Consider the following 57,671-nt stretch of genomic DNA (forward strand, 5'->3'; position numbering starts at 1 on the left):
TACTGCAGGGGGGACCCTGTGGGAGAGTAGGACGCCGCCGAACAATTCTTCTAGAGAAGCCCTCTTCCTTCGGGAAGGGGGCTTCTCTGCGTTCATGACGCGTGCGATTGGCCGTTACGATCGACGCATGGCACGTCCCGGCCCCAAGGCCCACCCCGAACCCCAACCGCGTCCCGAGCCGTTCGGCTTGTCGACCGATCCTTTTGCGATGGAGACCTCGCACGAGGTGGCCGCGATGTACCTGGCGCCGCCGGAGCGGGTGTTGGTGCTCCGGGTGGACGCCGACACGATGCTGCGGCCCAAGCTTCGGGAGGAGCTTCGGGAGCGCAGCGGGGATCCGCTGCCGGCGACCGTGCAGGCGCTGCTGGCCAGTCTCGACAGCACCCGGGAGAAGGTGCTCGGTACGCTGCACCGCCGGCGGCGCGGGGTGGAGTTCCGACGCTTCCTGTCGCAGCTGGAGCGGGAGTTGCCGGAGAGCGGCGAGCTGCACCTGATCTGCGACAACTACTTCACCCACAAGTCGCCCACGGTGGTGAACTGGCTGCGGGCCCACCCGCGGGTGACGATGCACTTCGCGCCCTCCGAGGAGGCCTGGCTCGCGCATGTCGAGCGCTGGTTCGCCTACCAGGCGGCGCGTGAGGCGTTCCATGGCGACAAGTCGTCCGCCGCCGCGCTGTCCCAGGGGATCGTCGAGTGGATGAAGGCGGTGGCCGAGGTGCCCGCATCGGTCGATGAGGGCTCCGATGAGGGCACCGAGGACGAGGGCACCGCGGACGCCGAGACGGCCACCGCACACGTGTGGGTCAAGCCGCAGCACGACTGAGCGGGCTCCACAGCTACAGCCGCCCCGCCGCCTTCAGCGCCAGGTAGGTGTCGGCGAGGGCCGGCGGCAGGGCCGTGGGCGGGGCGTCCAGGACGGTGGCGCCGAGCCGGGTGAGCCGCTCGGCGATGGCGCGGCGGTCGGCCTGGGTCTGTTCGGCGGCCGCCGCGGCGTAGACGGCCGGCAGCGTGCCGCGACCCGTGGCCAGCTCGGCCAGCAGCGGGTCGGCCACCGCCGCGATCACCACCTCGTGGCGCTTGGTGAGCTGGGGCAGCAGCGGCAGCAGGCCGTCCTCGGCGGGGCCGGCGTCCAGGCCCGTGAGCAGGACGATCAGGGAGCGGTGCGGCGCGAGCCGCAGGGCCGCCGCGGTGAGGGCCCGCAGGTCGGTCTCGACCAGCGCCGGCTCCAGCAGCGCCATCGCGTTGGTGACGGCGGGCAGCACCTCGGTGGCGGAGCGGCCCAGCACCGTGCCGCGCGGGCGCACGTCGTGGGCGAGCAGGTCGACCCGGTCGCCGGCCTTGGTGGCCAGCGCGGTGAGCAGCAGTGCCGCGTCCAGGGCCGCGTCCAGTCGAGGAGCGTCGCCGACCCGGCCGGCCGACGTACGGCCGGTGTCGAGCACGATCAGGATGTGCCGGTCGCGTTCGGGGCGCCAGGTGCGCACGGCGACGGTGTTGCGGCGGGCACTGGCCCGCCAGTCGATCGAGCGTACGTCGTCGCCCGGCAGGTACTCGCGCAGGCTGTCGAACTCGGTTCCCTGACCACGGGTCAACAGCGAGGTGCGGCCGTCCAGTTCGCGCAGCCGGGCGAGGCGGGACGGCAGGTGCTTGCGGCTGGTGAAGGGCGGCAGCGCGCGCAGCGTCCAGGGGACCAGGTGCGAGCCCTGACGGCCCGCCAGGCCGAGCGGACCCAGCGAACGGATCGTCACCCGGTGCGCCCGGTGGTCGCCGCGGCGGGTGGGCAGCAGCTCGACGTCGACCCGGCGGCGCTCGCCCGGCGGGACCAGCAGGCGTCGGCGGGAGGCCGTCAGCTCGGTGCCGGGCCGGAACACCGAAGGCGGCCAGGCGTCCCGCAGCCGGGCCCGCAGCGGTCGCCCGGACGGGTTGCCGACGGTCAGCGTGACGGTGGCCGGCTCGCCCAGGCGCACCGCGCCGTCGCCCGTCCTGGCCAGCTGGAGGGTGCGGACCGGGGCCGCGAGCAGCAGGTCGGCGAGCACGCCGAGCAGTACGGTGCCGCCGACCACGCCGATCCCGGTCCAGGAGGGCAGCAGGAGTCCGACCACCAGGCTGCCGAGGGCGGCGAGGAGGGCGGTACGGCCGGTGAGGGCCACGGTGGACTCCTAGGAAGAGGTGCGGGTGATCAGCGGGGAGCGGGTGTCTGGGCGAGCACGGCCTGGATCACCGTGTCCGCGGTGACGCCCTCCATCTCCGCCTCGGCGCGCAGCTGCACCCGGTGTCGCAGGGTGGGCAGGGCCAGCGCCTTCACGTCGTCGGGGGTGACGTAGTCGCGCCCGGCCAGCCAGGCCCAGGCCCGGGAGGCGTTCAGCAGTCCGGTCGCGCCACGCGGGGAGACGCCCATCGAGAGCGAGGGCGACTGCCGGGTGGCCCGGCAGAGGTCGACGATGTAGGCGAGCACCTCGGGGGAGACGGTGAGCTCGGCGATCGCCGCGCGGGCGGCGGCCAGGTCGGCGGGGCCGGCTACCGGGCGCACCCCGGCCGCGTGCAGGTCGCGCGGGTCGAAGCCGGCGGCGTGCCGGCTGAGCACCTGGAACTCCTGCTCGCGGTCGGGCAGCGGCAGCACCAGCTTGAGCAGGAAGCGGTCCAGCTGGGCCTCGGGCAGCGGGTAGGTGCCCTCGTACTCGAGCGGGTTCTGGGTCGCGGCGACCAGGAAGGGCTCGGGCAGCGGGCGCGGCTCGCCGTCGACGGTGACCTGGCGCTCCTCCATCGCCTCCAGCAGCGAGGCCTGGGTCTTCGGCGGGGTGCGGTTGATCTCGTCGGCGAGCAGCAGGTTGGTGAAGACCGGGCCCGGCTGGAAGGAGAACTCGGCCGTGCGCGCGTCGTAGACCAGCGAGCCGGTGACGTCGCCGGGCATCAGGTCGGGGGTGAACTGGATCCGCTTGGTCTCCAGGCTGAGCGCGGCGGACAGGGCGCGGACCAGCAGGGTCTTGGCCACGCCGGGGACGCCTTCGAGCAGCACGTGGCCGCCGCAGAGCAGGGCGACCACCAGCCCGGTGACGGCGGCGTCCTGGCCGACCACGGCCTTGCCGATCTCGGCGCGCAGGGCGCCGAGCGCCTGCCGGGGGTCGGGCGCGGCGGCGGCCCGCTCGGCGAGCTGGGCGGGGGCGGTCTGGTCGGTCACGGCTGTCGTACCTGCCTTTCCAGGGCATCGAGGTCGTCGGCGAGCCGCAGCAGCGCGGCGTCGTCGCTGGGCGGTGGGCCGTAGAGCAGGTCGCGCGGTCCGGCGGGGTCGCGGTGGCCGGTCAGCCGCTCGCCCAAGGCGGCCAGCAGCGTGGTGGGGTCCGGGTCGCCGCCGCCGAGCGGGACGCCGAGGACGGGCGCCAACCGGTGCCGGACGGCGCGGCGCAGCGCCTCGGCGGCCCGGTCGCGGGCCTTGGCGCGGTGGTAGAGCCGGGCCCGGCCCTCGGTGGTCTCGGCGGCGCGGACCACCACCGGGAGCTGCTCGCTGACCACCGGGCCGAGCCGGCGGGCCCGCCAGAGGGCGGCCAGCACGGTGGCGACGGCCAGTTGCAGGGCAGCCCAGCGCCAGCCGTCGGGGATCAGATCGGTGAATGACTTCTGCGGCGCGGCGGTGCCGGCGGGCAGCGCCTGGTAGTCGGGCAGGTACCAGGTGAGGTGGGGCTGGGTGCCGAGCAGACCGAGGGCGAGTGCGGCGTTGCCGTCGTTGGCCAGGCGCTGGTTGGTCAGGAAGCGCCCGGAGCCGACCACGAGCACCTCGGTGCCCTGGGTGGTGCTGGTGCGGGCGAGCGCGGGGTAGCCCTGGCGCGGGTAGCAGCCGGTGGCGCCGGAGTCGGCGTCGACCTGGTAGAGCCGGCCGCCGAGTTCGGCGCTGCCGGCCCGCTGGGCCTCGGGCAGGTCGCACAGCGGGACGGCGCTCGCGGAGCTGACGGCCAGCGGCAGGTCGGCGGTGCCGGCGGTGTGCAGGCCGGGGGCCAGCAGGTCGAGCGCGGTGCTGTCGGGCGAGATCAGCACCAGGCGGCGGTGGCCGGCGGCGGCCAGGGCACGCAGTTGATCGGTCGTCAGCAGGTCGGGCAGCGGCAGCACGACGGTGTCGGCGCCGCCCGGCGTGGCGAGCCGGTCGGCGTCGGCGGTGGTGTCGACCGTGATGTCCTGGGCACGCAGCAGTTGGGCGACGGCCTTGGTGCCGTCCGGAGCGGCGGAGCGCGGGTCGAGTGAGGGATAGGCGGTGCTGTCGCCGAGGCCGGCGATCAGCAGGCCGGCGACCAGCAGCACGGCTGCGGCGGCCAGGAACCAGCGGGCGCGGTGCCAGAGTTGACGGAGCGTCGGGGTCAGCGACGCGGCCTCAGCGGCGGGGGCGGCGGGGGCGGCGGTGGTGGTCACGCGGCACCCGCCGGGATCGGCGCGGTGGGGCGGGTCTGCCGCAGGGCATCGTCCAGCTCGGCGAGTCGCTGGTAGGCGGCCCGGTCGGCGGCGCGCTCGCCGAAGGCGATGTCGTCGAAGAGCCGGGCGGCCTCGCGCAGCGCGGCGGCGTGCCGGGGCAGTTGGCGGCCGGCTTCGGCGGCCGCCTCGTCGGCGGTCCGTCCCGGGCGCGGGTCGAGCAGGGCGCGCTCCTCCAGCGCTCGCACCAGGGCGCGCATCTGCTCGCGGACGGCTGCCGCGAAGTCGCCTTCGGCGGCGTGCCGGCGAGCCGCCGCGCGGTGCTGCTCGGCGGTGCGCGGCCCGGCGGCGCTGAACAGGGCGGCGGCGCTGGTGGCGGCCCGGCCGGGGCGGCCGAGCCGCCACCAGAGTGCGGCGCCGACCAGCACCGCGATCACCAGGAAGAGGATCAGACCGGTGGTCCCGTTGCCGGCGGCACTGCCGAGCTGCCCGAGCAACTGGTCCAGCCGGTCCCAGAGCCAGCTGATGATCCGCTGCAGCAGGCTCGGGTCCTGCCGGTGGTACTCGGGCTTGAGCAGCTCCTCGCGCGCGGCCTCGCGGGCCGGGTCGCGCGGTGTGGTCACGGGCGCGCCGTCGGCGACGGCGGTGACCCAGTCCCCCCAGGTCGGCATCGGGTCAGGCCGCCCCGCCGCCCTGGCGCGCCCAGCCGGTGCCGCCGTACTCGGGCAGGCCGGCCGCCCGGGCCAGCTCGAGGTCGAGGGCCTCGCGGCGGATCCGCTGGTCGACGTAGAGCAGCACGTTGATCCCGGCCTGGACCGGGGCGGTGATCATCGAGCCGATCACCCCGCCGATCCCGATCACCACCAGCGCGGCGGCCGACTGCGGGTGCAGCGGGTCGCCGCCCAGCCCGCTGATCATCGAGCCGCTCACCAGTCCGGCCAGGATGCGGAACGGGATGGCGACGATCGAGGCCAGGATGGTGGTCAGCACCAGGCTGAGCAGGCTGACGCCGAAGATCCGCCACCAGGAGCCGCGCACCAGCTTGCGGGAGCGGGAGAGCGCGGCCTTGATGCCCTGCTTCTCCAGCATCAGGGCCGGGGCGGCCAGGCAGAGCCGGAAGTACGTCCAGATCGCGACGACGAACCCGGCCAGCATCAGCGGCAGCAGGACCAGCGCGGCATCCGTGCCGCTTCCGGTGGCCACGCCGACCACGATCGCCGGTAGGGAGGCGACCGCCAGGATGCCGGCGATGATCAGGAAGATCAGCACGCTCAGCCCGGCCAGCCGCCACAGCTGCGGACGGGCGGAGCGCCAGGCGTCGCCGATCGAGACGGCTTGGCCCAGCACGGCCCGGCTGACCACCACGGTCAGCAGCGCGCTCATCACCAGCCCGGCCACCGCGCTGACCAGCAGGCCCACGCCGGCGACGACCAGGGTGGTGGTGCTCTGCGCGTCGTGCTGGCTCCACCAGTCGACCAGGCCGAGGACGAGCTGGCTGAGCACCGCGACCACCAGCGAGAGGCCGAGGGCGGTGCGCCAGTGCTTGCGGACGGTGGAGATCGAGCCGTCCAGGATCTCGCCGACACCCAGCGGGCGCAGCGGGATCACGCCGGGCTTCGGGCTGGGCGCCGGGAAGCTCCAACCGCCGCCGCCGGGTTGGTGGCCCCAGCCCGCCTGCGCGCCCCAGCCGGGCTGCTGGCCCCAGCCGGGCTGGGCACCGCCCCAGCCCTGGACGGGCGGCGGCGTCTGGGCGGCGGGCGCCTGGCCGTAGGCGCCGGGGTACGGCGGCGCGGCGGGGGCGCTCGGTGTGGCGGGTGTCGCGGCGGATGTCGTGGGTGCGGCGGCGGCCGGTGCCGCGTCGCCGGGCGCGGCATCGCTCGGCGCGGCCGGCCCGGGGACGGCCGGAGCGGGAGCGGGGGCCGACGGCCGGACGTCCTCGGGATCGGTCCCGGAGGCGCTGGGGGAGACCCAGCCCGGAGTGTCGGTCATCACTGCTCCTCGGCGCGGGGCGGTGCCCCAGGATGGTGGTGCGGCGCAATTCGTGCCGCCCATCGTGCCATGGTGGCGGCAGGCACCCCAGGGGTGCCTGGTTGCTGATCGACAACGGAGTCGGCCGGGCCGAAGAACTTTGGAGTTTGGGTGGATATGGGCGGTAATGCCGGTGTGTCGACCGGGCAATGGGCACGGGTGTGCGGCAGGTCACAATCCGGTAATGAGAGGATGGGCGCATGAAAGGTCGCGTCCTCGTCGTAGATGACGACACCGCACTCGCCGAGATGCTCGGCATTGTGCTGCGTGGTGAGGGTTTTGAGCCGTATTTCGTCGCGGACGGGGACAAGGCGCTCGCCGCGTTCCGCGAGACCAAGCCGGATCTGGTGCTGCTCGACCTGATGCTGCCCGGCCGGGACGGGATCGACGTCTGCCGGCAGATCAGGTCGGAGTCCGGGGTCCCGATCGTGATGCTCACCGCGAAGACCGACACGGTCGACATCGTGGTGGGCCTGGAGTCCGGCGCCGACGACTACGTGGTCAAGCCGTTCAAGCCCAAGGAGCTGGTGGCCCGGGTCCGAGCCCGGCTGCGCCGGGTCGAGGAGCCCACGCCCGAGCAGCTGACCATCGGCGATCTGGTGATCGACGTGGCCGGGCACTCGGTCAAGCGGGACGGGCGGGGCATCCCGCTCACCCCGCTGGAGTTCGACCTGCTGGTCGCGCTGGCCCGCAAGCCCTGGCAGGTCTTCACCCGCGAGGTGCTGCTCGAGCAGGTCTGGGGCTACCGGCACGCGGCTGACACCCGGCTGGTGAACGTGCACGTGCAGCGCCTGCGCTCGAAGATCGAGAAGGATCCGGAGCGCCCGGAGATCGTGGTCACCGTCCGCGGTGTCGGCTACAAGGCTGGACCCAGCTGACGTGACCTACCAGATTCACCCCTCCCCGTCCGGCCAGGCCGTCGACGGGGAGGCGCAGTACGGGGAGGCCGCCGCCGCGCGGCGGTCGGCCTCGCCGATGGGGCTGCTCGGCCGCCGGCTGCGCAGCCCGTTCCTGCGGGCCTCGGCGCTCTACCGGCGTTCGATCCAGCTGCGCGTGGTGGCGGCGACCATGCTGCTCTCGGTCGCGCTGGTGGTGGTGCTCGGCGTCGTGGTGATGGCGCAGGTCCGCACCGGGCTGCTGGACACCAAGAAGCACGCCGCCGAGAACCAGGCCAGTGGCGCCTTCACCACCGCGCAGCAGCAGAGCGACGCGCTCAACGAGCAGCGCGCCAAGGCCGGTGCCGGCGACCCGAGCCCGAGCGAGCCCGGTACCTGGATCTCCGACCAGGTCGCCAACCTGGCCAGCGGCGGGCAGGGCGTCTACTCGGTGATCGGCCTGCGGCCCTCCGACGGCGGTGCCCCGCCGAGCGTGATCCGGGCTTCTGGCGACGTGAGCTACAACAGCATCTCGCAGGAGCTGGAGGCACAGGTCGCGCAGAACCCGAGCGTGCCGCACGAGCAGACCACCACGATCCACCGCGGCACCGGGTCCCAAGCGCGCTCCGAGCCCGGCCTGGTGATCGGCCGGCAGCTGCACGGGCCGGACAGCGTGGACTACCAGCTGTACTTCGCGTTCTCCTTCGCCCAGGAGGACAACACGCTGAGCCTGGTCACCGGCACGGTGGCCACCGCCGGCGTCTTCATCGTGGTCCTGGTCAGCTGCACCGCCTGGCTGGTGGTGCGCCAGGTGGTCACCCCGGTGCGGATGGCCGCCGGGATCGCCGAGCGGCTGGCCGACGGCCACCTCGAAGAGCGGATGAAGGTCACCGGCACCGACGACATCGCCCGGCTCGGCGAGTCCTTCAACCGGATGGCGGACGCGCTGCAGACCCAGATCCGGCAGCTGGAGGAGCTCTCCCGGGTGCAGCGGCGGTTCGTCTCGGACGTCTCGCACGAGCTGCGCACCCCGCTGACCACGGTGCGGATGGCCGCCGACCTGATCTACGACAGCCGCGAGGACCTGGATCCGATGGCGGCCCGCTCGGCGGAGCTGCTGCAGGGCCAGCTGGACCGCTTCGAGTCGCTGCTCGCCGACCTGCTGGAGATCAGCCGGTTCGACGCGGGCGCCGCGGTGCTGGACGCCGAGCCGGTGGACCTGCGCGACGTCGTGCAGCGAGTGGTCGAGGCGGCCGACCCGCTGGCCCGGCTCAAGGGCAGCAAGGTGCTGCTGGCCGGCGCCGACGAGCCGGTGGTGGCCGAGGTCGACCCGCGCCGGATCGAGCGGATCCTGCGCAACCTGGTGGTCAACGCGCTGGAGCACGGCGAGGGCCGGGACGTGGTGGTGCGGGTCGGCTCGGGCGACGGCGCGGTCGCGGTCGGCGTGCGGGACTACGGCATCGGGCTCAAGCCCGGCGAGGCCTCCCGGGTCTTCCACCGCTTCTGGCGGGCCGACCCGTCCCGGGTGCGGACCACCGGCGGTACCGGTCTGGGCCTGTCGATCGCGGTGGAGGACGCCCACCTGCACGGCGGCTGGCTGCAGGCCTGGGGCGAGCCCGGTGGTGGCTCGCACTTCCGGCTCACCCTGCCGCGCACCCGCGGCGGCGAGATCGGCCGGGCGCCGTTCCGGCTGGAGCCCGAGGACTCGCGCTACAACCGGGGGCTGCGCGCGCAGGGCGCCCCGTACCGGCGGGCGCTGCCGGCCGGGGCGACCGCGCTGACGGCCAGCGGCGAGCCGACCGTGATACCGGAGACGCCGGGCGGTGTGGGCGGCGGGCTCGGCCCCGGGCTCGGCGGGGTGCTGAGCATCGGCGGAGCGGGGCTCGGGGCGCGACGGCTGCCGCAGGCCCCGGTGGTCGCCGACCCGTCCGACGTGCGAGCGATGAGCGGCGGGTACGGTGCCACTGGTGCCCAGGTGGTGGTGGAGCCCGGGCGGTTGCGGCCGCAGGAGGGTGAGCCGGGGGGCGGATCGGCGAGCGGCGCCGGTGGCACGAGCGCTAAGGGGGCGCGGGGTGGGGAGCAGCAGGACTAGTCGGCGCTGGGCGGGCAGTGGCCTGGTCGCGCTCACCGTGCTGGTCACGGCGGGCTGTGCCACCATGCCGGACAGCGGCTCGCCCGAACCGGTCGACCCGCCTTCGGGCGCCGACCAGGGCGTTCAGGTCCGGGTGATCCCGGTGCCGCCGCGGGACGGGCAGTCGCCGCGCCAGGTACTGCAGAACTTCCTGGACGCCTCGATCGCCGACGAGCACGACTACCAGACCGCGCGGGAGTACCTGACTCCCGAGGCGGTCAAGACCTGGCAGCCGGACACCGGCGCGGTGATCCTCGCGGCCACCAATCCCGACGCGTCGAGCGGTGACGGGGACCCCGACCACGCCACGGTGGTCCTGCAGTCGCAGCAGATCGCGACGCTGGACGCCAAGCGCACCTACCGGGCCAGGCCCGAGCCGCACTACTCGGCCAGCTTCACCCTGATCAACGTGGCCAAGGACACCGGCAAGGACCCCAAGGACGCGGCCACCAAGGCGCAGTGGCGGATCACCGACCTGCCGCCGGTGCTGATCCTCAACCAGACCAACTTCCGCAACGCCTACCAGCAGGCGGACCGGTACTTCTTCACGCTCCCCGACCCGTCGCTGCCGCCCGGTTCGCCGGGCGCCGACCAGTCGGTGCTGGTCCCCGACCCGATCTTCGTGCGGCGCCGAATAGACCCGGCCTCCACTGCGGCCGCGGCCCTCGCCGAGGGCCCCTCGGACTGGCTCAAGCCGGCTGTCCGCTCGGCCTTCGACGGCGCCGACTCGGTCGGCAACGTCAGCACCGACACCTCCGGCGCCGTCCGGGTGCAGGTCAACGGGGCGAACTTCCAGGCCAACGAGTCGCAGTGCGGCCAGCTGGCCGCGCAGCTCTACTTCACGCTGGTCAGCCTGAACGGGCCCGGTTCCATCGACAAGGTGACGCTGACCGGTGAGCACGGGACCTGCTACCTCGGCTCGGCCCAGGCCAAGACGCTCTCCTGGGCGCCGGGCAGCCTGACCTCGGCGGCCAACGGTGGCGGCGTGCCGTACGGCCGCAACGCGGCCACCGGGCAGCTGATCCGACTGGACAGCAACGCCGCGGTGGCCGGCGTGCTGGGGAGCGCCAACCTGCCCGCGACGCTGCGCCCGGCCGGCGGGCAGCTGGGACCGTTCGCCGTCCGCCGCGACGGGCAGAAGGCCGCCGTGGTCAGCGCCGACGGCAAGGGGCTCTACGAGGCGCCGCTGGACGACAGCGCAAAGCAGCTCGGCGCCGCGCTGGTCACCAGCCAGGCGCCCAGTCCCGGTCAGGGACTCTCCACACCCAGCTGGGACGGCTTCGGCGGGCTCTGGGTGGTGGACCGCGATCCGGCGAACCCGCAGGTCTGGCTGATCCGGGGCAACAACAGCCGCGTCGCCGTCCCGGTGGACCTGCCGACCGGCCTGACGGTGGACAGCATCCGGATCTCCTCCGACGGAACCAGGGCGGCGCTGCTGCTCCTCGATCCCGTGACCAAGACCCGCAGCCTGCAGATCGGGCTGGTGGTGCGGGTCAGCGGGGTGCAGTCGGCCGCCGCGATCATCGACCTGCGGGCGATCGCGCCGCAGCTCTCCGACGTCACCTCGGTCTCCTGGGCGGACCCGGACACGCTGCTAGCGCTCGGCAAGGAGAACGGCGGGGTGCAGCAACTGCACTACGTGCCGACCGACGGCTCGGGCAGCGCCACCGACACCGCGCTGCAGGCGGTGGACGGGATGACCGTGGTGGCCGCCTCCGAGGACCGCGCCGACCAGGTGCTCGCCGACTCCAAGGAGCAGGACCCCAAGGACGGGGACACCATCTACCAGCTCGCCGGCTCCGCGCCGCCGACCTGGCGGTCGTACAACCACAGCGGTGCCGTGCTGCCCGCCTACCCGGGCTGAGAGCGCGAGGCGCGGCCACGCCGGTGGACCGTGCGCGGTTCCGGGTGGGACGCCGACTCGTGCGCCGGCGGCGGCTCGCGGCGGGCGGTGGCGGCCACCGTGGCGGCGGCCAGCGGCGGCGCGCCGACCGCGCGCAGCGCCCGGGCCGCCTCGCCGAGGCTCGCGCCGGTGGTCACCAGGTCGTCCACCAGGATCAGCTGACGGCCGCTCAGGGCCTGCTGGAGGAGGTACGGGACGGTCAGCGCCTGGTGCAGGTTGGTCTGCCGCTGCTCGGCGCCGAGGCCGGCCTGGTCGGCGACCTGGCGGCGCTGGCGCAGCACCGGGGCGACCCGGCAGGGCAGCCCGGCCCGGCTGAGCCGGCGGGCGGCGCAACGGGCCAGGCGTCTGGTCGCGTCGTGGCCGCGGGCCCGCACCGCGCGGCGGGCGGAGGGCACGGGCACCAGCAGCAGCGGGCGCTCTGCGGCGCGCACGGTCGGCGCGGCCGGATCGGCCTCGTTGGCCGGGGTGGCTTCCAGCGCTGACCGGACGGCCTCGGCGAGCACCGTGCCGAGCGGGCCGACCAGCGGCAGCGCGCCGCGCTCCTTGTGCGCGATCAGCAGGCCGCGCAGCGGATCCCGGTAGACGGCACAGGAGTAGAGCGGCGGCAGGCCGGGCGGCGCCGGGTCGGGCCCGGCCCGGTGCCCGCGCAGCCCTGCGAGCAGCGTGCGGCAGACGGGGCAGAGCTGGCCGCCCGGCGCGCCGCAGCCGGCGCACGCGGTGGGTAGCAGCAGATCGAGCAGGAGCGCCGACACGACCCCTCCCGGTGACTCGGTGACGCTGTGTGGTGGGGCCAGGGTGGGCCGTCTGGGCGGAGTTGTCCAGATATTTACCCTCACTTCACTCGATAGAGGGTAGACAGGGGTGAACAGCGGTCCAGCCGGAACCCGCGCCACCTACCCTCCGTTGCGGAGGCGAAAAGCCCCTTCTGGGTGTCTCATGAGGCTCCAAGGGGTTTCAAGCGCCTCCGCTGGGGAGGAAGTGGGTGAAGGCCCAGCTCGCCAGGTCGGTTGACCGGCGGTGGGTCCGGCGGCAGTTCGGCTGGTCAGGCTGGGTCTCAGCCCGGTCCGGTAGTCCGGATCGGTGACAGCACGAGGGATCGGAGTTCTGCGTGGACATCGTCGTCAAGGGCCGCAAGACCGAGGTGCCCCAGAGGTTCCGCGAGCACGTGGCCGAGAAGCTGGAGAAGGTCCAGAAGTTCGACGGCAAGGTGATCAGCCTTGACGTCGAGGTGTCCAAGGAACACAACCCGCGTCAGGCCGACCGGTCCGACCGGGTGGAGATCACCGTCCGTACCCGTGGCCCGGTGATCCGGGCCGAGGCCGCCGCCGCCGACCCCTACGCGGCGCTCGATCTGGCCTCGGCGAAGCTCGACGCACAGCTGCGCAAGTCCGCCGACCGGCGCCGGGTGCACCACGGGGCGCGCACCACGCCGCTGAGCGTGGCCGAGGCGACCGCGCGGATCGCGGCGCTGCCGGGCACGGCGACCATGGAGGAGCTGGACGAGGCGCCGGTGCGCAAGACCGTGGCCACCTCGCTCGAGGTCGAGGGCGAAGGACCGCTGGTGGTCCGGGAGAAGACGCACAGCGCCCACCCGATGACGCTGGCCCAGGCGCTGCACGCGATGGAGCTGGTCGCCCACGACTTCTACCTCTTCGTGGAGAAGGACAGCGGGCTGCCCAGCGTGGTGTACCGGCGCCGCGGCTACGACTACGGCGTCATCCACCTGAAGGCGGACGGCCTCGAGCCGGACGGCGAGATCGGCGGTGCCGGCGGCGCGATCAACGCCGCGGCCGACCGCTGACCCGACGTCAATTCCCGTTTCGTACCTCCGGCGGCCGGTCCTGTACCGGCCGCCGGTTCGCGTGTGCCGACGCACCCGTTGGAGCGACCCCGCCGATCGGTGGTTAAATCCGCCCGCCGTGGGCGTGGAATGATGTGGCTCACAGCGTTCGGTGACGGGGAGGGCGGATGACGGACCGTTTCGAAGGCGGCGGCGACGACGGTCTGGAGCCTGCGTACATGCCACGCGGCGGCGAGCCCATCCGGGTCCTGGTGGTGGACGACCACGCACTGTTCCGGCGGGGGCTGGAGATCGTGCTGGCCGAGGAGCCGGACATCAAGGTGGTCGGCGAGGCGGGGGACGGCGCCGAGGCGGTGCTGAAGGCCGCCGACCTGCTGCCCGACATCATCCTGATGGATGTGCGGATGCCGCGCCGCAGCGGCATCGAGGCCTGCACCGCGATCAAGGAAGTGGCCCCCAGCACCAAGATCATCATGCTGACGATAAGCGACGAGGAGGCCGACCTCTACGAGGCGATCAAGGCGGGGGCCACCGGCTACCTGCTCAAGGAGATCTCCACCGACGAGGTGGCCACCGCGATCCGCGCGGTCGCCGACGGCCAGTCGCAGATCAGCCCCTCGATGGCGGCCAAGCTGCTGACCGAGTTCAAGTCCATGATCCAGCGCCGCTCCGACGACCGGGAGTTGGTCCCCGCGCCACGGCTGACGGACCGTGAGCTGGAGGTGTTGAAGCTGGTGGCGACCGGGATGAACAACCGGGAGATCGCCAAGGAGTTGTTCATCAGCGAGAACACCGTGAAGAACCACGTCCGCAACATCCTGGAGAAGCTGCAACTGCACTCCCGGATGGAGGCCGTGGTCTACGCGATGCGGGAGAAGATCCTCGAAATAGGGTGACTCACCCGAATCGGGCGGGTCATCCGAGCAGCTTGTCGAGCGCGGGGCGCAGCGACTCGGCAGCCGCCGACCCGACGGTCAGTTCCTCGACGCGGACCTCGGTGCAACCCACCCAGGCCGCCGCCTCGCGCAGCGCCTCGGCCAGGGCGGGCAGTTGGCGGGGTGCGTCGAGCGAGACCCGCCGGGCCACCAGGACGGTGCCCTCGCGGGCCGGGTCGACCCGGCCGGCCAGCCGGCCGCCGGCCAGCAGCGGCATCGCGAAGTACCCGTGCACCCGCTTCTGCTTGGGGGTGTAGGCCTCCAGGCGGTGCGCCATGTCGAAGATCCGCTCGGTCCTGGCGCGGTCCCAGATCAGCGAGTCGAACGGCGAGAGCAGCGTGGTGCGGTGGCGCCCGCGCGGCTCGTGGGCCAGCGCCGCCGGGTCGGCCCAGGCCGCCGCCGTGGCGGTGCCGCCGCCGGGGCCCCAGCCGGCCACCGCGACCGGTTGCAGGCCGGACTCGGCCAGCACCGCGTCGAGTTGGGCGGATTTGAGCCGGTGGTAGTCCAGCAGGTCGGCCCGGGTGGCCACGCCGAGCGCCTGCCCGGCCTGGCGTACCAGGCGGATCAGGCACTCCCGGTCGGTCAGCTCCTGCTGGTAGAGCTCGGCGGGCACGGCCTGTTCGGCCAGCGAGTAGACCCGCTTCCAGCTCCGGCGCTCGGTGCAGACCACGTCGCCGAAGGCCAGCGCCCGCTCGACCGCGATCTTGGTGTCGGACCAGTCCCACCACTCGGCCGTCTTCTTCGCGCCGCCCAGCTCGGTGCTGGTCAGCGAGCCCTCGGCGCGCAGCCGGTCCAGCACGCCCCGGTAGGCCTGCGGGCTCACCTGGTGACCCCACAGGTGGCCGCGGTCGCGATAGGCGCGGCGGCGGAAGGCGAACAGCGGCCACTCCTCGATCGGCAGCACGCAGGCCGCGTGCGACCAGTACTCGAAGCTGGTCCCGGCCCCCCACAGCGCCTGCTCGACGGCCGGGCGGCCGACCGCGCCGAGCCGGGCGTAGGGAACCAGCTCGTGCGAGCGGGCCAGCACCGAGATGGTGTCCAACTGCACGGCGCCCAGGTGGCGCAGCACCCCGCGCACGCCGGCCCGGCGATCGGGCGCGCCGAGCAGCCCCTGGGCGCGCAGGGCGATCCGGCGGGCCTGGTCGGCGCTGATGGTCATGCTGGGCGGCGGCGCTGCGGTCATGCGGGCAGCGTAGGCGGTGGCGCTGACAACGCTGCTGGCGCCGCAGGAAAGCCCAAAACGACTTTCTCATGCCCGATTTGTCCCGTTACTGGCGCGTATCGCGGGATCCGCCCCCAGGGGTGACACCGGAATGGCGTGCTGACGCACCTCCCGGCGAGTTGGCCTCCTCGCATACGATGGCCCGTGCGGTGGGGTGGATCCCGCCGCGCAGTTGTTGCTCAGTCCAGTGCCAATCCAGGCGAGGAGCCCGCTCAAGTGTCCGTCTTCGACAAGATCCTGCGCGCCGGCGAGGGCAAGATCCTTCGCAAGCTGCAGCGGATTGCTGCCCAGGTCAACTCCATCGAAGAGGACTTCGTCAACCTCACGGACGACGAGCTGCGTGCGCTGACCGACGAGTACAAGCAGCGGCTGGCCGACGGCGAGACCCTGGACGACATCCTCCCCGAGGCCTTCGCCACGGTCCGCGAGGCCGCGAAGCGCGTGCTCGGCCAGCGCCACTACGACGTGCAGCTGATGGGAGGCGCGGCCCTGCACCTGGGCTACGTCGCCGAGATGCGCACCGGCGAGGGCAAGACCCTGGTCGGCACGCTGCCCGCGTACCTCAACGCGCTCACCGGCAAGGGCGTGCACCTGATCACGGTCAACGACTACCTCGCCGAGCGCGACTCGGAGTGGATGGGCCGGGTGCACCGCTTCCTCGGCCTCGAGGTCGGCGTGATCCTCGGCAACATGCCGCCCGCCGAGCGGCAGCGCCAGTACGGGATGGACATCACGTACGGCACCAACAACGAGTTCGGCTTCGACTACCTGCGCGACAACATGGCCTGGTCGCAGGACGAGTTGGTGCAGCGCGGCCACAACTTCGCGATCGTCGACGAGGTCGACTCGATCCTGATCGACGAGGCCCGCACCCCGCTGATCATCTCCGGCCCGGCCGACCAGGCGACCAAGTGGTACGCCGACTTCGCCAAGCTGGTGCTGCGCCTCAAGCGCGACCGCGACTACGAGGTCGACGAGAAGAAGCGCACCGTCGGCGTGCTGGAGGAGGGTGTCGGCCGGGTCGAGGACTACCTCGGCATCGACAACCTCTACGAGTCGGTGAACACCCCGCTCGTCGGGTTCCTGAACAACGCCATCAAGGCCAAGGAGCTCTACAAGAACGACAAGGACTACGTCGTCATGAACGGCGAAGTCATGATCGTTGATGAGCACACCGGCCGTATCCTGGCCGGCCGCCGCTACAACGAGGGCATGCACCAGGCGATCGAGGCCAAGGAGGGGGTGGAGGTCCAGAACGAGAACCAGACGCTGGCCACCATCACCCTGCAGAACTTCTTCCGGCTGTACGACAAGCTCTCCGGCATGACCGGTACCGCCACCACCGAGGCGGCCGAGTTCCACCAGATCTACAAGCTCGGCGTGGTCCCGATCCCGACCAACAAGAACCCGCTGCGGATCGACCAGCCCGACCTGATCTACAAGTCGGAGCCGGCCAAGTTCGCCGCCGTGGTCGAGGACATCGCCGAGAAGCACGAGAAGGGCCAGCCGGTCCTGGTCGGCACCGTCTCGGTCGAGAAGTCCGAGTACCTCTCCCAGGAGCTGCGCAAGCGCGGCATCCCGCACGAGGTGCTGAACGCCAAGCACCACGAGCGCGAGGCGCAGATCGTCGCGCAGGCCGGGCGCAAGGGCGCGGTCACCGTGGCCACCAACATGGCCGGCCGTGGCACCGACATCATGCTCGGCGGCAACCCCGACCACCTGGCCACCGCGGAGCTGGCGCAGCGCGGCCTGAACCCGGTGGACACCCCGGACGAGTACGAGGACGCCTTCCCGGCCGCGCTGGAGAAGGCCAAGACGGCGGTCAAGACCGAGCAGGAGGAGGTGCAGGGGATCGGCGGCCTGTACGTGCTCGGCACCGAGCGGCACGAGTCGCGCCGGATCGACAACCAGCTGCGCGGCCGCTCCGGCCGCCAGGGCGACCCGGGCGAGTCCCGCTTCTACCTCTCGCTGGGTGACGACCTGATGCGCCTGTTCAAGGCCGGCATGGTCGAGCGCGTGCTGTCGATGGCCAACGTCCCCGAGGACGTGCCGATCGAGTCCAAGATGGTGACCCGCGCGATCGCCTCCGCGCAGACCCAGGTCGAGCAGCAGAACTTCGAGATCCGCAAGAACGTCCTCAAGTACGACGAGGTGCTCAACCGCCAGCGCGAGGTCATCTACGGCGAGCGCCGCCGGGTGCTGGAGGGCGAGGACCTCCAGGAGCAGATCGGCCACTTCATGGACGACACCGTGGAGGCGTACGTCACCGCCGCCACCGGTGAGGGCTTCGAGGACGACTGGGATCTGGAGAAGCTCTGGACCGCGCTCAAGCAGCTCTACCCGATCACCCTCGACCTGGAGACCCTGGAGGAGGAGGCCGGCGGCGCCGCGGGGCTGACCACCGACTTCCTGACCAAGGTGATCCAGGAGGACATCCAGGCCCAGTACGGCTCCCGTGAGGACCAGCTCGGCGAGCAGGTCATGCGTGAGCTGGAGCGCCGGGTCGTGCTGTCGGTGCTGGACCGGCGCTGGCGCGAGCACCTCTACGAGATGGACTACCTCCAGGAGGGCATCGGCCTGCGCGCGATGGCGCAGCGCGACCCGCTGGTCGAGTACCAGCGCGAGGGCTTCGACATGTTCGGCGCCATGATGGAGGGCATCAAGGAGGAGTCCGTCGGCTACCTGTTCAACCTGGAGGTCCAGGTCGAGCAGCAGGTCGAGGAGGTCCCGCTGCTCGACGCTGCGGAGGCGGCCGAGGTCTCGCTGGAGAAGACCGCGCGCCCGGAGATCAAGGCCAAGGGCCTGGAGGCGCCCAAGCCGCAGCGGCTGCACTACACCGCGCCGATGGTGGACGGCGACGACACCGTGATCGAGGGCGACTTCGAGGACGGCGTGTCGGACGAGGTGGAGGGCGACGGTCTGACCCGCGCCGAGCGCCGCAAGGCCGCCAAGGCCACCAAGGGCCGCCGCCGCAAGTGACACCGGTCGGTCGGTGAGGTAGGTCGGTCGGGGCGCCGCTCGGGAACATCCGGGCGGCGCCCCGCCGCTTCGTCCGGCGATCTGTCACCTGGCCTCCACCGCGGCGCACTGCCACTGCTCGGTGCGCCAGTGCCGCTCCAGCCGGAACGCCACCATCCGGTGCCGCTCGCCCGTCTCGACCCGGACGCAGACCTCCAGCACGCCGGGACCGGGCGCGGACTCGTGAACCCGGGCGAGCCTGGGGCGGGCCGCCTGGCCGGCCCGGCGCAGCGGCCCGTCGCCGGCCAGCCGGGCCAGCTGTCGGTAGCCGTCGTGGGTGGTGTGGCGGGCGAGCTGGCCGACCGGGCGCAGCCCCGCCAGCACCTCGACCAGGCGCAGGGCGAAGCGGGCGGCCAGCCCGCTGCTGTCGCCGCTGCCGTCGCAGGCGCCGCGCGGGTGGCGCGGCGGGCGCGGCGGGGCGGGCCGGTGGGCGGGCGCGGGACGCCGGCCGGGCACCCGGTGCGGCGCGGGGCGCCGGGTCCCGGTCAGCTGGTGGATCATCGGCCCGGTGCCGCAGGCGGCCCCGGTGGCGGTGGCAGTGGTGCCGGCGGTGGAGCGGATAGCGGTCTCGGCCATGAGCGGTGCCCCCACATCAGGTTCACGGAACGGGTCTGCCTCTGTTATCGGTGCTGGGTCACCGGGTTCCGAGGGCCGCCCGACCCCGCCACCGGGTCGCCCGAACGGCGGCTTGACGACCCCGTCGGCCAGGCACCCCGGGCCCACCGCGCCGCCCGGCCCGCCCGGCGATGCGTTCCACGATGCGCTCGAAGGGGGACACCGCGGTGATCGTCCGGGCCGTATTCTGTGGAGGTCCCGCAGCACCCCAGGAAGCGAGCGTGCCCCGATGCGTGTCTACGTGCCCACCACCCTGGCCGCCCTCGCCCAGGCGCACCGAGGCGGCGCGCTGGAGCAGTCCGCGGCCTACGCGGTCACCCCCGCGCTGCGCGAGTGGTACGTCAGCGACGACCTGGAGGAGCTGGAGTACGCCGCACTGGTCCGGGCCGCCCAGTCCTCGCTGCGGTTGCTGGCCGTCGACCCGGCGGCGCCGCGCCGCCGGGTGGTGGTGGCGCTGGACGTGCCGGACGCCGCCGTCCAGCGGTTCGCCGGCGACGAGTACCAGGACCAGGCCTCGCTCGGCCGGGTCGTGCTGGCCGCGCCCGTCCAGCTGGCCAAGGCCGCCGCGGTGCACGCGGACGCCGACGACGAGGAGGTGGTCGAGGACGTCAGCGCCGCCGCGGCCGCCGTCACCGCCGCCGATGCCGGGGACGCCGACGCGCAGTTCAGCGTGGACGGCGCGGAGGACCACGAGCTGCTCTGGTACGCCACCCAGGAGATCCCGGGCCTGATCGGTTGAGTCGATCGATAACGTCCAGGTCCACTGTCCGACACCCCGTTGTCGGCGACAGCCGCTACCGTGCCCGGGTGCGAACTCATATCGTCTGGGACTGGAACGGAACCCTGCTGCACGACATGGCGGCGGTGGTCGGGGCGAGCAATGCCGCGTTCGAGGTGGTCGGCGGCGCGCCGCTGACGCTCGAGCAGTACCGCGAGATGTACGAGATCCCGATCCCGCGCTTCTACCAGCGGGCGCTGGGCTTCCAGCCGAGCGGTGCCGAGTGGGAGCGGCTGGACGCCGCCTTCCAGCAGCGCTACAGCGAGCTCAGCGTCGACTGCGTGCTGACCGAGGGCGTCACCGAGTTGCTCGCCGCCTGGGCGGCCGAGGGCCACACCCAGTCGCTGCTGTCGATGTACGAGCACCGGCGCCTGGTCCCGGCGGTGGAGTCCTTCGGCATCCAGCGGCACTTCCTGCGGGTGGACGGCCGCACCGGCCCCTCGCACGGCCAGAAGGCCGCCTCGCTGGTCCGCCACCTCGCGGCGCTCGGGCCCGCCGCGGACCCGGCCCGCACCGTGGTGATCGGTGACGCGGCCGACGACGCGCTGGCGGCCCACCAGGTCGGCGCGCACGCCGTGCTCTACACCGGCGGCTCGCACGCCCGGGCGAGCCTGGAGCCGGTCGGTGTCCCGGTGGTGGACACCCTGGCGGAGGCCGTGGAGCTGGCCCGGCGGATCACCGGCTGACCGGTGTGTCGCCGCCCTGGCGGCCGCCCGGCTGTGGTCAAGCTGGGGCGATCGACACCACCAGAGCAGAGCGGAGCCGCGCCATGCCGATCGACGCCGTCACCAAGGTGCCCGTCCCGGTCAACGAGCCGGTGCACGGCTACGGCCCCGGCAGCCCGGAGCGCGCCCGCCTGCTGCGGCGGCTGGACGAGCTGACCGCCGAGCCGATCCCGCTGCCGATGACCATCGGCGGCGAGCGGCGGTTCGGCTCCGGCGAGCGGATCGACGTGGTCCAGCCGCACCACCACGCGGCCAAACTGGGCGTGCTGGGCAACGCCACCACCCAGGACGCCGAGCTCGCGGTGAACGCCGCGCTGGCGGCGGGGTCCGGCTGGCGCAGGCTCTCCTTCGACGACCGCGCGGCGGTCTTCCTGCGCGCCGCCGAGCTGCTGGCCGGTCCGTGGCGGGAGACCCTGGCGGCGGCCACCATGCTCGGCCAGTCCAAGACCGTCCAGCAGGCCGAGATCGACGCGCCCTGCGAGCTGGTCGACTTCTGGCGCTTCAACGTGCACTTCGCCCGCGAGCTGCTGGCCGAGCAGCCCGAGTCCTCGCCCGGCGTGTGGAACCGCACCGACCACCGCCCACTGGAGGGCTTCGTCTACGCCGTCACCCCGTTCAACTTCACCGCCATCGCCGGCAACCTGCCCACCGCCCCGGCGCTGCTCGGCAACACCGTGGTCTGGAAGCCCGCGCCCACCCAGACGTTCGCCGCCCACCAGCTGATGCTGCTGCTGGAGGCGGCCGGGCTGCCGCCCGGGGTGATCAACCTGGTCACCGGGGACGGCCAGGCGCTCTCCCAGGTGGCACTGGCCAGCCCGCACCTGGCCGGCCTGCACTTCACCGGCTCGAGCGCGACGTTCCGCTCGCTCTGGCAGACCATCGGCGCCAACCTGGCCGGCTACCGCGGCTATCCGCGGATCGTCGGGGAGACCGGCGGCAAGGACTTCCTGATCGCGCACCCCTCGGCCGACCCGGAGATCCTGACCACCGCGCTGATCCGCGGCGCCTTCGAGTACCAGGGCCAGAAGTGCTCGGCGCTCTCCCGCGCCTACCTGCCGCGCAGCCTCTGGGAGCGGATCAAGGACGACCTGCTGGCCCGGATCGACGCCTTGACGGTGGGTGACGTCACCGACCTGAGCAACTTCATGGGCGCGCTGATCGACGCCAAGGCCTTCGCCAGGAACCGGCAGGCGATCGACCGGGCCCAGCGCGATCCGCAGGTCGAGCTGGTCGCGGGCGGCCAGTACGACGACGCGATCGGCTACTTCGTCCGCCCGACCGTGCTGGTCAGCAACGAGAGCCGCAACGAGATCTTCTCCACCGAGTACTTCGGCCCGATCCTCTCCGTCCAGCTCTACGAGGACCGCCGCTGGCGCGAGGCGCTGGCCGGCGTGGACGGCGACGCGCCGTACGGGCTGACCGGCGCGGTGATCGCGCAGGACCGGCAGGCCATCGCCGAGGCCATCGAGGCGCTGCGCTTCGCGGCCGGCAACTTCTACGTCAACGACAAGCCGACCGGCGCGGTGGTCGGCCAGCAGCCCTTCGGCGGCGGCCGCGCCTCCGGGACGAACGACAAGGCCGGTGCCGCGCAGAACCTGCGGCGCTGGGTCTCCAGCCGCTCGCTCAAAGAAACCTTCCTGCCGCCGACCACGGTCGGCTACCCGCACATGAGCTGACCTCGGGGGACCCTCAGCAGAGCCTCAGCAGACTTGGACAAGCTGTCCAGGAACAGGGGTTCTCCCTGCGTCTTTGCGCCTCCCTGTCCCCTGACACCTTCGTTTCGGCCCGTTAGGCTGGCTGGCGTCGTCGGGGCGCGTCCCGCAGGTGAACAATCTGTCGTACCCAGGCGAGGGGTTCTTTAAGCGTGCCTTGAGCGCCTCTGGCCAGGATCGTGCGGGAGGATTGCGGAGCGGCCCGGCGGTGACCCTGACCACCACCGAGTCACGCAACGGCGCGCGACAGGAGCCAAACAGCCATGCAGACCAAGCTGGACGCGGCGAAGGCCGAACTGCTCGTCAAGGCGGCCGCGGCCGCGGAGCACAGCCAGGTAGGGGGAGCGGCGCCCGGAGAGGGTCTGAGCAATGGCGCTCTGACCGCGTACCTGAACCACTACTACCTCCACACCGCCCCCGAGGACCTGATCGACCGTGACCAGGTCGACGTCTACGGCGCGGCCGCCTCGCACTACCGGCTGGGGCTGAAGCGGCCCCAGGGCACCGCCGAGGTCCGGGTCTCGACCCCGACCGTCGACGAGAACGGCTGGTCCAGCGGCCACACCGTGGTCGAGGTGGTCACCGACGACATGCCGTTCCTGGTCGACTCGGTCACCAACGAGCTGTCCCGGCAGAACCGGTCGATCCACCTGGTGATCCACCCCCAGCTGGTCGTGCGCCGTGACATCACCGGCAAGCTGCTGGAGATCCTCGACATCGACGCCTGCGCGCGCAGCCAGGCCGGCGGCGCCGAGTGGCCGGCCGACGCCACCGTCGAGTCCTGGATGCACGTCGAGATCGACCGGGAGAGCGACCGCGCCGACCTGCGGCAGATCGAGTCCGACCTGCGCCGGGTGCTGGGCGACGTGCGCGAGGTGGTCGAGGACTGGGCGAAGATGCGCACCTCCGCGCTCCGCCTGGCCGACGAGCTCGCCGAGCAGCCCCCGGCCCACCTGCCGGAGCAGGAGGTCGGCGAGTCCTGGGAGTTGATGCGCTGGCTGGCCGACGACCACTTCACGTTCCTCGGCTACCGCGAGTACGACCTGGTCGAGCACGAGGGCGAGGAGGTGCTGCGCGCCATCCCCGGCACGGGCCTGGGCATCCTGCGCTCCGACCCGCTCAGCCACGACACCGACCACCACCCGGTCAGCGAGTCCTTCGGCCGCCTCTCCGCCCCGGTGCGGGCCAAGGCGCACGAGAAGAAGCTGCTGGTGCTGACCAAGGCCAACTCCCGCTCCACCGTGCACCGTCCGTCCTACCTGGACTACGTCGGCGTGAAGAAGTTCGACGCCGACGGCAACGTGATCGGTGAGCGCCGCTTCCTCGGCCTCTTCTCCTCGGCCGCCTACACCGAGTCGGTCACCCGGATCCCGGTGGTGCGCCGCAAGGTCCAGGAGGTGGTGAACGCCTCCGGCTTCTCCGCCGAGAGCCACGACGGCCGCGACCTGCTCCAGATCCTGGAGACCTTCCCGCGCGACGAGATCTTCCAGACCGCCGCCGAGGAGCTCCAGCAGATCGCCACCAGCGTCCTGTACCTGCAGGAGCGCCGCAAGCTGCGGCTGTACCTGCGCCAGGACGAGTACGGGCGGTACTTCTCCGCGCTGGTCTACCTGCCGCGCGACCGCTACACCACCCGCATCCGGCTGCGCCTGATGGACATCCTGATGCAGGAGCTGAACGGCGCGACCATCGACTACACGGTCTGGTCCACCGAGTCGGTGCTGACCCGCCTGCACTTCGTGGTCCGGGTCGCCCCGGGCAGCGAGCTGAGCGAGCTGACCGAGGCCGAGATCGAGCGGATCGAGGCCAAGCTGGCCGAGGCCGCCCGCTTCTGGATGGACGGCTTCAACGACCAGCTGCTGCTGGAGCTGGGCGAGGAGAAGGCCGCCGAGCTGTCGCACAAGTACGCCAACGCCTTCCCCGACGGCTACCGCGCCGACTTCACCGCGCGCACCGCCGTGGCCGACCTCAAGCAGATCGAGTCGCTGCACGCCGAGGGCGACTTCCGGCTCAACCTCTACCAGCCGGTCGGCGCGGGCGAGGACGAGCGCCGCTTCAAGATCTACCGGGTCGGCGGCCCGATCTCGCTGACCGAGGTGCTCCCGGTGCTGCAGCGCCTGGGTGTCGAGGTGCTGGACGAGCACCCGTACGCGCTGCGCCGCTCGGACCACACCACCGCCTGGGTCTACGACTTCGGCCTGCGGCTGCGCGAGGCCAGCGAGTTGACCGACGAGGCCCGCGAGCGCTTCCAGGAGGCCTTCGCCGCCACCTGGCAGGGGCTGGCCGAGAACGACGGCTTCAACGGCCTGATCCTGACCGCCGGTCTGAACTGGCGTCAGGCGGTCGTGCTGCGCGCGCTCGCCAAGTACCTGCGCCAGGCCGGCAGCACCTTCTCGCAGGACTACATGGAGGACGCGCTCCGCAACAACGCGCACACCACCCGCCTGCTGGTGAACCTCTTCGAGTCCCGCCTGAGCCCCAGCCACCAGCTGGGCGCGGGCGAGCTGGGCGAGGCCATCCTGGAGGAGCTGGACGGCGCGCTGGACGAGGTCGTCTCGCTGGACGAGGACCGCATCCTGCGCTCCTTCCTGCACCTGATCAAGGCCACCCTGCGGACCAACTTCTTCCAACGCGCGGCGGACGGCCAGTGGCACCCGTACGTGTCGATGAAGTTCGACCCGCACGCCATCCCGGACCTGCCGGCCCCCCGCCCGGCCTTCGAGATCTGGGTCTACTCGCCCCAGGTCGAGGGCGTGCACCTGCGCTTCGGCAAGGTCGCCCGCGGTGGCCTGCGCTGGTCCGACCGGCGCGAGGACTTCCGGACCGAGATCCTCGGCCTGGTCAAGGCCCAGATGGTGAAGAACACCGTGATCGTCCCGGTCGGCGCCAAGGGCGGCTTCGTCGCCAAGCAGCTGCCGGACCCGGCGGTGGACCGCGACGCCTGGCTGGCCGAGGGCATCTCGTCCTACAAGACCTTCATCTCCGCGCTGCTGGACATCACCGACAACCTCAAGGGCGGCGAGGTCGTCCACCCGGTCGACGTGGTCCGGCACGACGAGGACGACACCTACCTGGTGGTCGCCGCCGACAAGGGCACCGCGACCTTCTCGGACATCGCCAACGGCGTGGCCGAGGAGTACGGCTTCTGGCTCGGCGACGCCTTCGCCTCCGGCGGCTCGGCCGGCTACGACCACAAGGGCATGGGCATCACCGCCCGCGGCGCCTGGGAGTCGGTCAAGCGCAACTTCCGCGAGCTGGGTGTGGACACCCAGTCCGAGGACTTCAGCGTGGTCGGCATCGGCGACATGTCCGGTGACGTCTTCGGCAACGGCATGCTGCTCAGCGAGCACATCCGCCTGGTGGCCGCCTTCGACCACCGGCACATCTTCCTGGACCCGAACCCGGAGGCGGCGAGCTCCTACGCCGAGCGCCGCCGGCTCTTCGACCTGCCGCGCAGTTCCTGGGACGACTACGACAAGTCGCTGATCTCGGCGGGCGGCGGCGTCTTCCCGCGCAGCGCGAAGTCGATCCAGCTGACCCCACAGGTCCGCGAGGCGCTCGGCCTGGAGACCGGCAAGCTCACCCCGGCCGAGCTGATGAAGGCGATCCTGCAGGCCCCGGTGGACCTGTTCTGGAACGGCGGCATCGGCACCTACGTCAAGGCCGAGCGGGAGACCAACGCGGACGTCGGCGACAAGGCCAACGACGCGATCCGGGTCAACGGCAGTCAGATCCGCGCCCGGGTGATCGGCGAGGGCGGCAACCTCGGCTGCACCCAGCTGGGCCGGATCGAGTACGCCCAGGTCGGCGGCCCGAACGGCACCGGCGGCTGGATCAACACCGACGCGATCGACAACTCGGCCGGGGTGGACACCTCGGACCACGAGGTCAACATCAAGATCCTGCTCAACCAGGTGGTCGCCGAGGGCGACATGACGGTCAAGCAGCGCAACACCCTGCTCGCCGACATGACCGAGGAGGTCGGCAAGCTCGTCCTGCGCAACAACTACGCGCAGAACGTGGTGCTGGCCAACGCGGTGGCGCAGGCGCACAGCATGATCAACGTCCACTCGCGGATGCTCAACCGGCTGGAGGCGGACGGCCAGCTGGACCGCGCGCTGGAGTTCCTGCCGAGCGAGAAGCAGCTGAAGGACCGTCAGGCCACCGGCTTCGGGCTCTCCCAGCCCGAGCTGTCGGTGCTGCTCGCCTACACCAAGATCACCCTGGCCGACGAGCTGCTCGCCACCGGGCTGCCCGACGACCCGTACTTCCGCGACACGCTGCACCTCTACTTCCCGACCGCGCTGCGCGAGAAGTTCGCCGACGCGATCGGCAACCACGCGCTGCGCCGGGAGATCATCACCACCCTGATCGTCAACGACACGATCAACCGCGGTGGTTGCACCTTCGCCTTCCGGCTGCGCGAGGAGACCGGCGCGACCTACGAGGAGATCGCCCGCAGCCACACCGCGGCCCGCGCGGTCTTCGGCCTGGAGCGGATCTGGGACGAGGTCGAGGGCCTGGACAACCGGATCCCGGCCGAGATCGCCACCCGGATGCGCCTGCACTCGCGCCGGCTGGTCGAGCGGGCCACCCGGTGGATGCTCAACAACCGCCGCCAGCCGCTGGACATCGCCGACACCATCGCGTTCTTCCAGCAGCGGGTGGACCAGGTCTGGACCAGCCTGCCCAAGCCGCTGCGCGGCGAGGACCTGGAGTGGTACGAGAAGATCCAGGCCGAGCTGCTCGAGGCCGGGGTCCCCGAGGCGCTGGTCACCCGGGTCTCCGGGCTCTCCTCCGCCTTCCCGACCCTGGACATCACCGAGGTCGCGGACCGCTCCGGCAAGGACGTGGCCGAGGTCGCCGACCTCTACTACGACCTGGGCGACCGACTGCGGATCAGCCACCTGCTGGACCGGATCATCGAGCTGCCGCGGATCGACCGCTGGTCCTCGATGGCCCGCACCTCCATCCGCGAGGACCTCTTCGCGGCGCACGCCCAGCTCACCGAGGACGTGCTGGCCTGCGGTCCGCAGAACGCGACCAGCGAGGAGCGCTTCAAGGCCTGGGCCGAGCTCAACAGCACGCTGCTCAGCCGGGCGCAGACCACGCTGGACGACATAAGGGGTTCGGACACCTACGCGCTGTCCAGCCTCTCGGTGGCCATGCGGGTGATCCGCACGCTGCTGCGCACGGGTTCGATGCGCTGACGCGGGGAGCGTGGAACGGCGGGGCCGCGCCTTCGGGTGCGGCCCCGCCGTTCTGCTTGTCGCCTTCCGAGCACTGCCGGTGCCTCGTTGGCGGGAGGCCCTATGCCTGGGCTGCCCGCTGCAGCGCGCTGGCCAGCAGCGCCAGGTCGGTCGGCCCGTTGCCCAGCTCGCGCACCGGGCGGCTGGTCGGCGGTGCACCCAGCTGGGCGGGGTCGATCGCGACCACGGTGGGGCGCAGCGTCGCGGTGCGTGGGATCCGGCCGCTGACCCGGGCGGTCTGGAAGGCCAGCACCGCGCCGTCGGGACGGCGCAGGTAGCCGCGCCCCGGGGTCTGCTCGGGCAGCGCCGCCGCGTCGTCCACATGGACCAGCAGTTCGGAGTCGCCCTGGTGGTCGGTGCGCAGCGCGATCCGCCACAGCGCGGCCTCGTCCAGCTCGCTGCCCGCGCTCAGCTCGGGCCGGCCGGTGGCGGCCACCAGATGCACGCCCAGGCGCCCGCCGCGCTGCGCCACGGCGGCCAGCGCGCGGGCCAGCGGCCGGCCGGCGGGGGAGGTGGGGGCGAGCAGCGCGTCGTAGTCGTCCACCACGACGATCAGGCGGGCGGGCGGCGGGTCGGTCACCACGGTCGCGCTGCCGGCGGCGGTCGCGGCGCCGGCCACGGAGACGACGGCGGCGCGGGCGGCGACCGGCTCACCGCCGCGCGGCTGCCCGATCACGGCCGGGCGGGCGGCGAGCGCCCGCTCGGCGAACCAGGCGGGGAAGGACCGGTTGCGGAACAGCTCCTCGCGCCGGTCCAGCTCCTCGTGCAGCGACTCGGCGGTCAGCAGCGCCTGCCGCGGCTCGGCGGCGGCGTCCAGCTGACCGGTGACGTGCGGCAGCTCGGCGCAGCCGGCCAGCCCCCCGTCGCGCCCGCCGATCAGCAGCACCTGCAGCCGGTCGGGGCGCTCGCCGACCGCCAGCGAGGCGACCAGGGTGCGCAGCAGCTCGCTCTTGCCCGCCCCGCGGGCGCCGCCGACCAGCAGGTGCTGCGGGTCGGTCAGCTCGGTGCCGGCCAGGTCGACGGTGCACAGGTCGTCCCGGGTGTTGCCGAGCAGCGCGGTGGCGGTGCCGGCCGTGCTGGGCAGCCCCTCCCAGCGGGCGGAGAGCTTGGCGGGGGTGACGGTGTCCAGCTCCAGCAGGTCGAGCAGCCGTAGCGCCTCCGGCAGCGGTCCCCGGGAGACCGGCGCGGCCTCGCGCAGCGGGGCCAGTGCCCGGGCCAGCCGTTCGGCCCAGGCGGCCGAGACGGCGTCGAGCGCGACCTCCTCGGTGCGCTGGTCGCCCATGGCCACGGTCAGCCGGGTGGCGACCTCGCCGGTCACCGTGGCGGTGGCGCCCAGGCCGGCCGGCAGCAGCTCGGGGCGCTCGGCCAGGCAGAGCGGGAAGACGCCGACCGCAGGGCCCTCGCGCAGCAGCCGGGCCAGCACCTGCCGGGCCGGCTCGGAGCCCGGATCGCCGTCCACCAGCAGCACGGTGAGCTGCTGGGCGGCCTCGTCGGCCGGGCGCTCGACCAGCTCGGTCAGGCGCTGGCGGGCCTGGGCCTCGTCCAGACCGACCAGCAGCCGGCAGTCCTGGCCCTGGCCCGGACGCAGCTGCGGCAGCCAGAGCGACCAGGCCCAGTCGGCGGTGCGCTGCTCGACGGGCTGCTCCTGGTCGGCGCTGACCACCACCAGGCTCAGGCCGCTCGGCGGGTGCAGCACGGCCAGCTGGGCGAGCAGGGCCCGGGCCAGGCCGAGCAGCCGCCGGCGCGGTCCGGCGACGCCGAGGCTGCCGGCCGTGCGCAGGTCGACGGTGACGGGGACGGCCGGCAGCATCATGCCCGGGGCGGTGCCGGGGCCGCCGGGCAGGTCGGCGGTGCCGAGGCGCAGGGTGAGCGCGTCCGGGTGGGCCGGGATCCGCTCCCAGAGCCGCGGGCCGGGGCCGAGCGCGCTGAGCAGCAGCGCCGCCGGGTCGGGGAAGCGCTCCCGCAGCCCGGCGGCCTGGCGATCACGGACCCTGGCGTGCTGCTGGGCGGCATCACGCGCCGCGGCCGGCACGGCGGTGGCGGGCGCGGGAGAGCGGCCGAGCCGGCGGGCGAGCAGCGAGCGGGTGCGGCCCGCGCCGCTGGGGGCGGGTGCCTCGGGCCGTTCGGCGGCGGGGGCGCTGGGGCGGACCGGGCGGGGCCGGCTGACCTGGAGGTGGCCCAGGCCGTCCGGCGTGGTGGGGCAGGCCTGCTCGGCGGCCGGGGCGGTGGCCAGCGTCACGGTGGACTCGCCCAGGCGCAGCAGGGCGCCCTCGGGCAGCGCCCGGGGCTCCTCGGTGAGCGGGCGGCCGTCCAGGGCGGTGCCGTTGGTGGAGCCGAGGTCGTGCACCGTGACGCTGCCGTCGGCGGCCAGGTGCAGGGAGAGGTGCAGCCGGGAGACGTCTGGGTCGTCGAGCGGGACGTCGGCCTCGCTGGAGCGGCCGACCCGCACCTGGTGGCCGTGCAGGCGGTGCACGCCGCCGGCGTCCGGGCCGCCCAGCACCCGCAGCTCGACGGCGGCCGCGCCCCCGGCGTCGTCCAGCGGGGCGTCCGCGTCCGGGTCGGGTTCGCCGAGCGCGAGCACCGCGCCGTCCAGCAGCGGGGGGTGGCCGAGCGGAGTGCGTTCGTCGATCCGCTGGGACCCGGCGTAGAGATGCACATGGGTCGCGCTGCGCGCGCCCCGCACGCCCACCGCGCCGGCCAGCGCCACCGCGAGCGATCCGAGCGCCGTGCCGACGGGGGCGGTGACCTGGACATCGGTGGCGGGCGCGGGCACGCCCGCGCCCGCACGGGGTCGGAGGACCGTCAGCCGGATCTGCATCTCGCCCGGGGTTCCCCTCTGCTCGTGATGAGTGTTGGACCGCAGGAGTGCCGCTGGGGCCTGTCCGGCGGATCTTGCCGGGCGCGGCCCTAGGCGTCATCCTGCCACCCGGGACTGACAGCCCGTGCACCGTACCGGATTTGACGATCTTGTGATCATCGCCATGGTGGAGCGGACGGGCCATCAGGTCAAGGCGGGCCCGGGCAGCTCGCCGACCACGGCGCGCGCTCATCCGGCTGGGGCTTGCCGGACACCGTTAGAGTTGCCGCACACACGGACTATCGCCCGCAGGCGACAGTGGGCCTCGGTAGGGCAAGGAGTGCACCAGGTGCGGCCGGTAGGCAGCAAGTATCTGCTCGAGGAGACGCTCGGGCGCGGTGCCATGGGTACCGTCTGGCGGGGGCGGGTGCGCGAGGACGCCGGGCTGCCGGACCTGGTGCCGGGCCAGCAGGTCGCGGTCAAGGTCCTCAAGGAGGAGCTGGCCGCCGACCAGGACATCGTGCTGCGCTTCCTGCGCGAGCGCTCGGTGCTGCTGCGGCTGAGCCACCCCAACATCGTCCGGGTCCGCGACCTGGTGGTCGAGGGTGAGCTGCTCGCCCTGGTGATGGACCTGGTGGACGGCCCCGACCTCTACCGCTACCTGCGCGCCAACGGCCCGCTCAGCCCGATCGCGGCGGCGCTGCTGATGGCCCAGATCGCCGACGCGCTCGCGGTCAGCCACGCCGACGGCGTGGTGCACCGCGACCTCAAGCCCGCCAACGTGCTGCTCGCCACCGTCCCCGGTGACGGGCGCCAGGGCGAGCAGCTGCACCCGATGCTCACCGACTTCGGCATCGCCCGGCTCGCCGACTCCCCGGGCATCACCCGCGCCAGTGAGTTCGTCGGCACCCCCGCCTATGTCGCCCCCGAGTCGGCCAGCGGCCGTCCGCAGACCTCGGCCGTGGACGTCTACGGCGCCGGGATCATGCTCTACGAGCTGGTCACCGGCCGTCCGCCGTTCCAGGGCGACGGCGCCCTCCAGGTGCTCCAGGCCCACCTGACCCAGGAGCCGCCGCGCCCGCCCGGGATGCCCGAGCCGCTCTGGACCGTGGTCGAGCGCTGCCTGCGCAAGGACCCGGCGCAGCGCCCCAGCGCCACCTCGCTGGCCCACGCGCTGCGCGTGGTGGCCGCCGGGATCGGCGTGCACGCCTCACCGGCCGCGGTGGACGCCGCGCTCGGGGTGGCCGTGCTGCTGCTGCCGGAGCCGCAGCCGGCCGAGGTGCCGGGCACCGGGGCGACCCAGCCCGACCTGGCGGCCGCCCACTACGACCCGGCCGCCGCCACCCAGGTGCTGCCGAACGGCGGCGGCCCCGGCGGGCCGGGTGCCGACTCGACCCGGCTGCTGCCCACCCCGCCCGGTGGCCCGTTCGCCGCCCCGCCGAGCCCGGCAGGACCGGCGCCCGCGGCGCAGCAGCAGCCCGAGCCGGCGCACCCGTGGCAGACCCAGCTGCGCGCCGCCCGGGACCGCAACCAGCAGACCCAGGTCTTCGCGGCCGAGGACTTCGCCGAGCCGCCGCAGCGGGCCCCGCAGCCCTACCATGGCGGTGCCGGCTACCCGGGCCCCGGCTACCCGCCGCCGAACGGCTACCCCCAGCAGGGCGGCCGACCCGGCCAGGGCGAGCCGCGCCCCGGCTACGGCCGGGCCGAGCGCCCGCCGGTCGCGCCGCCGCCGTACCAGTCGCAGCGCGGACGGCCCGGCGGGCCCGGCTCCCACGACCAGGGCTACCGCGACCAGGGCTACGCCGAGTCCGATCGGCCGTACCCGGAGCAGGGCTACCAGGCCTACCGCGAGCCGTCCCAGCGCCCCGCCCCGCCGGCCCCCGCGCCGGCCCGCCGCACTGAGCCCGCGCCGCACCGCCCGCAGCCGCCGACCCGGGAGCCCGAGCCGGAGCGCGAGTCCAGGCCGCGCCGCGAGCCGCGCCCGCGCAGCCGCAACCGGATGTACATCCCGGGCCTCGGCTGCCTCAAGGGCTGCCTGATGGTGCTGCTGATCCTGGCGGTGGCGGCCGTGGCGCTGTGGAACTTCACCCCGCTGCCGCACTACTGGGACAACGTGCACCAGTGGTGGGACAGCACCACCGGCTGGATCAGCAGCACCTGGCACTCCGTCACCGGGAACTGACGGTCCGCCACCAGGCGGTCAGCGTTGACGCTTTGTCGACATTGTCCGGCCGGAGGTCCCGCACAGGGCCCCGAGGCGCGTAGGTTGGTCGGTGACGCACCGACCTCATGAGCGCTTCCGGGCCCCCGCGGCGGCCCCGGGAGCGCTCCCCGCCGCCTACGGAGCAGCATTGGCACGCAAGATCGGCAGCCGGTACACCGTGCACCAGGTGATCGGCCGGGGGTCCGCCGGAACCGTGTGGCTGGGCGAGGGCCCCGATGGGCCGGTGGCCGTCAAGCTGCTGCGCGAGGATCTGGCCACCGACCAGGTGCTGGTCGGGCGCTTCATCCAGGAGCGGGCCGCGCTCACCGGCCTGGACCACCCCCGGGTGGTCGGGGTGCGCGACATGGTGGTGGACGGCGAGGACCTCGCGCTGGTGATGGAGCTGGTGCACGGCACCGACCTGCGCTCCCGGCTGGAGCGCGAGGGCGTGCTCGCCCCGCAGGCCGCCGCCTCGGTGATCGCCGACGTGGCCGACGGCCTGGCCGCCGCGCACGCGGCCGGCATCGTGCACCGGGACGTCAAGCCGGAGAACGTGATGCTCGACCTCGCCGCGCCGCCCGGACCCGGCGGGGTGCCGCGCGCCAAGCTGACCGACTTCGGCATCGCCCGGCTGGTCGACGCCCCGCGCCGGACCAGGGCGAGCCGGATCATCGGCACCCCCGACTACCTGGCTCCCGAGATCATCGAGGGCCTGGAACCGCGGGCCGCCGTCGACATCTACGCGCTGGCCACGGTCTGCTACGAGCTGCTGGCCGGCTTCACGCCGTTCGGCGGCGGCCACACCGGGGCGGTGCTGCGCCGGCACGTCACCGAGAGCGTGCCGCCGATCCCCGGGCTGCCGGACGGCCTGTGGCGGATCATCTCCGAGTGCCTGGCCAAGGCGCCCGCCTCCCGGCTGCGCGCCGCCGAGCTGGCCGAGCGCCTGCGTGAGCAACTGCCCGCGCTGGCCGGCCTGCCGCCGCTGGCGCTGCCCGCCCAGGACCGGCAGCCCGCCGAGGAGCCGGTGACCCCGGCCGAGGCCGTCTACGCCGAGGCGGACACCGGCACCGGCGCGCACCGCCGCCGGCGCGGCCCCGCCGTCCCGCTGGTCGCCGCCCCGGCCCCGGACTCCACCCGGGACACCCACACCAGCCTGCGCCGCCCCTCCGCCCAGGAGCTGGCCGGCTACGCCGCCGAGTCGCGCGCCCAGCGGGCCACCCCCGCGCCCGGCCACCGGGGCGGGCGCCGGACGGCTCTGGTGCGCCGGCGCCGGCTGCTCGCGGTGCTGCTCGCCGTGGTGCTGCTGCTGGCCGGCGCCGTGGCGGCGTTCGCCGCCTTCGGGGGCGGCGGCCACGACCACGGCCCCGGCGGGCATGCCGGCCGGGCCCCGCGCGCCGCCGTCGCGCGGCTCGACGGCTACCGGCCGGTCCCAGGGCCCCGCGCCAACCATTAGGCTGGAGGCGTGGCAGCCGTCGATCCTTCCGAAGAGCTCAAGAACCTCGAAACGACCATGGGGTCGATCGAGGCCGTCCTCGACCTGGACAAGATCCGGGCCGACGTCGAACGTCTGGAGGAGGAGGCAGCCGCCCCCGCCCTCTGGGACGACGTCGTGAACGCCCAGAAGGTCACCAGCCGGCTCTCCTTCCTGCAGGGCGAGCTGCGCCGGGTCGCCACCCTGCGCAGCCGGATCGAGGACGTGGCCGTGCTCTTCGAGCTGGCCGAGGACGAGGGCGACGCGGACACCCGGGCCGAGGCCGAGACCGAGCTGGCCTCGGTCAAGAAGGCCGTCGAGGAGCTGGAGGTGCGCACCCTGCTCTCCGGCGAGTACGACGCCCGCGAGGCGCTGGTCAACATCCGGGCCGAGGCGGGTGGCGTGGACGCCGCCGACTTCGCCGAGCAGCTGATGCGGATGTACCTGCGCTGGGCCGAGCGGCACGGCTACCCGACCGAGGTCTACGACACCTCCTACGCGGAGGAGGCGGGCATCAAGTCCGCGACCTTCAGCGTGAAGACCCCGTACGCCTACGGCACGCTCTCGGTCGAGCAGGGCACCCACCGCCTGGTGCGGATCTCGCCGTTCGACAACCAGGGCCGCCGGCAGACCTCCTTCGCGGGCGTCGAGGTGCTCCCGGTCGTCGAGCAGAGCGACCACGTCGACATCGACGAGGGCGAGCTGCGGATCGACGTCTACCGCGCCTCCGGCCCCGGTGGCCAGGGCGTCAACACCACCGACTCGGCGGTGCGGATCACCCACCTGCCGACCGGCATCGTGGTCTCCTGCCAGAACGAGCGCTCGCAGATCCAGAACAAGGCCTCGGCGATGAACGTGCTGCAGGCCAAGCTGCTGGAGCGCCGCCGCCAGGAGGAGAAGGCCCGGATGGACTCGCTGAAGGACGGCGGCAGCTCCTGGGGCAACCAGATGCGCTCGTACGTGCTGCACCCGTACCAGATGGTCAAGGACCTGCGCACCGAGTACGAGGTGGGCAACCCGCAGGCGGTGCTGGACGGCGATATCGACGCCTTCATCGAGGCTGGTATCCGCTGGCGCAAGCAGAGCGAGAACCAGGAGCAGTAGCACCAGCCGCTGACGAACCGAGAAGGGGCCCCGGACAGTGTCCGGGGCCCCTTCGTCCGTGTCGGTGGGTTATGCCAGCGCCTGCCGGCAGATCATCGCCACCGCCAGCAACGCGGCCAGCAGGGCGATCAGAGTGGCCGGGGAGAGCGTGGCGAGAGGACCCTGCTGCTGTTGCAGCCGGGCGCGCTCGGCGCGGCAGACCGGGCAGCGGCCCTCGCTCACGCGGCCGGCGCAGTTGGCGCACACCAGATGGTCGCACGTCATGCGATCTCCTCCTTGCCTGCTACTGCCAACGCACCGGGCGGCCGAATGGTTCCCGTACCTGCCCCGGGCGGGGGATCGGAGCGGACCGCGGCAGTGCGGTTTGCCCTCTACTCTGCCAGGTTCCGCGGCGTCCGGCTCCCTGGCCGGGAAAACCCGGGGCGGCCGCCACCCGGTCGATCAGCACGGCCGGCATTCGTGGCGCGAAACCCTGGAACGGCTGTGAAATGGCTCGCAATTTTCCGGGCATTCCAGTCCAAGAGCGGACAATCCGTCAGGATCGTTCGCCGGACCGCCCTGCGCGGCCGCCGACGGGTCGCGTATGGTCCCAAGCCGGGGGAGTGGCCAGGGTCGCTCCCGCCGCCCTCCCCGACCGGATCGCGGGGGTGGGTCCGACCCAGGAACAGTGCGACCGACGTCGGCTACCGGCCTGAAGTAACGATCGGGTCACGGAAGTTGTTCGAGCCGTCAGCTGTTCCGCCTAGGATGGCCTCCGTGATGCAGCCGTGATCAGATTCGACAACGTTTCCAAGACCTATCCCAAGCAGAACCGCCCCGCCCTGTCGGAGGTCTCGCTGGAGATCGAGAAGGGCGAGTTCGTCTTCCTGGTCGGTTCCTCCGGCTCGGGCAAGTCCACCTTCCTGCGGCTGTGCCTGCGCGAGGAGCGCCCCAGCACCGGCGAGGTGCACGTGCTCGGCAAGGACCTGGGCAAGCTGTCCAACTGGAAGGTGCCGCACATGCGGCGTCAACTGGGCACCGTCTTCCAGGACTTCCGCCTGCTGCCGAACAAGACCGTGGCGCAGAACGTGGCGTTCGCGCTGGAGGTCATCGGCAAGCCGAAGAGTGCCATCAACAAGGTGGTCCCCGAGGTGCTCGACCTGGTCGGTCTCGGCGGCAAGGAGGACCGGATGCCCGGCGAGCTCTCCGGTGGTGAGCAGCAGCGCGTGGCGATCGCCCGGGCCTTCGTCAACCGTCCGATGCTGCTGATCGCGGACGAGCCGACCGGAAACCTGGACCCGCAGAACTCGGTCGGCATCATGAAGTTGCTGGACCGGATCAACCGCACCGGGACCACGGTGCTGATGGCCACCCACGACCAGGCCATCGTCGACCAGATGCGCAAGCGCGTGATCGAGCTCGACAAGGGGTTGCTGGTCCGCGACCAGGCCCGCGGTGTCTACGGGTACCAGCACTAGCCGGCTACCGCGTCGCCGCCTCCGGTCCATCAGCCTTGATCTTGGAGTAGAAGAAGCTCATGCGCGCCCAGTTCATCCTGTCGGAGATCGGTGTCGGTCTCCGCCGCAACCTGACCATGACCATCGCGGTGGTGGTCAGCGTCGCGCTCTCGCTCGCCCTGGCCGGGGCCAGTCTGCTGGTCCGTGACCAGGTCAACTCGATGAAGGGGTACTGGTACGACAAGGTCGAGGTCAGCATCTACTTCTGCACCAAGGCGGACGCCAAGAACGCCCCGCAGTGTGCGAACGGTGCGGCCACCCAGGACCAGATCGACGACGTCAAGGCCGGCCTTGACAAGATGAAGCCGCTGGTGCAGAACTCCACCTTCGAGAGCCAGGCGGAGGCCTACACGCACTGGAAGGACATGAACCCGGACAACGCCCTGGTCTCCGTCCTCGGTGCCGACGCGATCCCGTCCTCCTGGCGGGTGAAGCTGAGCGATCCGACCCGTTACGACGTGATCCAGAGCGCCTTCGCCGGGCATCCAGGGGTGCGCTCGGTGGAGGACGAACGGCAGATCCTGGACAACCTCTTCGGGTTGCTCAACGGCCTGCAGACCGCGGCCTTCGTGATCATGGTGTTGATGCTCTCGGTGGCGCTGCTGCTGATCGTGAACACGGTCCGCGTCTCGGCGTTCAGCCGGAGGCGGGAGACCGGGATCATGAGACTGGTCGGTGCCTCCAACTTCTACGTGCAGATGCCGTTCATCGCCGAGGCGGCGTTCGCCGCCTTGCTGGGCGCGGTGCTGGCCTCCGGGCTGTTGCTGCTCGGCAACTACGGCGTGCACGCCTGGCTGGCCAAGAAGGTGCAGTTCATCCAGTTCATCGGGCTCTCCTCGGTGCTGCAGGTGATCCCGCTGCTGATCGTGGCCGGTATGGCGATGGCGGCGGTGGCGGCCTTCCTGACGCTGCGCAAGTACCTGAAGGTCTAACTCCCAGCGGTCGTCCGGTCCGCAGGATTTCGTCACGCCCGGTGAGATTCGGCCGTTCTGCGGCCACGGAGCGCATCGGGCGCCTACACTCCGTTCCCATGACCGCAACCGCGCGGCAGGCGCGCCATGGCGCCACCCTCAGCCTGGTGTTCGGCACGGTGCTGCTCGGCGGCGCGGTCCTGGGCGCCTGGGGTGGCGGGCCGCCCGCCGCGCCGCCGCGTCGGGCCGCCTCGGCGGACGCCAGAGTTGGCGGCCCCGAGGTCGCGACGCTCTCCCCGGAGCAGGCGCAGCGGCTGGTGGCGGACGGCGGCGACCGCTGGGCCGCGTACTACAGCCCGCAGGACTACGCCGAGTTCGCCCAGGGCCTGGACGGCGAGTACCTGGGCGTCGGGGTCTTCGTGGACCGGGCCGACGACGGCTCGACGCTGGTCAGCGCCGTGCCCCCGGGCTCGCCGGCCGCCGCGGCCGGAATCGCGGTGGGTGACCGGCTGATCGCGGTGGACGGCGCCCCGGTGGACCGGCTGCCGGTGACCGAGGTGGTGGCCAGGCTGCGCGGTCGCCCCGACGGCCAGGGCGCGGGCGGGCGGCCGGCGGAGCCCGGCTCGCCGGTGCGGCTGACCCTGCGGCGGGCCGGCGTCGCCGCGCGCGAGGTGACCCTGCGTCGGACCGTGCTCGCCGCCCAGGACGTCGCGGTGGACCATCCGGCGCCCGGGGTGCTGTGGATCACCGCGCGGGCCTTCACCACCGGCGTCGGCGCCGAGATCGCCGCGGCCGCGCGGCGCGCGCCCGAGCACGGCGTGGTGCTCGACCTGCGCGGCAACTCCGGTGGCCTGGTGGCGGAGGCGGTCGCCACCGCCTCGGTCTTCCTGGACGGCGGCCCGGTCGCCTCCTACCAGGTCGGCGACCAGTCGCGGCAGTTGGCCGCGGCCCCCGGCGGCGATCCGCGCACCCCGCTGGTGGTGCTGGTGGACGGCGGCACGATGAGCGCGGCCGAACTGCTGGCCGGCGCGCTGCAGGACCGCTGCCGGGCGGTGCTGGTGGGCAGCCGGACCTTCGGCAAGGGCACCGTGCAGCAGCCCAGCCGGCTGGCCGACGGATCGGTCCTGGAGCGCACCGTGGGCCGCTACTTCACCCCCGCCGGCCGCTCCCCGGACGGCGTCGGTCTGCTCCCCGACGTGCCCGCCGCCGACCCGGCCACCGCCGACGCGCTGGCCCTGCGGGTGCTCAGCGGGCTGGGCGGGGCGGGCGCTCGACCATAAAGCGGCTGCCGGGCGGGCCGCCGAGGTGCGAGAATGTCCGGTGCTATGGCAAAGGAAAAGGGACAGAAGCTGATCGCGCAGAACAAGAAGGCGCGACACGAGTACACGATCCTCGACACCTACGAGTGCGGGATGGTGCTGACCGGCACCGAGGTCAAGTCGCTGCGCGAGGGCCGGGCCAACCTGGTCGACGGCTACGCCTACACCCAGGCCGGCGAGGTGTGGATCGACAACGTCTTCATCCCCGAGTACACCCAGGGGACTTGGACCAACCACTCGGCGCGGCGCAAGCGCAAGCTGCTGCTGCACAAGATGGAGATCCGCAAGCTGGAGGCGAAGACCAAGGAGACCGGGCACACCCTGGTGCCGCTCTCCCTGTACTTCAAGGACGGCCGGGTCAAGCTGGAGCTGGCCCTGGCGGTCGGCAAGAAGCTCTACGACAAGCGGCAGACGCTGCGCGAGCAGCAGGACACCCGGGAGACCGCGCGCGCGGTGGCCGCCGCCCGTCGTCGGATGGGCTGATTGTGGTCGTCCTGTAGCAGGTTCGTCCCAACCGGGTGATCCCACCTGGTCAACGGCCTGATGCCGAAGATTCGATCAGTACGATCCGAGCATGAACGTCTCCCTGTTGGATGGCTGGTTCCCGTGGACCGTCCAGCTCGCGGCCGGTGTCGCGCTGCTGGCCGCGGTCGGGTGGCGGGACCGCCGTTGGCGGCTGCGCCGGGCGCCGATCGCGATCGGTGCCGCGATCGCGCTGACCGCGCTGGCCGGGCTGCTCGCGGTCACCGTCGGCGGGGTCACCGACCCGCTGCCGTTCGCGCTCTGGCTCTGGCTGGGCGCGGCGGTGGTGGCGCTCGCGGTGCTGGTGGCCGGCTGGCGCTCGGCGCGCTGGTGGCGGCGCTCGCTGGCGCCGCTGGCCGCGCTGCTCGCCCTGCTGGCCGGCGCCAACGTGCTGAACGCGTCCACCGGTTACTTCCCGACCCTGGACGACGCGCTCGGCGAGCTGACCGGTGCCCCGCTGCCGCAACAGGTGACGCTCGACCAACTCGGCTCGCTGACCGGCAAGACCGGCACCGGCCGGATCGTCCAGGTGGACATACCCGACACCGCCAGCGGTTTCGCCCACCGCCAGGAGCTGGTCTACCTGCCGCCGGCCTGGTTCCGCAGCAAGACCCGGCCCAAGCTGCCGGTGCTGGAGATGATCGGCGGGGAGTACGCGGCGCCCGACAACTGGGTGCGGGCCGGCGACGCGGTGCAGACCGCCGACGCCTATGCCGCGCAGCACGGCGGCTACGCGCCGGTGCTGGTCTTCGCGGACGCGACCGGCGGGTTCAAGGTCGACACCGAGTGCGTGGACGGTCCGAACGGGAAAGCCGAGGACCATCTGGTGAAGGACATTCCGCCGTACGTCGAGAAGACTTTCGGCACCTCCGGCGATCCGCGCAAGTGGGGCGTGGTGGGCTGGTCGATGGGCGGTACCTGCGCGATCGACCTGACGGTCGAACACCCCCAGGTCTTCTCGCACTTCGAGGACATCTCCGGTGACCTCGGGCCGAACACCGGGGACAAGCAGCAGACCATCGACAAGCTCTACGGCGGCGATTCGGCGGCCTGGGCGGCGCACGACCCGCTGACCGTGCTGGCGGGGCACGCCAAGTACCGCGACACCTCCGGCTGGTTCGAGAGCGGCGACCAGGAGGCCAACCACATCACGCAGGGGAAGCAGCTGGCCGCCGCCGCCCGCAAGGACGGCATCAAGTGCCAGTTGGACGTCCAGCCCGGCAAGCACGTCTGGCAGTTCGGTGCCCAGGCGTTCGCCGACGCGCTGCCCTGGCTGGCCCAGCAGCTCGGCACCCCCGGGCCGCACCAGGCCAAGGCGACGCCGGTCAAGCCGCTGCCGAAGCCCGCCGCCCCGACCGCCACCCCCGCGCCGGCCACCGAGCCGGTTCCCGCCACGGCCTAATCGGCTGGACCGCCCCTGGCGGGGCGCGTACCATGGTCCAAGCAACACCGGGTGGGGTCACCCAGCCGGAGCTTTTTCTCAAGCTGCACCTTCTTAAAAACACATGGGGATGATCGGTTTCGACAGGGGACGTCGAAACAGGAGAAGCGAGCCGAGGAACGCGGCAATGATCTCGTTAACCATCTGCCGCAAAAAAATAATCGCCAATGTCAAGCGCGATTCCCTCGCTCTCGCTGCCTAAGTAGCGACAGTAGGGTGTCAGACCGGGGAGTTCCCGACCCGGACCCTGGCATAATCTAGGGAACTCAACTGTCCACCCGGGCTGCGCGGGTGGGCGGGACAACAAACAGCAGCTGGGCCTGTTGGCGGCTTGTCCGTGTGACTGCCAGGGCCGAGAAAAGCACAGCGGACTGCGCTCGGAGAAGTCCTGAATCCACTCCACTGGACCCGGGTTCGATTCCCGGCATCTCCACCATCCCATGTGCATGCGGGCCGCCTTCCGTCCTCGGAGGGCGGCCTTCGTGTTTCCCGGCGTCGGGTCCGGTCGTGCTGCTTCGGTCGTGCTGCTTCGGGCGGGGCCGCTTCGCCCCTGAGTGCCCGCGCGGCGACTCCGGGAGTAGGATCGTCCGTCCGCCGACTTTGGGCGGCGACTTATCTCCCACCAGCAGACGTACGACAAGGGGACTCCTTGGGCGCGCACGGCAGGCAGCACGCGGCCGCAACCACCGAGGCCGGCACGGCATCAGCAGACAGCCCCACGGCCACGGCCGAGGGGCTGCGCGAGCGTGAGATCGCGGGCGAGCAACGGCATCTCGACACCGTCTACCGGCGGCTGGAGGAGAAGCTCGCCGAGGCCGAGTACGTCCTGGAGGACGCCGCCAAGCGGGTCCAGGTCGGCACGCCCGGCGCGCTCGCCGAGCGGGACGCGCAGGTCTACCGGGCCGGCGCCCACCTCACCCGGTTGAACAACGAGTTCGAGGACTTCCTGTTCGGCCGGATCGACCTGCAGCAGGCGGACGCCCCCGAAGAGCACGGCATCCCCTCCTTCACCCCGCTGGATCCGAGCGACGAGAAGGTCGCGCAGACCCTGCACATCGGCCGGCTCGGCGTGCTGGACGCCGAGTACGGCCCGCTGGTGATCGACTGGCGGGCCCCCGCCGCCGCCCCCTTCTACCGGGCCACCCCGCTGGAGCCGGGCCGGGTGCTGCGCCGCCGGGTGATCCGTTCCAAGGGCCGCAAGGTGATCGGGGTCGAGGACGACCTGCTGCGCCCGGACCTGACCCCGGTGCTGGACGGCCGGGAGCTGGCCGTGATCGGCGACGGCGCGCTGATGGCCTCGCTCGGCCGGGCCCGCAGCCACACCATGCGTGACATCGTCTCCTCGATCCAGAAGGAGCAGGACGAGGTGATCCGGGCGCCCGCCGCCGGCGCCACCCTGGTCACCGGCGGTCCCGGCACCGGCAAGACCGCCGTCGCGCTGCACCGCGCGGCCTTCCTGCTCTACCAGGACCGCCGCCGCTACGCCGGCGGGATCCTGGTGGTCAGCCCGACCCCGCTGCTGGTCTCCTACACCGAGGGCGTGCTGCCCTCGCTCGGCGAGGAGGGCCAGGTGGCGATCCGCGCGGTCGGCAGCCTGGTGGACGGCATCGAGGCCGAGCGCTACGACACGCCCGAGACGGCGCGGATCAAGGGCTCGGCCCGGATGGTGCAGCTGCTGCGCCGCACCGCGCGGGCCGCGCTGGAGCTGACCGCGCCCACCGAGCTGAAGGTGGTGGCGCGCGGCGAGGTGCTGCGGCTGGACGCCGGACGGCTGCGCGCGGTGCGCGGCAACGTGGTCGGCAGCGGCGGCACCCCGCTCAACCTGCTGCGCCCCCGGGCCCGCAGGCTGCTGCTGGACGCGCTCTGGGTCGAGGCCACCAAGCACCTGCCCAAGCCCACCGACCACTTCTCCCGCGAGCAGCGCCAGGAGGAGAAGGAGTCCTTCGACGAGTACGTCTCGGACGAGGCGCCGTTCCTCGACTTCCTGGACGCCTGGTGGCCGACCCTGACCCCGCGTCAGGTCCTGGCCACGCTGCGGCAGGCCAGGCACATCAACCGGATCGCCCGGAACGTCGTCAGCCCCGAGGAGGCCCGCCTGCTGGCCGCCTCCTGGCGGCAGCTGGGCGAGCGCGGCGATGGGCAGCTGTCGGCGCACGACGTGGCGCTGATCGACGAACTGCACCTGCTGCTCGGTGAGCCGGCCAGGCCCAGGGCGCGCGAGGTGGACGCGGTGGACCTGCTCACCGGCCTCGACGAGGTGACCACCTTCGCCGACCGCAGCTCCCGCCAGCGCGACCGCACCCCGGTGGAGCGCACCGAGTACGCGCACGTGATCGTGGACGAGGCCCAGGACCTGACGCCGATGCAGTGGCGGATGATCGGCCGCCGCTCCCGCTCGGCGACCTGGACCATCGTGGGCGATCCGGCGCAGAGCTCCTGGCCGTTCCCGGCGGAGGCCCAGGCGGCGCTCGACGAGGTGCTGGCCGGCAAGCCGCGCCGCCGTCACACGCTGACCGTCAACTACCGCAACCCCGCCGAGATCGCCGAGGTCGCGGCGAAGGTGCTGGCGCTGGCCGCCCCGGGCACCCCCTCGCCCAGCGCGGTGCGCTCCACCGGCGTCCAGCCGCGCTTCGCGGCCGTCACCGCCGCCGAGCCGGCCGCGTTCGGCGCCGCCGCCCGCGCCGAACTGCGGCGCCTGCTGGGCGAGGTGGACGGCACGGTCGCGGTGGTTGTCCCGATGGAACGCCGGGCCGAGGCGGCCGGCTGGATCGCGGACCTGGGCGAGCGGGTGGTCGCGCTGGGCAGCCTGGAGGCCAAGGGCCTGGAGTACGACGCGACGGTGGTCGCCGACCCGACCGGCATTGCTGGCGAGTCCGAGGCCGGGCTGCGGGTCCTCTACGTCGCGTTGACCCGGGCCACCCAGCGCCTGACGGTGCTCTCCGGGCCCGACGACCTGCCCGACGGCGCGGGCGTCCCCGCGCTGCTGCGGTAGCGCTGAGGCGCCGTCAACGACTGTGGCCCCCACCGGAGGTGGGGGCCACAGTCCTACGTTGGTGACACCGACCCGCCATGCTCGCCTCGCGGCAAGTGGTCGCTCGAAGCGACTAAGGTTGGGCCCGGGGGCTTGGATCGAGCCGGTGTCTCGTCCAATGTAACCCATGGGCCCCGCCAGGCAAGGTCATGCGGCGGATTTTCGGTCCCGGATCAGGTTCACCGGATGTCTTGTTGTCGGTTCCCCGCAATCAACGGCCGATATTTCTGACAAGCCCCTGGTAGGTGCGACGATCGAGGCCTAAGATGCGCGAGGCGCAGCATCAACAAACTGTTGAAGTAGCCGACAGCTGTTGAAGACGGCCTGGCCAGCTCTCACCTCTCAGTGGACGGAAGAAGGACGTCGATGGCGACGGTGCCCAGTGTCTCCAACTCGATCACGGTGCGGCTGGAGGTCCCGGCCAGCGGCAACGCGGTCAGCAACATCACCACCGCCGTGGAGTCCTCCGGCGGGTCGGTGACCGGTCTCGACGTCACGGCCTCGGGCCTGGAGGCGCTGCGGATCGACGTGACGGTGGCCGCCGCCTCGGTGGCGCACGGCGAGGAGATCGTCGAGAAGCTGCGGGCCATCGAGGGCGTGACGATCGGCAAGGTCTCGGACCGCACCTTCCTGATGCACCTCGGCGGCAAGATCGAGATGTCCTCGAAGCTGCCGATCCGCAACCGTGACGACCTCAGCATGATCTACACCCCCGGCGTGGCCCGGGTCTGCATGGCGATCGCCGAGAACCCCGAGGACGCCCGCCGCCTGACCATCAAGCGCAACAGCGTCGCGGTGGTCACCGACGGCTCTGCGGTGCTGGGCCTGGGCAACATCGGCCCGCAGGCCGCGCTGCCCGTGATGGAGGGCAAGGCGGCCCTGTTCAAGCGCTTCGCCGGCATCGACGCCTGGCCGATCTGCCTGGACACCCAGGACGCCGACGAGATCGTGGCCATCGTCAAGGCGATCGCCCCGGGCTTCGCCGGCATCAACCTGGAGGACATCTCCGCGCCGCGCTGCTTCGAGATCGAGGCCCGGCTGCGCGAGGCGCTGGACATCCCGGTCTTCCACGACGACCAGCACGGCACCGCGATCGTGGTGCTGGCCGCGCTGACCAACGCGCTGCGGGTGGTCGGCAAGGAGATCGGCGACATCCGGGTGGTGATGTCCGGGGCCGGCGCGGCCGGTACCGCGATCCTGAAGCTGCTGCTGGCCGCCGGCGTCGCGCACGCCACCGTGGCGGACGTGCACGGCGTGGTGCACGGCGGCCGGGCGGACCTCAACGACTCGCTGCGCTGGATCGCCGAGCACACCAACCGTTCGGGCCGCACCGGCAGCCTGAAGGAGGCGGTGGCCGGCGCCGACGTCTTCATCGGCGTCTCCGCCCCGAACGTGCTGGACGGCGACGACATCGCCTCGATGGCCGACAACGCGATCGTCTTCGCGCTGGCCAACCCGGACCCGGAGGTCGACCCGGCGGTGGCCCGGCAGACCGCCGCCGTGGTCGCCACCGGGCGCAGCGACTTCCCCAATCAGATCAACAACGTGTTGGTCTTCCCGGGTGTCTTCCGCGGCCTGCTGGACGCGCAGAGCCGCACGGTGAACACCGAGATGATGATCGCCGCGGCCCGGGCGCTGGCCGCCACCGTGCTCGACGACCAGCTGAACGCGAACTACATCATCCCCAGCGTCTTCCACCCGGACGTGGCCAAGACGGTCGCCGCCGCCGTGCGGGAGGCCGCGCTGGCCGCCGCCGATACGGCCGAGCGGGCCCCTTCCCGGCCCACCCCGGGCATCGTCGGGACCCTCGACACCGCGGCTTTCCCGGTCGTCAAACTCTGATCAACTCCGGTCAACGGAGGGGTCCTGGGGCGGTATCCGGTCGATCAGCTGGCCGAATACCGCCCCTCTCGGTGCCGACCCGGTCCGAACCCTTGCGACACAAGGGGAAGGGCGTGTTTGGGCTTGCCCCCGTCAGGGCGTACGGTAGCCCTGCACGGGGCAGGCGTGTCCGACAAGTACGGAACGTCCCCCAACCACTCGGCGAGTCGTTCCCGACCGCCGCCCGCGTCGGTCCGCCGGCGCCGACGGAGCGTCACAGCTGCGTGGGGAGGGCGCCGTTCGGGGTGGACGGTCGAGGCCCGATTAGCTTTCTCAGGGCCGGTAAGGGCAGGATTCGTTCCCAGGCAGGCACGTGGCAGGACTGACACGGTGCGCGGCCCGGGACACGAGCCGGGCCCCTACCACCAGCCGCCTGAACGAGCACTGTGTGCGGACCAGCGGCCCAGCCGGGTGCCTCCGGAGGGACGACCGATGGGCCCCCGCACACCGCAACGAACAGACCACAGGAGTACACATGAACCGCAGTGAGCTGGTGGCCGCTCTGGCCGACCGCGCCGAGGTGACCCGTAAGGACGCCGACGCCGTTCTGGCGGCTTTCGCCGAGGTCGTGGGCGAGGTCGTGGCCAAGGGTGACGAGAAGGTCACCATCCCCGGTTTTCTGACCTTCGAGCGCACCCACCGTGCCGCCCGGACCGCTCGCAACCCGCAGACCGGCGAGCCGATCCAGATCGCGGCCGGCTACAGCGCCAAGGTGAGCGCCGGCTCCAAGCTCAAGGAAGCCGCCAAGGGCGCCTGATCCTTCGTGGAGCGGGGGCGGTCCGGTTCGCCGGACCGCCCCCGCTCCGTCGTTTTCCGGGGCGGCCCCGTCGCCTGGCGGGGCGTCCGCCACGCGAAGGGGCCACCCCTGGCGGGGCGGCCCCTTGAACGTCCTGCGGCGGCTCCAGCGGACCGCCGGCGGTGTCAGACCGCCGCGAGCAGCTCCTGCTCGCTGGGCATCTCCACGTGGGCCCCGAGGTCACGCAGCTTGGCCAGGAAGTTCTCGTAACCGCGGTTGATCAGCGAGATCCCGTGCACGGTCGAGGTCCCCTCGGCGGCCAGCGCCGCGATCAGGTACGAGAAGCCACCGCGCAGGTCGGGGATCACCAGCTCGCCGCCGAGCAGCTTGGACGGCCCGGAGACCACCGCGGAGTGCAGGAAGTTGCGCTGCCCGAAGCGGCACGGCGTGCCGCCCAGGCACTCGCGGTAGAGCTGGATGTGCGCGCCCATCTGGTTGAGCGCGGAGGTGAAGCCGAGCCGCGACTCGTAGACCGTCTCGTGCACGATCGACAGGCCGGCCGCCTGGGTCAGCGCGACCACCAGCGGCTGCTGCCAGTCGGTCTGGAAACCGGGGTGCACGTCGGTCTCCAGGGCGATCGCGTTCAGCTCGCCGCCCGGGTGCCAGAAGCGGATGCCCTCGTCGTCCACCGCGAAGGCGCCGCCGACCTTCCGGAAGGTGTTGAGGAAGGTCATCATCTCCAGCTGGCGGGCGCCGTGGACGTAGATGTTCCCCTTGGTGGCCAGCGCCGCGCAGGCCCACGAGGCCGCCTCCAGGCGGTCCGGCAGCGCCCGGTGGTTGTAGCCGCCGAGCTCGTCCACCCCGGTGATCAGGATGGTCCGGTCGGTGCCCATCGAGATGATCGCGCCCATCTTCTGCAGTACGCAGATCAGGTCGACGATCTCCGGCTCGATGGCCGCGTTGCGCAGCTCGGTGTCGCCCTCGGCGAGCACGGCGGTGAGCAGCACCTGCTCGGTGGCGCCGACCGAGGGGTAGGGCAGCTCGATCTTGGTGCCGCGCAGGCGCTGCGCGGCCACCAGGTAGGTGCCCTGCGGGTGCTTCTCGATGCTGGCGCCGAACTGGCGCAGCACCTCGAAGTGGAAGTCGACCGGGCGGCCGCCGATGTCGCAGCCGCCCAGGCCGGGGATGAAGGCGTGGCCGAGGCGGTGCAGCAGCGGGCCGCAGAACAGGATCGGGATCCGCGAGGAGCCGGCGTGCGCGTCGATGTCGGCGACGTTGGCGCTCTCCACGTGCGAGGGGTCCAGGATCAGCTCCCCCTCCTCCTCGCCGCTGCGCACCGTGACGCCGTGCAGCTGGAGCAGGCCGCGGACCACCTTGACGTCGCGGATGTCCGGAACGTTGCGCAGTCTGCTGGGGCCCTGACCGAGCAGGGCGGCCACCATCGCCTTGGGCACCAGGTTCTTGGCGCCGCGGACACGGATCTCGCCTTCCAGCGGGTTTCCGCCGTGCACCAGCAGGACGTCGTCGGTCATCGTTCTCGCAATCCGGGGTTCGCAGCCGCGGCAACGGGGGCGCGCCGCGACTGGGGGCAGAGAGGTAGGACCGGCGGACGTACGGCTGGGGCCGCACGGGCGCCACCTTTGGTAGATGGTAGTAGCCGCTTGAACGGTTCCCTGTCGTTCTCGTCGTGATCATGCTCTCTTAGGGTGGAAGCCCGTCGAGCTGTCCGCCGAGCGGGTGAGGCGCGGCGCTGTGGAGGTTTCGCCGCCCGCTGCGGGATCATGTGTGGCATGACCGCGGCCCTCTCACACACCGGCCGGCTGCTCGTGGCGACTCCGGTGCTCACCGATCCGAACTTCGCCCGGTCGGTGGTGCTGCTGCTGGACCACGACGTGCAAGGCGCGCTCGGCGTCGTCCTCAACCGGCCGACCTCGGTCGAGGTCGGGGACGTCCTGGACAGCTGGGCCGAGCTCACCGGTGCTCCCCGCGTGGTCTTCCAGGGCGGCCCGGTGGGCCTGGACTCGGCGCTCGCGGTGGCCGTGGTGCCGGGCGAACCCGGGCCCCAGGACCCGCTCGGCTGGCGCCGGGTGCACGGCGCGATCGGGCTGGTCGACCTGGAGGCACCGCCGCAGGTGCTGGCCGGCGAGCTGGGCGGCCTGCGGGTCTTCGCCGGCTACTCGGGCTGGACGCCCGGCCAGCTGGAGGCCGAGATCGCCGAGGGCGCCTGGTACCTGGTGGACGCCGAGCCGGGCGACATCTCCTGCCCGGACCCCGAGCAGCTCTGGCGCGCGGTGCTGCGCCGCCAGCGCGGCGCCCTGGCGATGCTCGCCACCTACCCGGAGGACCCCACGCTCAACTGACCTCCGGCGGTCCGGCCGGGGCCCGCCGGGCCGCGGCGTCGAGCGGGTCGTCGGCGTCGACGTGGTGGGGTCCGTGCGGGGTGGGGCCCGTTTCGGGCGAGGCCCCCATAGACTTGGCGCCTATGAGCACTCTTGAGCCCGAGCGCGGCCTCGGCACCGGCACCCTGGTCGAGCCCGTCCCGCAGGTGTCCAACGGCGACGGCGACCACGAGCGCTTCGCGCACTACGTCCAGAAGGACAAGATCATGGAGAGCGCGCTCTCCGGCTCCCCGGTGGTCGCGCTCTGCGGCAAGGTCTGGGTGCCCGGGCGCGACCCGAAGAAGTACCCGGTCTGTCCGATGTGCAAGGAGATCTTCGACGGCATCGAGCCGGCCGGCGGGGACGACAAGAACAAGAAGAAGTAGGCCCGGGGCCGCTGCAGGCCTGTGCAGTGGTCTATGCCAATCGGGGGCGCCGGGGCAGGATGGGCCGCATGGACCTGATCCCCGCGCCGATCGCCATCCGCCGCGCCGCCACCGAGGACGCCCCGGGCCTGCCGCTGGGCCCCGCGAGCACGCTGGCCGGTGCGGCCGGGACCGAGGACGCCGAGCGCTGGCTGCGCTCGACGCTCGGCGCGGCCACCGGCCTGGCGCTGCCGCCGGCCGCCGACCCGGTGATCGGGCTGCGCCTCGACCCGGCGCTGGCACCCGAGGGGTACCGGCTCACGGTCGACGGCGAGCGCGCCCGGATCACCGCGGGCGGTCCGGCCGGTGCGCACTGGGGCGCCCAGACGCTGCGCCAGTTGCTCGGACCCGAGGCCTACCGGCGGGCCCCGCTGCGCCGCACCGGCTGGCGGCTGCCCGGCTGCGAGATCACCGACGCGCCCCGGTTCGGCTGGCGCGGGGTGCTGCTCGACGTCGCCCGGCACTTCCTGCCGCTCGCCGGCCTGCTGCGGTACGTGGACCTGCTGGCCGCGCACAAGCTCAACGTGCTGCACCTGCACCTCACCGACGACCAGGGCTGGCGCTTCGAGGTCAGGCGCTACCCCCGGCTCACAGAGGTCGGCGGCTGGCGCGAGCGCTCGATGGTGGGCTACCGCACCGGTGGCCGGCGCGACGACCGGCCGCACGGCGGCTACTACACCCAGGACGACCTGCGCGAGCTGGTCGCCTACGCGGCCGACCGCGGGATCACCGTGGTGCCCGAGATCGACCTGCCCGGCCACACCCAGGCGGCGATCGCGGCCCACCCCGAGCTGGGCAACACCGATGTGCTGGACACCGGCGAGCTCGGGGTGTGGACGGACTGGGGGGTCAGTCCCAACGTGCTGAACGCCTCGGACGCCACGCTGGCCTTCTTCGAGGGGGTGCTGGAGGAGCTGCTGGAGGTCTTCCCGTCGAAGTACGTGCACCTGGGCGGCGACGAGTGCCCCAAGGAGCAGTGGCGGACCAGCCCGGCGGCGCAGGCGCGGATCAAGGAGCTGGGCCTGGCCGACGAGCACGAGCTGCAGAGCTGGGTCATCGGCCACTTCGACGGCTGGCTGACCGCCCGCGGCCGCCGGCTGATCGGCTGGGACGAGATCCTGGAGGGCGGGCTGGCCGAGCACGCTGCGGTTGCGTCCTGGCGGGGCTATGCGGGTGGGGTCGCCGCCGCGCGGGCGGGGCATCCGGTGGTGATGTGCCCGGAGCAGCACGTCTACCTCGACCACCGGCAGGACGGCGGGCCCGACGAGCCGATCCCGATCGGCTTCAAGCGTTCGCTGGCCGACGTCTACCGCTTCGAGCCGGTGCCCGCGTCACTGGATGAGGTGAGCGCCCGTCAGGTGATCGGCACCCAGGCCAACCTGTGGAGCGAGTTCGCCGACGACGCCCGCGACCTCGACTACCGGGCCTTCCCCCGGCTCGCCGCCTTCGCCGAGGTCGCCTGGTCGCCGCTGCCGCGCGATCCGGCCGCCCGCGACCTGGCCGACTTCGAGCGGCGGATGCGCACCCACTACGCGCGGCTCGACGCGCTCGGCGTCGCCTATCGCCCGCCGGCCGGCCCGCACCCGTGGCAGCGGCGCCCGGGGGTGGCCGGTCGCCCGCTGCCGGGACCGCCGCCGCAGCGCTGACGAGTCGTCAGTCGAACAATGTGATCATCCGGGAACCTTTGCCTGGCGTGCGGCGTCAAAACCAGGTGAACATCCGGTCTCTTTTGTGGGGGATCTGCCCGAAAAGCGACCGGATCGTCCGGGACCCCGAGGGCGATCACGGTGCTCGATGTGCCAGAGTTGCCCGACCCGGTGGGCTGCTTCTGTTCGGCAGCCCGGACCCGTACGCTACGGGCGGCACCGCAGACCCGTGGTGCGGGAGGAACGGGCCGGCCCGGCGTCGGCCGACGCGGCTGAGCGCGGGCCCCGAGCGCAGGCTCGGGAGTAGGCCCGAGAACCACCCAAGAATCTGGAGCACGGTGGGATCCTGGTGAACCGGACGATCATGCTGCCGACCTCCCTCGACGAGGCCGTCGAGGCTCTGGGCGCCAGTCCCGCCGCCGTCCCGGTGGCCGGCGGGACCGACCTGATGGAGGCCGTCAACGCCGGACGGCTGCGCCCCGGTGCGCTGGTGGGCCTGGGCCGGATCACCGAACTACGCGGCTGGCGCTACGAGGACGGCGGCACCGCCGTGCTCGGCGCGGGCCTCACGCTGGCCCGGATGGACCGCCCCGACTTCGCCGCGCTGATCCCGGCGCTGGCCGACGCCGCCCGCACCGCGGGCCCCCCGCAGACCCGCAACGTCGGCACGCTGGGCGGCAACATCGCCACCGCCGCCGCGACCGGAGACACCCTGCCGGTGCTGGCCGCGCTGGAGGCCGTGGCCACCCTGGCCCGGGCCCCGCGGGCCGGTGACAGCGGCACCCGCGAGGTCCCGGTCAGCCACCTGCTCACCGGCGTCGACCCGATGCGCCCGGGCGAACTGCTCAGCTGGGTCCGGGTTCCGCTGCTGCACGCCCCGCAGGTCTTCCTCAAGGCGACCGGGCGCAGTGGCCCGTCCCGCGCGGTCGCCTCGGTGGCGCTGGTGCTCGACCCGGCCCGGCGCGCGGTGCGCTGCGCGGTCGGCGCGGTGGCGCCGGTGCCGCTGCGGCCGCTGGAGGCCGAGGCCTGGGTGGCCGGCTGCGTCGACTGGGACGCCCGGGGCGAGGAGGGCGCGCAGGCGATCGACCCGGCCGCGGCCGCCGCCTTCGGCGAGTACGTCGCGGCCGCGTGCGTGCCCGACGCCTACGGAGCTGACGCGTCGTCGGCGCTGCTGGCCGAGGGGCCGACGGCGGCCGCCGTCCGGCTACGGCGTACCGTGGCCGTGCTGGCCCGCCGGGCACTGGGAAGGGCACTGAAGTGACGGCCGAGGTGACCGCCGACATGGCGCACGAACCGACGAACCATCCCGTCCACCTGGGCGACGGACGTCCCACCACGTCCTACACGCTGCGGGTGAACGGCTTCGAACGGCCCGTCACCGATGCCTGGATCGGGGAGAGCCTGCTCTACGTGCTGCGCGAGCGGCTCGGCCTGGCCGGTGCCAAGAACGGCTGCGAGCAGGGCGAGTGCGGGGCCTGCTCGGTGCAGGTGGACGGCCAGCTGGTGGCCGGCTGCCTGGTGCCGGCGGCGCTCGCGGCGGACAGCGAGATCAGCACCGTGGAGGGCCTGTCGGCCGGCGGGGCGGCCAGCGACGTCCAGCAGGCGCTCGCCGAGTCGGGCGCCGTGCAGTGCGGCTACTGCACGCCCGGGATGGCGATGGCGGTGCACGACCTGCTGCAGCGCAACCACCGGCCGAGCGAGGTGGAGGCCCGCCAGGCGCTCTGCGGCAACCTCTGCCGGTGCACCGGCTACCGCAGCGTGCTGGCCGCCGTGCAGACGGTCGCCGACGCGCGCGGGGCGGCGCTGCTGGAGGCCGAGCAGGCGGGGGCCGACGCGCAGTCGGAGCAGCCGCAGCCGGCGGCTCCCGCCGCCGGAGCGGACGCCGGCGACCGGGCCGAGCCCGGTCGGGCCGCCGAGCCGCTCGACCCGCCGGTCTACCAGGACGCCTGGGCCGGGACCGCGACCGCCGGCGAGGTGCCGCTGTTCGGCGCCGACAGCGGCTGGATCAGCGCCGACCCGATGCCCGCGACTGCGGAGTACCCCTCTGGGCACTCCGGTGAACAGCCGACCGCCGCCGGCACCGGCCTCGGGGCGATGCCCGCCCAGGGCTACGCCGGCTACGACCCGACCGCCTACGGCCCCGGCACGGTGTACGACGGGGGCGTGAACTACGAGCCCACCCCGGCGCACGGCACCGCCGCCCCCGGCGCGCCGTACGAGGGCACCCCGGCCCACGGCACGCCGTACGAGCCGACGCCCGCGCACGGCGTCCCGTACGACGCCACGCCTGCCCACGGCACCGACTACCCGGCCGCGCCGCCCTACGCCGCCGGCCCGTACGCCGCCGCGCCCTACCCGGGCACGGCCTACGACGGTGTCGCCTACCAGGGCACCCCGGCGCACGGCATCCCGGCCCCGGCCACCCCGTTCGACGGCACGGTCTACGAGACCGCCCCCGGCATGCCCGAGGCGGGTACCCCCGCGCACGGCCTCCGCCTCCCCGAGGACGACCACGCATGACCGCGCCCACCGATTCGACCGCCACCGCCGACTCGACCGGCACCGGCACCGCCCCCACCGCCGAGCCGGCCGAGCGCCCGTTCGGCCTGGGCAGCTCGCCGCTGCGCACCGACGCGCTGCCCAAGGCGCTCGGCATCTACCCGTACGCCGCCGACCTGTGGGCCGAGGGGCTGCTCTGGGGCGCCGTGCTGCGCTCGCCGCACCCGCACGCCCGGATCGTCTCGATCGACACCTCGGCCGCGCTGACCGTCCCCGGCGTGCACGCCGTGCTGACCGCGGCCGACCTGCCCGCGCCCACCGTGCCCAGCGACCGCCCGGTGCTGGCCGCCGAGGTGGTCCGCCACCAGGGCGAGCCGGTGGCCGCCGTGGCCGCCGACCACCCCGACACCGCCCGGCTGGCCGCCGCCGCGATCGTGGTCGAGTACCAGCTGCTCGACGCGCTCACCGACCCCGAGCAGGCCTTCCACGGCCCCGCCCTGCACCCCGACGGCAACCTGCTGCGCCACCTGCCGCTGCGCACCGGCGACCCGGAGGCGGTCGGCGAGGTGGTGGTCGAGGGCCTCTACCAGGTGGGCCGTCAGGACCCGGCGCCGATCGGGGCCGAGGCGGGCCTGGCCGTGCCGCGCCCGGACGGCGGCGTCGAGCTGCACCTGTCCTCCACCGACCCGCACGGCGACCGCGAGCGCACCGCCGCCTGCCTGGGCCTGGAGACGGACCGGGTGCGCCTGGTGGTCACCGGTGTGCCCGGCGCCACCGCCGACCGCGAGGACCGCTCCTTCCAGGCCACCCTGGCGCTGTTGGCGCTGCGCACCGGCCGCCCGGTGAAGATGACGCTGACCCGCGAGGAGTCCTTCCAGGGCCACGCGGCCCGGCACCCGGCGCTGCTGAGGTACCGCCACCACGCCGACGCGCAGGGCAAGCTGGTCAAGGTCGAGGCGCAGATCCTGCTGGACGGCGGCGCCTACGCCGACGTGTCGGCCGAGGTGCTGGCCGCCGCGACCGCCTTCTCGGTCGGGCCGTACGTCTGCCCGAACGTCTTCGTGGACGCCTGGGCGGTGCGCACCAACAACCCGCCCGCCGGGCGGATGCGCGGCGAGGGCACGCTGCAGTCCTGCTTCGCGACCGAGTCGCAGCTCGACCTGCTGGCCGCCCGGCTGGGCCTGGACCCGTTGGAGATCCGCCGCCGCAACGTGCTGGCCACCGGCGACGCGCTGCCCACCGGACAGGCCATCACCTGCCCGGCCCCGGTGGCCGCGCTGCTCGATGCGGTGGCCGAGGTGCCGCTGCCCGCCCTCCCGCTGGACGCGCCCGACACCGAGTGGCTGCTGCCCGGCGGCCCCGGCGGCGCGGGTGACCCCGCGGCGGTGCGCCGCGGCATCGGCTACGCGGTGGGCATGGCGCACATGCTCGGCGCCGAGGGCACGGACGAGGTCTCCACGGCCACCGTCCGGGTCAGCGGCGACCACGCGACGGTGATCTGCGCGGCCGTGGACGCCGGGCAGGGCTTCGCCACGCTGGCCCGCCAGATCGTCCAGTCGGTGCTCGGGGTGACCGAGGTCTACGTCGCCCCGGTGGACAGCGACCAGTCGATCGCCGGCCCCTCGGCCCGCGGCCGGCACACCTGGGTGTCGGGCGGCGCGGTGGAGAAGGCCGCGCTGATGGTCCGTCACCAGCTGCTCGCGCCGATCGCCGCCGATTTCGGCATGTCGGTGGAGCTGCTCTCGATCGCCGAAGGCAAGATCACCTCGTACGACGGGGTGCTCGGCATGCCGGTCACCGAGGCGCTGGAGGGCAAGGAGCTCTGGGCCACCGCCCAGTGCCGTCCGCACCCCACCGAGCCGCTGGACGAGGCCGGTCAGGGCGACGCCTTCGTCTCGATCGCCTTCTGCGCGATGCGTGCGGTGGTGGACGTGGACATCGAGCTCGGCGCGGTGAGGGTGGTCGACGTGACCGTGGCCCAGGACGTGGGCCGCGCGCTGAACCCGGGACAGATCGAGGACCGGATCGAGGCGGGGGTCGCCCAGGGCGTGGGCCTGGCGCTGCTGGAGGACCTGCGCAGCACCGGCGGCCTGCTGGCCAACCCCTCGTTCACCGGCTACCGCCTGCCCACCGCCCTCGACACCCCCGAGGTCCGGATCGCCACCCTGCTCGAGGAGCGCGACGTGGTGGCCACCTTCGGGGCCAAGGCGGTCAGCGCCGCCCCCGCCGTGGTCGCCCCGGCCGCCGTGGCCGCCGCCGTGCGGGCCGCCACCAACCTCCCGATCGGCCGCCTGCCGATCCTGCCGGAGGACGCGGTGGTGGTCCTGCCGGTCTGACCGGACCGGGGGCGGCGGGTATTCCGGCCGTTCCACCGGGAATACCCGGGAATCCCAGGAATTCGAAAAACAGAAACGGCCGGTCGGCGAATCATCGCGGACCGGTCGTTTCCAGCTGTGCAATCGTGCGGGGAGGCCATGACGGGATTCGAACCCGTGTACACCGCTTTGCAGACGGTTCCCTGAGCCACTCGGGCACATGGCCGGGCGACGGGCCGCTGACGGCCCCTCGGCTCACACCTGGCAGGGTCGACAACAGGAGCGGGCGGTGTACGTGGCGGGGCTGGTCATCGCGGGCTCCTCTCGGTTTGTCGGTCATTTCCGTCGTGCTTTCATCATTCAGTCTGTCGGCCGGTTGACGGCCCGTCAATAGCCGATTGTGACGGGCGGATGAAGTCTCGCGGGAAGTCCTACGACCGGCGGCGGAGCTCGGACGGGACCGCAGGTCAGGAGTCAACTGGTTATTCGGCACTTACCATGGCAGGCATGACCACAGCCGAGCAGACCTCGACGACCCTGGCCGCGGCGGCCGACGACGGCACCGAAGGCGTGCTCGGCGCCCGCTACCGGGCGCTCACGCTGGGGATCGTCTCGGTGGTGCTGCTGCTCGCCTTCGAGGCGACGGCGGTCAACACCGCGATGCCGGTGGCGGCCCGCGAGCTGCACGGGCTGGGGCTGTACGCGTTCGCCTTCTCCGGCTACTTCACCAGCACGCTCTTCGCGATGGTGCTCTCCGGTCAGTGGTGCGACCGGCGCGGTCCGGTGCTGCCGCTGTTCGCGGGGATCGGGGTGTTCGCGGGCGGCCTGGTCGTGGCGGGGACGGCGGGGAGCATGTGGCTCTTCGTCGGCGGGCGGGCGATCCAGGGGCTGGGCGGCGGGCTGGTGATCGTCGCGCTCTACGTGGTGGTCGGGCGGGCGTTTCCCGAGCGGTTGCGGCCGGCCGTCTTCGCGGCGTTCTCGGCGGCCTGGGTGCTGCCCTCGATCGTGGGTCCGCTGGTGTCGGGGGCGGTGACCCAGCACCTGGGGTGGCGCTGGGTGTTCCTGGCCGTGCCGGTCCTGGTGGTGCTGCCATTGGCGGTGATGGGGCCTGCGCTGCGGCGGGCCGAGCGGGGCCGGCCCGCGGCGGCGGGTGGCGCGTGGAACCGGCGGCGGATCGGGCTGGCCGCGATGGCCGCGCTCGGCGCCGGACTGCTGCAGTACGCGGGGGAGCGTCTCGACCTGCTGGGGCTGCTGCCGGCGGTGGCGGGCGCGGGTCTGCTGGTGCCGGCCGTACTGCGGCTGCTGCCGGACGGCACCTTGCGGGCCGCCCGGGGGCTGCCGACGCTGATCCTGCTGCGCGGGGTGGCGGCCGGGGCCTTCTTCGCCGCCGAGGCGTTCATCCCGCTGATGATGGTGACCCAGCGGCACCTCTCGCCGACCCTGGCCGGGCTGACCCTGACCAGCGGCGGACTCTCCTGGGCGCTCGGCTCCTGGCTGCAGGGCCGCCCGGGCGCCGAGCGCCACCGGGAGCGGCTGATCAGGCTCGGCTTCCTGCTGACCGCCCTGGCGATAGCCGGCGCCGCCCTCGTCCTGATCCCGGCCGTGCCCACCTGGACCGCCGCCGTGGCCTGGGCGTTCGGCGGGATCGGCATGGGCCTGTCGATCGCCAGCATCAGCGTGCTGATGATGAAGCTCTCCCCGCCCGAGGCGGCCGGCACCAACTCGGCCTCGCTGCAGATGTCCGACGCGCTCGGCAACGTGCTGCTGGTCGGCCTGGCCGGGGTGCTCTTCACCGCGCTCGGCGGCGGCGCGGTGGCGGCCGCGGACGCGGCCGGCGCGGGCGGCGGAGCGCGGGCCGGGCTCGCCGCGATCTTCCTGACCATGACGGCCGTCGCGCTGATCGGCGCGGCACTGGCCGGGCGGGTGCGTCCGCGCGGCTGACCGGGGCTCCGGACGGCGAGAGGGCCGACCCGCGGGGAGCAGCGCCGCGCCGGTGGCGGCTGGTGCTGGTCCTGCGCGAGGTCGGCCCTGTCGGGTCGGCTCCCGGGTGACGGTCCGTCAGGAGTCCGAGCGCCGGCGCCGCAGCTGGTGGTAGCTGGCGGCGACCGCGGT

General features: G+C 73.1%; 40 protein-coding genes, 1 tRNA gene, 1 other RNA gene and 1 pseudogene (1 of these 43 running past the window's edge). 30 read left to right on the forward strand and 13 right to left on the reverse strand.

Annotated features, from left to right (window positions below; translation table 11 throughout):
- Positions 1–127 precede the first annotated feature (127 nt).
- On the forward strand, positions 128–823 hold the full coding sequence (locus P3T41_RS28820) for a transposase (RefSeq protein WP_280693477.1): 696 nt from the start codon (positions 128–130) through the stop codon (positions 821–823).
- A 13-nt stretch (positions 824–836) separates the two neighbouring features.
- On the opposite strand, the gene P3T41_RS28825 is transcribed toward P3T41_RS28820, so the two are convergent.
- The 5 genes from P3T41_RS28825 to P3T41_RS28845 all read right to left on the reverse strand — a co-directional run bounded on the left by P3T41_RS28825 (position 837) and on the right by P3T41_RS28845 (position 6,381).
- Positions 837–2,147: a DUF58 domain-containing protein gene (locus tag P3T41_RS28825; protein ID WP_280693478.1), complete on the reverse strand. Its 1,311-nt coding sequence runs from the start codon at positions 2,145–2,147 to the stop codon at positions 837–839.
- Between the two features lie 29 nt (positions 2,148–2,176).
- Positions 2,177–3,097 carry a MoxR family ATPase gene (locus P3T41_RS28830; protein ID WP_280693568.1) on the reverse strand — a complete coding sequence of 307 codons (921 nt, stop codon included), beginning with the start codon at positions 3,095–3,097 and terminating at the stop codon, positions 2,177–2,179.
- A gap of 74 nt (positions 3,098–3,171) precedes the next feature.
- Positions 3,172–4,395, reverse strand: a complete 1,224-nt coding sequence (locus tag P3T41_RS28835; protein ID WP_280693479.1) for a DUF4350 domain-containing protein — start codon at positions 4,393–4,395, stop codon at positions 3,172–3,174.
- A complete protein-coding gene (locus P3T41_RS28840; protein ID WP_280693480.1) occupies positions 4,392–5,063 on the reverse strand; it encodes a DUF4129 domain-containing protein in 672 nt (223 codons plus the stop codon). Before P3T41_RS28840 ends, P3T41_RS28835 begins: the two co-directional genes overlap by 4 nt.
- 4 nt (positions 5,064–5,067) lie before the next feature.
- Positions 5,068–6,381, reverse strand: coding sequence for a hypothetical protein (locus tag P3T41_RS28845; protein ID WP_280693481.1), 1,314 nt, complete (start codon positions 6,379–6,381; stop codon positions 5,068–5,070).
- A gap of 239 nt (positions 6,382–6,620) precedes the next feature.
- Here P3T41_RS28845 and mtrA point away from each other — a divergent pair, with 239 nt between their 5' ends.
- From mtrA to P3T41_RS28860, 3 genes are all read left to right on the forward strand, one after another.
- Positions 6,621–7,298, forward strand: coding sequence for an MtrAB system response regulator MtrA (gene mtrA, locus P3T41_RS28850; protein WP_280693482.1), 678 nt, complete (start codon positions 6,621–6,623; stop codon positions 7,296–7,298).
- Positions 7,299–7,395: 97 nt separating this feature from the next.
- Positions 7,396–9,387 (forward strand): MtrAB system histidine kinase MtrB, encoded by a 1,992-nt coding sequence (gene mtrB, locus P3T41_RS28855; RefSeq protein WP_280693569.1) that lies wholly within the window; start codon positions 7,396–7,398, stop codon positions 9,385–9,387.
- A 64-nt stretch (positions 9,388–9,451) separates the two neighbouring features.
- Positions 9,452–11,290, forward strand: a complete 1,839-nt coding sequence (locus tag P3T41_RS28860; protein WP_280693483.1) for an LpqB family beta-propeller domain-containing protein — start codon at positions 9,452–9,454, stop codon at positions 11,288–11,290.
- On the opposite strand, the gene P3T41_RS28865 is transcribed toward P3T41_RS28860, so the two are convergent.
- Positions 11,278–12,081, reverse strand: a complete 804-nt coding sequence (locus P3T41_RS28865; RefSeq protein WP_280693484.1) for a phosphoribosyltransferase family protein — start codon at positions 12,079–12,081, stop codon at positions 11,278–11,280. The two genes, P3T41_RS28860 and P3T41_RS28865, sit on opposite strands and share 13 nt — an antisense overlap.
- Before the next feature lie 356 nt (positions 12,082–12,437).
- Here P3T41_RS28865 and raiA point away from each other — a divergent pair, with 356 nt between their 5' ends.
- Positions 12,438–13,130 carry a ribosome-associated translation inhibitor RaiA gene (gene raiA / locus P3T41_RS28870; protein WP_280693485.1) on the forward strand — a complete coding sequence of 231 codons (693 nt, stop codon included), beginning with the start codon at positions 12,438–12,440 and terminating at the stop codon, positions 13,128–13,130.
- Between the two features lie 218 nt (positions 13,131–13,348).
- Positions 13,349–14,026: a response regulator transcription factor gene (locus P3T41_RS28875; RefSeq protein WP_280693570.1), complete on the forward strand. Its 678-nt coding sequence runs from the start codon at positions 13,349–13,351 to the stop codon at positions 14,024–14,026.
- Positions 14,027–14,045: 19 nt separating this feature from the next.
- Here the strand turns inward: P3T41_RS28875 and P3T41_RS28880 are convergent, their stop codons facing one another.
- Positions 14,046–15,248 (reverse strand): crosslink repair DNA glycosylase YcaQ family protein, encoded by a 1,203-nt coding sequence (locus P3T41_RS28880; RefSeq protein ID WP_280693486.1) that lies wholly within the window; start codon positions 15,246–15,248, stop codon positions 14,046–14,048.
- A gap of 255 nt (positions 15,249–15,503) precedes the next feature.
- Here P3T41_RS28880 and secA point away from each other — a divergent pair, with 255 nt between their 5' ends.
- Positions 15,504–18,266: a preprotein translocase subunit SecA gene (gene secA / locus P3T41_RS28885; protein ID WP_280693487.1), complete on the forward strand. Its 2,763-nt coding sequence runs from the start codon at positions 15,504–15,506 to the stop codon at positions 18,264–18,266.
- 84 nt (positions 18,267–18,350) lie between these two features.
- Here the strand turns inward: secA and P3T41_RS28890 are convergent, their stop codons facing one another.
- A complete protein-coding gene (locus P3T41_RS28890) occupies positions 18,351–18,881 on the reverse strand; it encodes an Rv3235 family protein (RefSeq protein ID WP_280693488.1) in 531 nt (176 codons plus the stop codon).
- 268 nt (positions 18,882–19,149) lie between these two features.
- Here P3T41_RS28890 and P3T41_RS28895 point away from each other — a divergent pair, with 268 nt between their 5' ends.
- The 4 genes from P3T41_RS28895 (at position 19,150) to P3T41_RS28910 (ending at position 27,345) form a co-directional block, all read left to right on the forward strand.
- A complete protein-coding gene (locus tag P3T41_RS28895; RefSeq protein ID WP_280693489.1) occupies positions 19,150–19,659 on the forward strand; it encodes a hypothetical protein in 510 nt (169 codons plus the stop codon).
- A gap of 68 nt (positions 19,660–19,727) precedes the next feature.
- On the forward strand, positions 19,728–20,384 hold the full coding sequence (locus tag P3T41_RS28900) for an HAD family hydrolase (RefSeq protein ID WP_280693490.1): 657 nt from the start codon (positions 19,728–19,730) through the stop codon (positions 20,382–20,384).
- 89 nt (positions 20,385–20,473) lie between these two features.
- The gene (pruA, locus tag P3T41_RS28905; RefSeq protein WP_280693571.1) at positions 20,474–22,099 is read left to right on the forward strand and encodes an L-glutamate gamma-semialdehyde dehydrogenase; all 1,626 of its coding nucleotides are present in this window, start codon (positions 20,474–20,476) and stop codon (positions 22,097–22,099) included.
- 299 nt (positions 22,100–22,398) lie between these two features.
- Positions 22,399–27,345 (forward strand): NAD-glutamate dehydrogenase, encoded by a 4,947-nt coding sequence (locus P3T41_RS28910; protein WP_280693491.1) that lies wholly within the window; start codon positions 22,399–22,401, stop codon positions 27,343–27,345.
- A gap of 100 nt (positions 27,346–27,445) precedes the next feature.
- On the opposite strand, the gene P3T41_RS28915 is transcribed toward P3T41_RS28910, so the two are convergent.
- Positions 27,446–30,202 (reverse strand): FtsK/SpoIIIE domain-containing protein, encoded by a 2,757-nt coding sequence (locus P3T41_RS28915; protein WP_280693492.1) that lies wholly within the window; start codon positions 30,200–30,202, stop codon positions 27,446–27,448.
- A 328-nt stretch (positions 30,203–30,530) separates the two neighbouring features.
- On the opposite strand from P3T41_RS28915, the gene P3T41_RS28920 reads away from it, so the two are divergent.
- The 3 genes from P3T41_RS28920 (at position 30,531) to prfB (ending at position 34,959) form a co-directional block, all read left to right on the forward strand.
- Positions 30,531–32,363: a serine/threonine-protein kinase gene (locus P3T41_RS28920; protein WP_280693493.1), complete on the forward strand. Its 1,833-nt coding sequence runs from the start codon at positions 30,531–30,533 to the stop codon at positions 32,361–32,363.
- Between the two features lie 169 nt (positions 32,364–32,532).
- Positions 32,533–33,837 (forward strand): serine/threonine-protein kinase, encoded by a 1,305-nt coding sequence (locus tag P3T41_RS28925; protein WP_280693494.1) that lies wholly within the window; start codon positions 32,533–32,535, stop codon positions 33,835–33,837.
- 9 nt (positions 33,838–33,846) lie between these two features.
- Positions 33,847–34,959, forward strand: a complete 1,113-nt coding sequence (prfB, locus tag P3T41_RS28930) for a peptide chain release factor 2 (RefSeq protein WP_280693495.1) — start codon at positions 33,847–33,849, stop codon at positions 34,957–34,959.
- A gap of 69 nt (positions 34,960–35,028) precedes the next feature.
- Here the strand turns inward: prfB and P3T41_RS28935 are convergent, their stop codons facing one another.
- Positions 35,029–35,223 carry a hypothetical protein gene (locus P3T41_RS28935; RefSeq protein WP_280693496.1) on the reverse strand — a complete coding sequence of 65 codons (195 nt, stop codon included), beginning with the start codon at positions 35,221–35,223 and terminating at the stop codon, positions 35,029–35,031.
- A 503-nt stretch (positions 35,224–35,726) separates the two neighbouring features.
- Between P3T41_RS28935 and ftsE the strand changes: the two genes are divergently transcribed.
- From ftsE to P3T41_RS28980, 9 genes are all read left to right on the forward strand, one after another.
- Positions 35,727–36,416 (forward strand): cell division ATP-binding protein FtsE, encoded by a 690-nt coding sequence (ftsE, locus tag P3T41_RS28940; RefSeq protein WP_145905956.1) that lies wholly within the window; start codon positions 35,727–35,729, stop codon positions 36,414–36,416.
- Positions 36,417–36,475: 59 nt separating this feature from the next.
- On the forward strand, positions 36,476–37,387 hold the full coding sequence (gene ftsX, locus P3T41_RS28945; protein WP_280693497.1) for a permease-like cell division protein FtsX: 912 nt from the start codon (positions 36,476–36,478) through the stop codon (positions 37,385–37,387).
- Positions 37,388–37,485: 98 nt separating this feature from the next.
- On the forward strand, positions 37,486–38,646 hold the full coding sequence (locus P3T41_RS28950) for a S41 family peptidase (protein WP_280693498.1): 1,161 nt from the start codon (positions 37,486–37,488) through the stop codon (positions 38,644–38,646).
- A gap of 45 nt (positions 38,647–38,691) precedes the next feature.
- The gene (gene smpB, locus P3T41_RS28955) at positions 38,692–39,168 is read left to right on the forward strand and encodes an SsrA-binding protein SmpB (protein ID WP_280693499.1); all 477 of its coding nucleotides are present in this window, start codon (positions 38,692–38,694) and stop codon (positions 39,166–39,168) included.
- A gap of 91 nt (positions 39,169–39,259) precedes the next feature.
- Positions 39,260–40,609, forward strand: a complete 1,350-nt coding sequence (locus tag P3T41_RS28960; protein WP_280693500.1) for an alpha/beta hydrolase-fold protein — start codon at positions 39,260–39,262, stop codon at positions 40,607–40,609.
- A 105-nt stretch (positions 40,610–40,714) separates the two neighbouring features.
- Positions 40,715–41,084: a transfer-messenger RNA gene (gene ssrA, locus P3T41_RS28965) on the forward strand.
- 300 nt (positions 41,085–41,384) lie between these two features.
- Complete coding sequence (locus tag P3T41_RS28970; RefSeq protein WP_280693572.1) at positions 41,385–43,640, forward strand: UvrD-helicase domain-containing protein; 2,256 nt, start codon at positions 41,385–41,387, stop codon at positions 43,638–43,640.
- A gap of 405 nt (positions 43,641–44,045) precedes the next feature.
- Positions 44,046–45,521 carry an NAD-dependent malic enzyme gene (locus P3T41_RS28975; RefSeq protein WP_280693501.1) on the forward strand — a complete coding sequence of 492 codons (1,476 nt, stop codon included), beginning with the start codon at positions 44,046–44,048 and terminating at the stop codon, positions 45,519–45,521.
- A gap of 514 nt (positions 45,522–46,035) precedes the next feature.
- On the forward strand, positions 46,036–46,317 hold the full coding sequence (locus P3T41_RS28980; RefSeq protein ID WP_035848732.1) for an HU family DNA-binding protein: 282 nt from the start codon (positions 46,036–46,038) through the stop codon (positions 46,315–46,317).
- Between the two features lie 164 nt (positions 46,318–46,481).
- On the opposite strand, the gene murA is transcribed toward P3T41_RS28980, so the two are convergent.
- On the reverse strand, positions 46,482–47,828 hold the full coding sequence (gene murA / locus P3T41_RS28985) for a UDP-N-acetylglucosamine 1-carboxyvinyltransferase (RefSeq protein WP_280693502.1): 1,347 nt from the start codon (positions 47,826–47,828) through the stop codon (positions 46,482–46,484).
- A gap of 249 nt (positions 47,829–48,077) precedes the next feature.
- Here murA and P3T41_RS28990 point away from each other — a divergent pair, with 249 nt between their 5' ends.
- From P3T41_RS28990 to P3T41_RS29015, 6 genes and pseudogenes are all read left to right on the forward strand, one after another.
- Positions 48,078–48,656, forward strand: a complete 579-nt coding sequence (locus P3T41_RS28990; RefSeq protein ID WP_280693503.1) for a YqgE/AlgH family protein — start codon at positions 48,078–48,080, stop codon at positions 48,654–48,656.
- A 122-nt stretch (positions 48,657–48,778) separates the two neighbouring features.
- Positions 48,779–49,060 (forward strand): DUF3039 domain-containing protein, encoded by a 282-nt coding sequence (locus P3T41_RS28995; RefSeq protein ID WP_280693504.1) that lies wholly within the window; start codon positions 48,779–48,781, stop codon positions 49,058–49,060.
- Positions 49,061–49,128: 68 nt separating this feature from the next.
- Complete coding sequence (locus tag P3T41_RS29000; protein WP_280693505.1) at positions 49,129–50,745, forward strand: beta-N-acetylhexosaminidase; 1,617 nt, start codon at positions 49,129–49,131, stop codon at positions 50,743–50,745.
- A gap of 364 nt (positions 50,746–51,109) precedes the next feature.
- Complete coding sequence (locus tag P3T41_RS29005; protein ID WP_280693573.1) at positions 51,110–52,006, forward strand: FAD binding domain-containing protein; 897 nt, start codon at positions 51,110–51,112, stop codon at positions 52,004–52,006.
- A 77-nt stretch (positions 52,007–52,083) separates the two neighbouring features.
- Positions 52,084–52,527 (forward strand): annotated as a pseudogene (locus tag P3T41_RS29010) ((2Fe-2S)-binding protein); the annotation flags it as partial.
- Positions 52,528–53,261: 734 nt separating this feature from the next.
- On the forward strand, positions 53,262–55,580 hold the full coding sequence (locus P3T41_RS29015; protein WP_280693506.1) for a xanthine dehydrogenase family protein molybdopterin-binding subunit: 2,319 nt from the start codon (positions 53,262–53,264) through the stop codon (positions 55,578–55,580).
- 133 nt (positions 55,581–55,713) lie between these two features.
- On the opposite strand, the gene P3T41_RS29020 is transcribed toward P3T41_RS29015, so the two are convergent.
- A tRNA-Cys gene (locus P3T41_RS29020) sits at positions 55,714–55,785 on the reverse strand.
- Between the two features lie 281 nt (positions 55,786–56,066).
- On the opposite strand from P3T41_RS29020, the gene P3T41_RS29025 reads away from it, so the two are divergent.
- The gene (locus P3T41_RS29025; protein WP_280693507.1) at positions 56,067–57,500 is read left to right on the forward strand and encodes an MFS transporter; all 1,434 of its coding nucleotides are present in this window, start codon (positions 56,067–56,069) and stop codon (positions 57,498–57,500) included.
- A 117-nt stretch (positions 57,501–57,617) separates the two neighbouring features.
- On the opposite strand, the gene P3T41_RS29030 is transcribed toward P3T41_RS29025, so the two are convergent.
- Positions 57,618–57,671 carry the 3' end of a hypothetical protein gene (locus tag P3T41_RS29030; RefSeq protein ID WP_280693508.1) on the reverse strand. It continues 576 nt past the right edge of the window, so only the last 54 of its 630 coding nucleotides appear in the window; its start codon lies off the right edge, out of view; the stop codon is at positions 57,618–57,620.

Source organism: Kitasatospora sp. GAS204B (assembly GCF_029892155.1).
Taxonomy (GTDB): domain Bacteria; phylum Actinomycetota; class Actinomycetes; order Streptomycetales; family Streptomycetaceae; genus Kitasatospora.

What these genes read in the sequence shown, in the direction of transcription:
- P3T41_RS28820 (WP_280693477.1), top strand. Translation starts at nt 128, where the DNA reads ATGGCACGTCCCGGCCCCAAGGCCCACCCCGAACCCCAACCGCGTCCC.
- P3T41_RS28840 (WP_280693480.1), bottom strand. Translation starts at nt 5,063, where the DNA reads ATGCCGACCTGGGGGGACTGGGTCACCGCCGTCGCCGACGGCGCGCCC.
- P3T41_RS28845 (WP_280693481.1), bottom strand. Translation starts at nt 6,381, where the DNA reads ATGACCGACACTCCGGGCTGGGTCTCCCCCAGCGCCTCCGGGACCGAT.
- mtrA (WP_280693482.1), top strand. Translation starts at nt 6,621, where the DNA reads ATGAAAGGTCGCGTCCTCGTCGTAGATGACGACACCGCACTCGCCGAG.
- mtrB (WP_280693569.1), top strand. Translation starts at nt 7,396, where the DNA reads ATGGGGCTGCTCGGCCGCCGGCTGCGCAGCCCGTTCCTGCGGGCCTCG.
- P3T41_RS28860 (WP_280693483.1), top strand. Translation starts at nt 9,452, where the DNA reads ATGCCGGACAGCGGCTCGCCCGAACCGGTCGACCCGCCTTCGGGCGCC.
- P3T41_RS28875 (WP_280693570.1), top strand. Translation starts at nt 13,349, where the DNA reads ATGCCACGCGGCGGCGAGCCCATCCGGGTCCTGGTGGTGGACGACCAC.
- P3T41_RS28880 (WP_280693486.1), bottom strand. Translation starts at nt 15,248, where the DNA reads ATGACCGCAGCGCCGCCGCCCAGCATGACCATCAGCGCCGACCAGGCC.
- P3T41_RS28890 (WP_280693488.1), bottom strand. Translation starts at nt 18,881, where the DNA reads ATGGCCGAGACCGCTATCCGCTCCACCGCCGGCACCACTGCCACCGCC.
- P3T41_RS28895 (WP_280693489.1), top strand. Translation starts at nt 19,150, where the DNA reads ATGCGTGTCTACGTGCCCACCACCCTGGCCGCCCTCGCCCAGGCGCAC.
- P3T41_RS28910 (WP_280693491.1), top strand. Translation starts at nt 22,399, where the DNA reads ATGCAGACCAAGCTGGACGCGGCGAAGGCCGAACTGCTCGTCAAGGCG.
- P3T41_RS28915 (WP_280693492.1), bottom strand. Translation starts at nt 30,202, where the DNA reads ATGCAGATCCGGCTGACGGTCCTCCGACCCCGTGCGGGCGCGGGCGTG.
- P3T41_RS28935 (WP_280693496.1), bottom strand. Translation starts at nt 35,223, where the DNA reads ATGACGTGCGACCATCTGGTGTGCGCCAACTGCGCCGGCCGCGTGAGC.
- ftsX (WP_280693497.1), top strand. Translation starts at nt 36,476, where the DNA reads ATGCGCGCCCAGTTCATCCTGTCGGAGATCGGTGTCGGTCTCCGCCGC.
- P3T41_RS28950 (WP_280693498.1), top strand. Translation starts at nt 37,486, where the DNA reads ATGACCGCAACCGCGCGGCAGGCGCGCCATGGCGCCACCCTCAGCCTG.
- smpB (WP_280693499.1), top strand. Translation starts at nt 38,692, where the DNA reads ATGGCAAAGGAAAAGGGACAGAAGCTGATCGCGCAGAACAAGAAGGCG.
- P3T41_RS28960 (WP_280693500.1), top strand. Translation starts at nt 39,260, where the DNA reads ATGAACGTCTCCCTGTTGGATGGCTGGTTCCCGTGGACCGTCCAGCTC.
- P3T41_RS28975 (WP_280693501.1), top strand. Translation starts at nt 44,046, where the DNA reads ATGGCGACGGTGCCCAGTGTCTCCAACTCGATCACGGTGCGGCTGGAG.
- P3T41_RS28980 (WP_035848732.1), top strand. Translation starts at nt 46,036, where the DNA reads ATGAACCGCAGTGAGCTGGTGGCCGCTCTGGCCGACCGCGCCGAGGTG.
- murA (WP_280693502.1), bottom strand. Translation starts at nt 47,828, where the DNA reads ATGACCGACGACGTCCTGCTGGTGCACGGCGGAAACCCGCTGGAAGGC.
- P3T41_RS28990 (WP_280693503.1), top strand. Translation starts at nt 48,078, where the DNA reads ATGTGTGGCATGACCGCGGCCCTCTCACACACCGGCCGGCTGCTCGTG.
- P3T41_RS28995 (WP_280693504.1), top strand. Translation starts at nt 48,779, where the DNA reads ATGAGCACTCTTGAGCCCGAGCGCGGCCTCGGCACCGGCACCCTGGTC.
- P3T41_RS29000 (WP_280693505.1), top strand. Translation starts at nt 49,129, where the DNA reads ATGGACCTGATCCCCGCGCCGATCGCCATCCGCCGCGCCGCCACCGAG.
- P3T41_RS29005 (WP_280693573.1), top strand. Translation starts at nt 51,110, where the DNA reads ATGCTGCCGACCTCCCTCGACGAGGCCGTCGAGGCTCTGGGCGCCAGT.
- P3T41_RS29015 (WP_280693506.1), top strand. Translation starts at nt 53,262, where the DNA reads ATGACCGCGCCCACCGATTCGACCGCCACCGCCGACTCGACCGGCACC.
- P3T41_RS29025 (WP_280693507.1), top strand. Translation starts at nt 56,067, where the DNA reads ATGACCACAGCCGAGCAGACCTCGACGACCCTGGCCGCGGCGGCCGAC.